The following is a 56,064-nucleotide window of genomic DNA, read 5'->3' as shown; positions in this document are numbered from 1 at the left end:
ATGGAGAATGTTTCGCTAAAATCCCTGGTTCTACCATGGATTTTTTTGTTTGGATTCATTCCAATATGACGTATACTAGTAAAAAGAGTTTTTTAGGACGAATTACACAATCGAATGCTTACGAAGTCAGTTTTCTGGCGAAAACTTTAGGAGGACCACAATGAAACGCAGAGTTGCACGAGAAATTGCTGTACAAAGCCTTTACCAAATCCAGATGAACGAGGCTACACCTCAGGAAGCTGTCCAAATTGCGATTCATGAAGCAGAGAACGATAATGAAACAGAGTTGAATTTTTCCGGCGATAAAATTGACCCTCTTTACATCATTGAACTCGTTGAGGGTACATACAGTAACAAAGTTAGAATTGATGAACTGCTTGAAGAGTACTTAAAAGGATGGGCGATGGACAGGCTCTCACGGATTGATCGTGAAGTGCTGCGTTTAGCAGTGTATGAAATGCTGTATAGGGACGATGTTCCACCTAAAGTTGTCGTCAATGAGGCGATTGATTTAGCCAAGCATTATGGCACGGAGGAGTCAGGTAAGTTCGTTAACGGTGTACTTGGTAAAATGATTAAAGAAGTTGAAGATTTAAAGGGCAAAGTTACACCGTCCTAATTAACATTGATTATTCAACCATTTATATATAGCCATTAAGTTTTTCACAAAACTCTTAGGGGGAAATAACATGTCTGCACAAGTTATTAATGGGAAAGAACTCGTGAGTTCCATCCGTGAGGAGATCAGGTCGGATGCGGCCGCGCTAACTGCGCAAGGCAACCAGCCTGGTCTTGTCGTTGTTATTGTTGGAGAAGATGCGGCTTCACAGGTATATGTAAGAAACAAAGCGAAGGCTTGCGATGATGTAGGGATTTATTCCGAAGTTCATCGTTTGCCAGAACATACAACGCAACAAGAGTTAATCGCACTTATTCATAAATTTAATAGTGATAACCGAATTAACGGCATTCTTGTTCAATCACCGCTGCCTAAGCATATCAATGAAGAAGCTGTTGTTGATGAAATTGATCCGCTTAAGGATGTAGATTGTTTCCACCCCATTAATGTCGGTAACTTGATGATTGGCAAAGACGGCATGAAGCCATGTACCCCGCATGGTGTTATCGAAATTCTAAAACGCACGGGAGTAGAAATAGCTGGTAAGCACGCTGTTGTAGTAGGAAGAAGCAACATCGTAGGCAAACCAATGGCTATGCTGCTTCTGCGCGAGCATGCGACAGTATCCGTTGTTCACTCTCGTACTCCGAATATGGAGGAAATTACGAAACAAGCGGATATTCTTGTTGTTGCTGTTGGAAAAGCGCATTTGATTAAAGCTCATCACGTGAAGCCTGGTGCCGTCGTTATCGATGTGGGGATGAATCGTCCTGCTGACGGTAAATTGACCGGGGATGTTGATTTCGAAGCGGTTAAAGAGATTGCAAGTGCAATCACACCCGTACCCGGTTGCGTAGGTCCAATGACGATTACCATGCTGCTTCGCAACACTGTAGATGCAGCAAGTCGCGCAGCTAAAGCGAATGTGAGTGTTTAATCAGGAGTATGGCGAGAAACGAGACGAAGATTTTATCTGTCAAGGATTTGAACCGGTATATTAAACTCATGCTAGAGGGCGATTCCCGTCTGCAGGATGTTTGGGTTCGTGGGGAAATCTCTAATTTTACTCACCATTCCAGTGGTCATATGTATTTTACGATCAAAGATGCGGATGGCAGGCTAAAAAGCATCATGTTTGCTTCGCATAACCAGAAGCTCGGTTTTATACCGAAAGAGGGAACGAAAGTGATCGCTCGCGGTAATATTTCCGTATACGAAAGAGACGGAGCGTATCAGTTCTATGTGACGGCGATGCAGCCTGATGGCATCGGCAGTTTGTATTTGGCCTTCGAGCAGCTCAAGAAGAAGCTCGAAGGGGAAGGGCTGTTCGCGGCGGAGCGCAAGAAACCGATTCCTCGGTTTCCACGCGCGATCGGCGTGATCACATCTCCGACGGGAGCCGCTATTCGTGATGTCATCATCACACTGCAGCGGCGTTTTCCGTCGATTCCGATCCTCCTGTACCCGGTATTGGTACAGGGAGCGCAAGCGGCGCCTTCGATCGTCAAAGCGATCGAAGCGATGAATCGGCTCGGTGAAGCCGACGTGCTCATCGTGGGCCGCGGCGGCGGCTCGCTCGAGGAGCTCTGGGCGTTCAACGAGGAAGCCGTTGCGCGGGCTATCGCAGCCTCCGCGATTCCCATCATCTCGGCCGTCGGCCACGAGACGGACTTCACGATCGCAGACTTCGTCGCCGATCTCAGAGCGCCGACGCCTACGGCGGCGGCCGAGCTCGCGGTGCCGCACCACCACGAGCTGAAGCAGCAGCTGTCGCAGCTCGCGCAGCGGCTGCACTACGGGCTGCTCCAGCAGCTGCGCCGCAAGCAGGAACGGCTGGAGCGCGCGAAGCGCTCCCCGTTCCTGACGAACCCCCGCAGGCAGCTGCTGATGCAGCCTGCGGAGCGGCTCGACCGGCTGGCGGAGCAGCTCGGTTACCGCATGCGCCAGCGCCTCACTCTGCTGGCGGAACGGCGATCGAAGCTGGAGCGCCGCTTATCTAGCTTCAATCCCAAAGAGCAGGCCGTGTCGGCAAGGCGTCGCTTGGATACGGCGGGGCGGCAGATGCTCACGGCGATGCAGACCCTCCTGCGTACGAAGAAGCAGGAGTGGCAGTCAGGCGTCCGTCATTTGGACGCCCTCAGCCCGCTGAAGGTCATGCAGCGGGGCTACAGCTTAGCGTACGATGAAGATGAGCAGCAGCTCATTCGTTCAGTCTCCCAAGTGAAGGTGGGGGATTTCGTTAAGATTCGTCTGAAGGACGGAAGATTGAATTGTCAGGTATCGGGGATGGAGGAGAACAAAGATGTCAACGAGTGAAACGGAAGTTAGTTTTGAATTGGCCATTGAACAGCTGGAGCGCATTGTTGCCCAATTGGAAAGCGGTGATGTGCCTTTGGAGAAAGCCATTGAGCTATATCAGGAAGGCGTTCGGCTCTCCCATCTATGCGGTGTGAAGCTAGAACAAGTAGAAAAGAAAATTGAGATGCTGGTTGAAGGTGAAACGGGCACTGTGAGCAGGAAGCCTTTCCAACCTGTCTTGGAAGATAAGGGGAATTAGGTTGAATAAGACGTCAACGATTCATGAATATATAGCTTCCCATGCAGACATGGTCGAAGCGGCTTTAATCCAAGCGCTGCCTGCAGCATGGGACGTTCCTGGTTCACTTCGTGAGTCCATGAACTACTCCTTAATGGCTGGAGGCAAGCGCTTGCGCCCCATTCTGGTACTCGCAGCAGCTGAAGTGCTTGGGGGTTCTCTAGAAGCAGCAATGCCTGTTGCGCTAGCCATTGAGATGGTTCATACATACTCCCTGGTTCATGACGATTTGCCAGCCATGGATAATGATGATTATCGCCGTGGCAAGCTGACGAACCATAAGGTGTATGGTGAGGCCATGGCCATTCTAGCTGGCGATGCACTGCTGACTCAAGCATTCTTCAGCATTACGCAAGCTCATAAAAGTCATGGAATTCCAGCAGAACGCGTGCTGGCCATTACAGAAGAACTTGCCGTATATGCAGGAGCAAGAGGGATGGTTGGCGGTCAAGCCGCTGATATGCTCGGGGAGCAAGGCATAACAAAGCTTGAAGAATTAGCTTTCATTCATACGCATAAGACAAGTGATCTCATTGTTTTCTCCTTACGTGCCGGCGGTCATATTGCGGGCGCAACGGAAGCGCAACTGAGTGCACTTAGTGAATTCGGCAATGCGATTGGTCTTGCTTTTCAGATTCAGGATGATATTTTGGATATTATCGGAGATGAGAAGAAGTTAGGTAAACCCGTGAAGAGCGATGAGAAGCAGCAAAAGGTAACCTATCCCTTTTTTATTGGAATGGAAACTTCGGAGCAGAAGGTCAAGGATTTAACGAATCACGCCAAAGAAACGTTACTTCGTGCACAGATTGCGCACCCGGAGAGGCTTCTCCAACTGGCGGATTACTTAATGCAGAGGGATCATTAATCTTTTATAAGGTGCACTATCCCTTGTGTTTGTTGCCGTTTTACACGTAATACCCAAAACTATGATATAATGGTGAAATCTTAGCATTTTCACATTGAAAGTGAGGAAACAAGCGTGCTGCTCGAACAAATCAATCGGCCTGAGGACTTGAAGCGTTTATCCTTGACGGAGCTTGAGACATTGGCTGGTGAAATCCGTCAATTTCTGATAGAGAAGCTGTCCGTTACAGGTGGACACTTGTCCTCCAATTTAGGTGTGGTTGAGCTCACCATTGCTTTACATACCTTGTTCCACAGCCCGTATGATAAATTTATTTTTGATGTGGGTCATCAAGCTTATGTCCACAAAATTTTAACCGGTCGCAAAGATAAATTCGATACTCTGCGTAAGTACAAGGGACTTTGTGGATTCGTAAAACGCTCTGAAAGTGAACATGACGTCTGGGAAGCCGGTCATAGCAGTACCTCGCTGTCAGCCGCTATGGGAATGGCGATGGCCCGCGATCTTAAAGGTGAACATAATAAAGTTGTTGCTGTTATCGGTGATGGGGCTATTACTGGCGGTATGGCATTAGAAGCAATGAACCACATTGGTCATGAGAAGAAAAATATTATGGTCATTCTGAATGACAATGAAATGTCGATTGCGCCCAATGTCGGGGCGATTCATAATTATTTGAGCAAAATTCGTTCGGATCGTCATTATTTAAAGGCCAAAGAAGAAGTTGAACATTTACTTAAGAAAATTCCTGCCATCGGCGGCACCTTGGCCAAAACCGCGGAAAAGCTGAAGGACAGTCTCAAATATTTTGTACTGAACGGTGTTTGGTTTGAGGAATTAGGTTTCACATACATTGGTCCTGTAGACGGACATAATTTGCCGGTATTGCTTGATACGCTTAAACAGGCCGAGAAAGTCAACGGTCCTGTGCTTGTTCATGTCGTTACGACCAAAGGAAAAGGGTATACGCCTGCTGAACAGGATTCGCACAGTTGGCATGGTCCGGGACCTTACAAGATCGAATCAGGTCAAGTGCTTAAATCCGTAGGTCCTCCTATGTATACAGAAATTTTTGGGAATACGTTAATCGAGCTTGCTGAGAAGGACTCCAGAATTGTTGCGGTTACGCCGGCAATGCCGGGAGGCTCTGGGTTGCTGAAGTTCGCGAAGCAGTTTCCCAATCGGATGATTGACGTCGGTATTGCGGAGCAGCATGCGGCTACACTTTGTGCAGGACTTGCGAGTGAAGGTCTGAAACCTGTATTTGCGGTATATTCTACTTTTCTACAGAGAGCTTACGATCAAGTTGTCCACGACATTTGCCGTCCGAAGCTGAACGTAACGTTTGCTATTGACCGTGCAGGGTTTGTAGGTCCAGATGGCGAGACCCATCATGGCGCTTACGATATTTCATTTTTACGGACGCTTCCGAACATGGTGCTTATGATGCCGAAGGACGAACGTGAGTTAAGAGATATGATGCAGACTGCTATTGAGTACAATGATGGACCTATTGCATACCGCTATCCTAGAAATAGTGGAACGGGAGCGAGCACTGTTGAAGCGCCCAAAGCAATTCCAATTGGTACGTGGGAGACTTTGCGCGACGGGGATTATGCTGCTGTACTTGCAGTTGGACCGATGGTGCAGATTGCGGAAGAAGCAGCCGAACAATTAGCAAAGGAAGGCATTAACCTTCGCATTGTGAATGCACGGTTTATCAAACCGCTTGATGAAGCCTGCTTACTTCAATTAGCAAGCGAGTCTATTCCACTTATCACGATGGAAGAAGGGGCAATCCAAGGCGGATTTGGCAGCAGCATACTGGAATTCTATGCAGCCAAAGGGGTTGTTGGATTGAACGTTCACATTATGGGTATCCCGGATTACTTCGTAGAGCATGGTAGCGTGAAGGAACAACGTGAAGAAGTTGGACTTACCACACAAAACTTAATCGCTGAAGTGAAGAAGCTAGTGCCGCGTAAACGACAACGAGCTTAAGGCTATGGATGATAAGAATAGGAGTAACACAAACACAATGTCATCGGATAAAGAACGATTAGATCTATTGCTTCTTGAGCAAGGCTATTTCGAAAGCAGAGAAAAAGCAAAGGCCGCCATTATGGCTGGCCTTGTTTTTGCTGATGAAGAACCTGTTGATAAAGCGGGAATGAAGATTAGCCGGAAGGCTGTTTTGAAAGTGAAAGGTGCCATTCATCCTTATGTAAGCAGAGGCGGCCTTAAGTTAGAGAAGGCATTGAAACAATTTGATATCGATTTAAATGGAGCTGTTATGCTTGATATCGGAGCCTCAACAGGCGGATTTACCGACTGTGCTCTGCAAAATGGTGCTGCTTCTGTGTACGCCGTCGATGTTGGCTATAATCAATTGGACTGGTCACTTCGTAATGATGAACGTGTTCATGTGATGGAGAGAACGAATTTTCGCTATACGAAAATGGAGGATTTGAACGGTCCGCGACCTACCTTTGCAAGCATAGATGTTTCTTTCATTTCGCTGCGAATTATTTTACCGCCACTGAAGGAGATCTTATTAAATCAGGGGCAGGTGGTTGCCCTTATTAAACCTCAGTTCGAGGCAGGAAGAGAGAAAGTCGGCAAATCCGGTGTTGTACGCGATCCAGATGTGCATGTGGATGTGCTGACCACTGTGTTAACTTTTGCAGAAGAGTTAGGCTTTCGCCTGAAAGGACTGACATACTCACCAATCACTGGAGGGGAAGGGAATATTGAATTCCTTGCCTATTGGTCAAGTAATACGGATGACAATACGTCTCTAGCTGATGCTTCTTCTCTGAAAGCTTTGATTGCTGAGACAGTCAAAGAAGCACAAAAATTGCATGGCAAATAAACTCATCTTTGAGAACGCCTTTTGCGGCCCAGAGATGGGTTTTTTCACTTCGTCCCTAAGGGACAACGGAGTCGTTTATCCTTGCTTCATAAAGAAGGATTTTCCATGTAAATCCGCGAATACTATGGCGAGGTGAGGACATGGAACAAGGCGATGTTAAAGTCATTTTGTTAATCCTGATCATAGTTGTAGGCATTATCTTTTGGCGATTCCAACGATGGCTGGACGGACCGAATAAGAAGCGAAGAAGGATTCCTAGACACTCAGACATCCCGCAGGACGAAGTCGTGGAGCTGCTTGAAGGAGCTGGCTTCGATGTACTTGCCGGTAAAACCAAAATTCCCATCAGGATGACGATCAATGAAAGAGAACAACTGGAAAGCCGGTTATTTATCGACTATTTTGCTCAGAAAGAAGAGCACATTTACCTCGTGAAAGTAGCAAAGGAACGAAAACCGCTTGAAATGACAGGTAGTGCCGTTCGCGACATGCTGCTAGCCTATAGTCTGATTTATCCAGAAGCTGATGGGTTGCTTTATGTGGATATGGCTCTAAACAAAATTAAAAAAATCACATTTCATATAGAGGTGTAAGGATGAAAGGTCAAAGGCATGTAAAAATCAGAGAGATCATTACGAATCACGAGATTGAGACTCAGGATGAATTGGTAGAAACTCTTCGAGCTGCCGGTTTTCATGTCACACAAGCGACAGTCTCACGCGATATCAAAGAGCTTCATCTGATAAAGGTTCCCTTGGACGATGGCAGATATAAGTACTCCATGCCTGCTGATCAGCGATTTAACCCGATGCAGAGACTACGTAGAGCTTTGAGTGACCATTTTGTTAGCATTGACCATACCGACAATCTTGTCGTTATGAAATGTTTGCCAGGCACCGCGAACACGATATGCGCACTTATTGATAATCTGGAGTGGAACGGTGTTATGGGAACGATTTGCGGAGATGATACCATTCTTGTGATTTGCCGCGGCAAAGAGAATAGCCTTACTTTTGTGGATGAAGTCATGTCATTACTATCTTAATTTCAGGAGGAGCATATGCTTACAGAACTTTCGATTCGTAATTTGGCTGTAATTGAACATGTACATATTCGTTTCAAAGCAGGTTTTCATGTCTTAACAGGAGAAACTGGTGCAGGTAAATCCATCATTATCGATGCCTTAACACTTATTGTTGGGGGGAGAGGATCTTCGGAGCTGGTACGCTATGGCGCGGACAAGGCAGAGATTGAAGCGATGTTCGAATTACCGCCTACGCATCCAGTTTGGCATACGCTTACAGAACTCGGCATAAGTGCAGATGCGAGTGAGCATTTGGTCATTCGTAGAGAAATCACCGCATCAGGCAAAAGCTCTAGCCGAATTAATGGTCAGCTTGTTAACTTGACGATGCTTCGCCAAACAGGGGAGTGGCTGGTTAATATTCATGGTCAGCACGAGCATCAATCCCTGTTGAATGTGGATGAACATATTGATTCTCTTGATTTATTCGGAGATTCCGAAGTTGCGGCTGCAAAGAAAAGCTATCAAGCTAGCTATGATCAATATATGAAGCTGCAAAAAGAGCTTCGAGAGCTTCAAGAAACAAGCAAACAGGCGCTTCAAATGCTAGATTTATATCGTTTTCAAATCGATGAAATTTCGGCTGCAAAGCTCAAAGTCGGAGAAGATGAGACGTTAATCGAAGAAAAGCGAAAGCTGGCTAACGCGGAGAAATTATTTCAAAGCTCTTCTGAGGCTTATGATTTTCTCTATGCAACGAACCGTGGTTTGGATGCTGCCGGCAAGGCGGTTTCCAGACTGCAAGATATCGTTCAACTGGATCCAACGAAGCTAAGTCCACTTCTCGAGCAGGCGCAATCCGCTTATTATCAAATGGAAGACGCTGCATATCAACTGCGTGATTACCGAGATGGTATCGAGTTTAACCCTTCGCGTTTGGATTTTATTGAACAAAGATTAGATATGATCACGTCTCTAAGGCGAAAATATGGAGAGAATATTAAAGAAATACTCGTTTATTTGGATAAAATTAAAAATGAAGTCGATACCATTGAAAATAAAGATGAGCATATTCGTAAATTAGAAGACAAGCTTGCGACTGAGGAAAAGCAGTTGGGTGTAGCGGCTTTGGATCTTTCCAATTTGCGCAAAGGGATTGCTGAACAGCTTGCAAATCAAATTGAGCATGAACTTCGCGATCTGCAGATGGAACGCACGCAGTTTCGTGTACAAGTGGAACAAATACTTGACGAACGCGGCATTCTAGTTGGAGGCAACAAAGTACGCTACTCACGGCAAGGGATCGACCAAATTGAGTTTCTCATGGCACCCAATCCTGGAGAGCCTTTACGCGGACTAAGTAAAATTGCTTCAGGCGGGGAGCTCTCTCGTATTATGCTCGCAATGAAAACCATATTTGCACGCATTGATCAAATTCCTGTACTTGTTTTCGACGAAGTAGATACAGGTGTAAGCGGCCGCGCGGCGCAAGCAATTGCAGAAAAAATGTCCGTATTGTCGACAAATTGCCAAGTTTTCTCGATTACGCATTTACCTCAAGTGGCTAGTTTTGCAGATGTTCATTTCTACATTCGTAAAGAAGTAGATCAAGAACGTACATTTACGCGAGTTCAAGATATGCCTGATTCTGGACGAATTGAGGAATTAGCGAGAATGCTCGGGGGTGTCGAAGTGACGGAAACCACCCTGCATCATGCAGGGGAAATGCTTGCCATGGCAAGAAATAAGAAAGCAAGGGCATGAAAGTATAGATAGTCAGCATTTTCAGTTATAAAACGAAGAGAGTGGGGTTAACTTATAGGTACGCATTTGACGACGACAATCGTCAGGGCTTAAGGAAGTGTGAAGGAGCGTGAAGATATTGCAATCCAGCAAAAGAAAAAGATTGTTCGGACTCCTGCTCGTCTTCTTCGTTTGTATGGTAAGTTTGTCTCCGCCTTTTCAAAGCTTTGCCTCCTTCCCCCAGGAACTTCGCTTATTCAGCGGGCAGGGGAAGCAGCTCCAACTAACAATGCCGGTCAACGCCCAAGTCACGGTAAAAGATACGGATATTGTAAAGGTTAACGGCAATGCCAAGCACTCATTTCAAGTTAATTTGAAAGAACCCATCTCTTTGCAATCAGATCACTCTGGGCAAACAGAAATGAAGCTCAAGCTGTTCGGCGCAATCCCCATCAAGACCGTTAAAGTCAATGTCGTACCGGATTTGAAAGTCATCCCAGGTGGTCAAACAATCGGTGTGAAAATTAAGTCTGCCGGTATTTTGGTCGTAGGTCATCATTTAGTAACTGTTGCCCAAGACCAAAAAGTTTCACCAGGTGAAGAAGCGAAAATTCAAGTTGGTGATTTAATTACTAAGATCAATGGCAAAGACTCCAAGGATGTTAGTAAAGTTGCTGATCTTGTAGCCAAATCCGGAGAAAGCAAAACACCGCTGGAGCTAAAAATCCTTCGTAACAATGAAGAGATTCTTGTTAAGCTGCAGCCTGTCTATGACGTCGTAGATAAGTCCTATCGCTTAGGTTTGTACATTCGAGATTCAGCGGCGGGTGTTGGTACTCTAACCTTCTACGCACCCGATCAAGGCGTCTACGGGGCACTTGGACATGTTATCACAGATATGGATACCCAAACGCCAATCATCGTTGGTGACGGCGATATTGTGTATTCGAATGTGACCTCTATTTCCAAGAGTCATAATGGAGATCCCGGCGAGAAACATGCTACCTTGTACAAAGATAGTAAAGTCATTGGTAATATTGAAAGAAATACGGCATTCGGTATTTTTGGAAAAATGTATGCTGCTCCTGACCACAGCCTGGATAAGGAAGCCATACCTGTTGCTTTTGCAGAAGAAGTGAAAGAAGGCCCTGCTCAAATTTATACGGTCGTGGAAGGACAGAAGGTTGAGAAATTTGACATTCAAGTCGTCCATGTGTCCAAACAAGACATTCCAGGAACAAAAGGGATGGTCATTAAAATCACGGATCCACGATTGTTAGATAAGACAGGCGGTATTGTGCAAGGAATGAGTGGCAGCCCCATTATCCAGAATGGCAAGTTAATCGGAGCCGTTACTCACGTATTTGTAAATGATCCTACAAGTGGTTACGGTTGTTTCATAGAGTGGATGCTTCAGGACTCAGGTATTATTCTTAGACCTTCATCAGGAGCCTCTTACAAAGAATCAAAGGCGAGTTAACAGCCTTTGATTCTTTATTTTATCTTAACCTCTTTCTACAAGGGAAAACACGATTTACAACGAATTTGTCGAAGAATGTTGGAAATAGAAGATAAATTTATAATTATATAAGAAAGTGAATTAAAAGAAAAGAAAAATAATATTCGACAGAAGGAATTTAAGTTGGGGTGTCGAATACCTTTACTTAAGAGAGAAAATACCAACTTGTTTGAGTAGCTAAAGGAGGATTTTAAGTTGCAAAAAATTCAAGTGTTACTAGCAGACGACAATCGTGAGTTTACCCATTTATTATCAGAGTTCATTGGTGAGCAAGAGGATATGGAAATTGTAGGAGTGGCGTACAATGGCAACGAAGTTCTTCGTTTTCTTGAACAACAACGTGAATTGCCGGATGTACTCATTTTAGATATTATTATGCCTCACTTGGATGGCCTGGGTGTACTTGAAAAAATGCGTGAGATGAATCTTCCCACACAACCGAAAATCATCATGCTAACCGCTTTTGGGCAAGAAAATATCACTCAAAAAGCTGTGCAACTTGGAGCCTCCTACTACATTCTCAAGCCTTTTGATATGGAAACGCTAACGAATCGTATTCGCCAGCTTGTTGGCAACAATCAAGCATCCGCAACGACTTCAACGACACGTGCAAATATTGTACATATGCCTAAAGGTAAGAATTTAGATGCTAATATCACTAGCATCATACATGAAATCGGCGTTCCTGCGCATATTAAAGGATATCAATATCTTCGCGAAGCGATCACGATGGTCTACAATAATATCGAAATCCTTGGTGCGATCACCAAAACTTTGTACCCAGCTATCGCTGAGAAGTACAAGACTACACCTAGCCGTGTTGAGCGTGCCATTCGTCATGCGATTGAAGTTGCTTGGACGCGCGGCAACATTGATTCCATCTCATTTATCTTCGGGTATACGATTAACATCTCGAAGTCCAAACCGACAAATTCGGAGTTCATCGCGATGGTTGCTGATAAGCTTCGCATCGAGCATAAGGTTTCTTGAGAGGGTTAGAATCTTTGTCATTTTTCGGAGGTCATCAGCATGAAATATGAGCTCGGTCGCTGCCTACTTAGTGAGCGATTGCTTGAATCCAACATGACGGTTGGAGAACTCGCTCGAACTTTGCTTTACAAGCCAGAGCGAATTACCGACTTTGTTGAAAACAAAAGAATCATGCCGCTTAAGTCTGCAATATCTATCGCTGACACCCTAGGGTGTGATGTGAATGATTTGTATGAATTGGTCACGATCGAGTCTAACGTAATGAATTGATGGCTCTAATCCTACATATCATAAAGAGGGGCGCTCTTATCCAGAGCGTTCTTTTTTTGTTAAATCTGGTCGCCATAATTCTTGGAACCATACCATACGGATTTACGTTATACTTCTAATCAATTATTTTTCAAAGATGGAACGGTCATACAAAATGGTCTTGGAGGCGGCATAGAAGTTGTTACTTATATGGACGAGTATTATAGTGGGAATTGTGTGCGTTATTGTTCTTTTTATGAATGTTTATCCTGTTTTTGGACGGAGACCCTCGAAGGAGAAGGCACAGGCTTTCTCTCGATCTTCTCAGTATGTGAATGGGAAATTCCAAAATCCTGTCCCTACCATGATGAATATGGGCTTCGGGAATACAGTGGGGATCTTGCTAGAATTTGCGAAAAGCAGTCCTAATCGACGTCCAATGACGCATTTAGCAATGGAAACACCGAATTTGACCAAGGATATGGAAACGAAAGTGACCTGGTTTGGTCATTCGTCTTCCTTACTAACGATCGATGGAAAAGCCTTATTATTAGATCCCATGTTCGGGAAAGCTCCTTCGCCGTTTCCATGGTTCGGGAAGGGCAGATATAGCGGTGGATTGCCTTTTGAAATTGGGCAGCTGCCAGTGATTGATGCGGTCGTTTTGTCACATGATCATTATGATCATTTGGATTATGGAACGATCATGAAAATAAAGCATAAAGTGAACAAATTTTTAGTCCCGTTAGGGGTTGGGGGTCATCTAATCAGATGGGGTGTGCAGCCTGAAAAGATCGAAGAGCATGATTGGTGGGAGGAGTTTAAGTACGATGGTTTGACATTGGCCTGTACGCCGGCTACACATTTTTCGGGGAGAAGCTTGACGGACCGTGGGGCTTCCCTATGGTGCTCGTGGGTGATCAAAGGAAAGCATTCCAATATCTTCTTCAGCGGTGATAGCGGATATTCCTCTCATTTCAAAGAAATTGGGCTGAAGTATGGTCCATTCGATCTTACGCTGATGGAGTGCGGTCAGTACGATGATCGCTGGTCTGATATTCATATGATGCCGGAAGAAACAGTCCAAGCTCATCTGGATGTGAAAGGAAAGCTGATGATTCCAATACATTGGGGGGCATTTACGCTAGCCTTACACGACTGGACAGATCCGGTAGAGCGTGCCGCAAAGGCCGCACATGCTAACAAAGTGTCAATTCTCACACCGAAAATAGGTCAAACTGTCCAAGTGAATGCCGCGGATTATCCGATAGAAACTTGGTGGAAGTAGAGGAGTCAATGCCAATAATACGACAGGAGTTACTTATTCAAGCACCAATTGAAGTGTGTTTTGATTTGGCTAGGAGTATAGATATCCATGCGGAATCAACCTCCCAAACGAGGGAAAGAGCGATAGCCGGCAGGACGCAAGGGTTGATTGAGTGTGGAGAAACAGTGACTTGGGAAGCTTATCATTTTGGTATTAAGCAGAAGTTGACTGCCCAGATTACGGGGATGGAGAAGCCGCATTACTTTGTTGATGAAATGGTAAGAGGAGCGTTCAAGCGATTTCATCATACACATGAATTTGTAACTGTAGAGCAAGGCACTTTGATGGTTGATACGTTCGATTATACCTCACCATTTGGAGGATTGGGGAAGCTTGTTGATCGCTTGTTTTTAGCTAACTATATGACTCAGTTTCTTGAAAAGCGCAATTTATACGTGAAGAAGATGGCCGAAGAGACAGCGGAGTCTGCAAGGTCATCTAGGTAAGAACTGGATACTGAGGCGGCCACATGGTATTATGGATAAGGTTGGTAGATCGAAGTGATCAGGAGAGAAGAATAATCTATGGTTGAACAAAAAAGTGAACGAAAATTTCATTTTCTGGGTGTACTGCTTGGAGTAGCGATTGATAACTTGGGGACAATGATATCGAGTGCGTTAATTGGCGGTATATATTTTGCTAATCGCCCGGTGAATGAGCAGGATGTAAGTGCAATATATTCGAATGTGGGTCTATTACTTTTGCTTATGGTCGTTGGTTTGTTCTGGTCGTTTCTTGGTGGATACATTGCTGCTAAAGTTGCGAAGCGTGCCGAATATTTCAATGCTGCCATCATTGGTGTCATCGGCGCTGCAATCGGGTTTGATTCCATTTTAACCAATAATAGCATTCCATTATGGTATGAGTTGATTGGTTTAGTCGTCATCGTACCGGTTTCACTATTAGGCGGATTCGTGGCTTTGAAGAGGAAAAAAGCCCCTTTAAAATGAATGTAAGATCGTAAAAAAGAGACTCGGTGATGTCGATCACCGGGTCTCTTGGCATTTTTAGCACATTTAACTAGTTGTAGTTGGCATGTGGGCGAGCATGGTTGCTTTTACTTTGTCGATCGTTTCTTGTAAATTCATATTCTCAAAAACATGCTCACAATCCTTGCGGTAGGAGACTTCCTCTATGTAGTGGTTCATGTAGTGGTCAATGACGTCCGTTGGCGTGTTTCGAGCAAGCATGCGTTCCATGATCGTTTGTTTGTTGACATAGATGAACAAGCGGATCGCTCTTTCTCCAAATGTATACTTGAAACGGTTAGCTGCATAACGATTCACAATGACATAGATAAGTCCATCTTTGCGAAGCGCTTCATCGATGTCCGCTTTCTTAATACCATAGAAATTCCCGTCAATTTCAACAGTTTGAAAAAATTCACCTGCAATGTCACTATCGATGAATACTTTGCGGGAGATGAAATTATAATCCTTCCCGTTGATTTCTTTGGGTCTAGGTGTTCGAGTTGTGTAGGAGACGACAGATGAGAAACCAAGCTCTTTGGCAATGTGATGGGCAATTGTTTTACGACCAGAACCGCTAGTACCCGTAAAGACAAACACCAATCCATTCGTTTCATGACTGCTCATATCAATTCCTCCTTCATAGAATGAAAGCGATATCTTGATAGATTCATTATAGTACGAAAATTCTGAAAATTAAAGAAATACTTTCTCGTTTTGATAGGAATCAAAGGGTGAAAATACGTTATAATAGATAGCATCACTTCGTTTAATGGAAAGGAACCTAACTATGCCTAAATATGCGAATTTAAGTGCGGAAGCAACGGAATTTTTACGTCAAAAAACGGGAAGCAGTCACTTAGAGTGCTATACCTATATTGACCCGGAGCGTGGGGAGGATAGTTTTTTTATCGTTAAAACGATCAACAAGGTCATTCAAGTTTCTTTTGCGGAAATTACCTATAATCCAAGCAGTTACCAGAGTCTGATGGAAGGACTCTACCAGGCCATCTATGAATAAATACGTGACAACCCTATCGATAGATGGTAGGATGATCGTAATTGCATATCAATGGAATTAGGTGCCATATATCCATTCGGATGTATGGTTAAAAGGGAAGACCGGTGAAATACCGGCACGGACCCGCCACTGTGAATATCGCCGTTTATTACGGTAACTCCTTGCAACATGCCACTGGGTAACAACCTGGGAAGGTGCAAGGGGATGATGAAGTCAGGAGACCTGCCTAATTCAACAACACATGAACCCTACGTGGAATTAGGGAGTGTTAGAGAGCGGTTACTTCTGGTTTTATTAACTGTCGTAATTTACCAAGCATTTCTAACATGACTTATGTTAGGGATGCTTTTTTTGTTTGTGTAATAACGGGGGAAGGGTGTTACAAAATGTCAGGAAAACTGCTTATTATCGGCTTTGGGCGGGGAGTTTTGAACATATCACGAAGCGTGCACGGGAAGCGATTGGGGAAAGTGAAGTCATCATCGGATATAACACCTACGTGGATCTTATCGCAGGTCTGTTAACCGAACAGCAAGTAGTTCGAACCGGCATGACGGAAGAAGTGAGTCGTGCGCAAGAGGCTGTGCGGCAAGCGAAGCAGGGTAAGAAAGTAGCCGTAATTTCCAGTGGAGACGCTGGAGTGTATGGGATGGCCGGTCTTGTCTATGAGGTATTGATGGAACAAGGCTGGACACGTGAGAATGGCGTTCAAGTGGAAGTGATTCCGGGCATTTCTGCTGTTCATTCGGCTGGATCTCTGCTAGGGGCACCAATTATGCATGATTCTTGCACCATCAGCTTAAGTGATCATCTGACGCCATGGGAGCTGATTGCGAAGCGGGTTGAGGCAGCAGGAATGGCAGATTTCGTCATTGCCCTCTATAACCCGCGAAGCGGTAGACGGACCAGACAAATCGTGGAGACGCAGCGCATTCTCCTTAAGCATCGATCTCCTTCAACACCTGTTGGGATTGTTAAAAGCGCGTATCGAGACCGCGAGCATGTGGTTGTGACGACGCTTGCTGATATGCTGAATCATGATATTGGCATGTTAACGACCATTATTATTGGCAATTCCGCTACTAAGCTGTATGACGGTCTCATGATTACACCACGCGGTTACCAGCGGAAATACACCTTAGGGGCTGAAACACAGCCGCTTAAACCACATCAAAGGTTGAAATCTGAAGCTGAGCCTTGGGCTTTGGAACAACTGGATGGGCAGGACTTAGATGAATCTTTGGAGGAGTTTGATGAAGAAGATGAACTTATGGATGCTGAGGTGACTGAGAGTAAAGAACCGTCCCAGCTAAAGTCATCGCCCAATTTGTCACCTAGCAACTCCTTACAACTTGCAATGGAAGCCCTGCAGCTAGTATCCAAAGGGACTAAAGAGGTGTCTTTTGAATTTGACAATAAGCTGACTGCGACCCAATCGATCTTTGAGTTTGCCGTAAGCCCGGGTATCGCGAATAAAAAGTTAACAGCTGCCCAGTTGTGTGCGTTAGGCGAGATTGTCGGAGATCGTGGAGACATCGAATACTCCCCGCATCATCAACTGATTGTTCGTGTGCAAACCAATAACCCTAAGCAGATTACATCCGAACTAAGTGCACTTGGTTTATTGTTATCACCGATTGGTGATGTTGCTCAAATCAAAGCATGTGACTTTTGTAATTTGGAAAAAGGCGAGTCTATTCCTTATGCGGAAGCCATCCATCATCGAATTGGCAATCTAGAAGTACCAAAAGAGTTGAAAATTGGCTTTAACGGGTGTGGCATGGCTTGTTATGGAGCTGTTCAGCAAGATATCGGCATCGTCTATCGCAAAGAGAAATTCGATCTATTTCTTGGCGGAAAAACAGTAGGTCGAAATGCACATGCGGCTCAACCCGTTGCAGAAGGAATTGCTCCTGAGGAGCTTGTCGACTTAGTGGGCAGGATCGTGGAACGTTACCAAAAAGAAGGACATCCGAACGAACGGTTTCATAAATTTTTCAAGCGTGTCAAAGAAATTGAAGGCTACCGCCATCAAGAAATGGTAGGTTTCGTCATCGAAAATGCCATTTGCGGCGATTAGGATTAGGGGGAAATAAGGATGAATGCTGTTTTATTTGTGGGTCATGGGAGTCGGGAAGAAGGCGGGAATGAGGAAGTTCGCCTCTTTGTATCAGAAATTGCGAGTAAGATGAAAGAGCAAATTGTCGAGACCTGTTTCCTGGAATTTGTTCAACCAACGATCATGCAAGGAATTGACCGCTGTGTTGAATTAGGGGCCACTCATATTGTTGTCATTCCGATTATCTTATTTGCGGCTGGGCATGCGAAAATTCATATCCCGTCTGCTATTGATGATGCGAAATTAAAATATCCATTGGTGAAATTTACATACGGCAGACCGATTGGGGTACATGAACAAATTCTGGATATTTTATCTTCAAGGGTTGAGGATCTCGGAGTTCAAGTGAAGGAAGATCTGGGTGAAACAGCGCTGCTCATCGTTGGGCGTGGAAGCAGTGATGCAGATGCGAATAGCGATTTGTTTAAAATCTCTCGTTTATTCTGGGAGAAGCTTCAGGTGAAATGGGTGGAAACAGCCTTTATTGGCGTTACAGCGCCTCTGATGGATGCTGGGATTGAGCGCTGTTTGCTGCTCGGTGCAAAGAAGGTCATCATTTTGCCGTATTTCCTGTTTACTGGTGTTTTGATTCAACGAATGGAACAAATGGTTCAAGGATATCGGGAGACATATCCGGATAAACAATTCCAAATGGCTCCATATTTTGGATTCCATCCGCTGCTACAAGAGATTTTGATTGGACGCGCACAGGAAGCGCTTCAGGATGAAGTGAAGATGAACTGCGACATGTGCCAATATCGGCTTGAGGCGATGAAGCATATCGATCATCATCACCATCATGATCATGACGATCATCACCATCACGACCATGAACATAAACATGACCACCATCACGACCACGACCATAAACATGATCACGACCACGATCATAAGCATGAACATGAACATCATGACCATGCCCATTCGAGAGGTGACAAACGATGATTCTCGTTCTTGCAGGAACAAGTGACGCTAGGGAGCTGGCGTTGGGGATTCGCGCAGCAGGTTATTCTGTGCTCACAACAGTTGTGACCGAAAGTGCAGCAAAGAGCATGGAGGCGGAAGGGCTTCCGGTACTCACAGGCCGCCTGACCGCAGATGATATGAATCAGCTAATTCAAGTTAAAGGCTTACGCGTGGTTGTTGATGCGACCCACCCTTTTGCGGAGGAAGCGTCGAAGAATGCGATGGCGGCTGCAAAGCTGGCAGCTGTACCTTATGTTCGATTCGAACGTCAGAGCCTGTCCATCGAACAGGGGGCACTCATTACAACGGTTGATGATTATAAACAAGCTGCAGAGTTAGCAGCTGAGAAGCGTGGCAGCATTATGCTGACAACCGGCAGCAAAACGTTGAAGATTTTTGCTGATCGTCTGATTGGGCTTCCCGATACAAGGCTCATCGCGCGGATGCTTCCACGCCAAGATAATATGGAGAAATGCGAAGAACTGGGGATTGAGCAGAAAAATATTGTGGCTATGCAGGGCCCTTTTTCCAAAGAGTTAAATAAAGCGCTCTATGACCATTACAAAGTTACCTTGATGATAACGAAAGAAAGCGGGAAAGTCGGAGCGGTGGATGAGAAGCTCGAAGCAGCGCTGGAAATGGGTATTCCGAGTATTGTGATAGGAAGACCGGAACTAGAATATGGGACGCTCTATTCAGACTTTCAAGGCGTTATACAATTTGTAAACGATAGCATTCATAAGGAGGGCTAAATACGATGGATTTTCACACGGATTTTAAACCGTTAACCGTACAACCGCAAGAAATTGAAGAGAAAAGCTTTGAGATGATTACTGAAGAATTAGGCGAGCATACGTTTACACCGGAGCAATATCCGGTTGTACAGCGTGTGATTCATGCTTCAGCGGATTTTGAATTAGGACGCAGTCTTGTCTTTCACCCCAGAGCAATCGAGGCAGGTATTGCTGCCATTCGAGCTGGTAAACTCGTTGTTGCCGACGTTCAGATGGTGCAAGTCGGCATCAGCAAACCGCGTATCGAGCAATTCGGCGGCGATGTTAGAGTATATATCTCGGACAAGGATGTCATGGAAGAAGCAAAGCGTCTGAACACGACTCGGGCAATAATTTCAATTCGCAAAGCGATTAAGGAAGCGGATGGCGCTATTTATGCCATCGGAAATGCACCGACAGCCCTGCTGGAGCTGATTCGCCTCGTCAAAGAAGGAATCGCGAAGCCTGGGCTCATCGTCGGAGTGCCTGTGGGCTTCGTTTCCGCAGCGGAATCGAAAGATGAACTGGCCAAGCTGGACATTCCGTTCATCACGAACATCGGCCGCAAGGGCGGCAGTCCCGTTGCCGTTGCAGCCGTCAACGCGCTGTCGATTATGGCGGCGCGTAAGGAGTAGCGCCTATGGAGGAAATACCGGGCAAGCCGCTGCGCCACGGCTACACCACCGGCTCCTGCGCAACCGCAGGAGCCAAAGCAGCTCTACTGGCGCTCATCGAGCAATCGCCACAAACGCACGTGCACATCCGTATCCCCATCGGGGAAACGGTTGAGTTTGCCCTGCACAGCTGCGCGTTCACGCAGCTGTGGGGCGAAGCCGCCGTCATCAAGGACGGCGGCGATGATCCCGATGCGACGCACGGTGCGGAGATCATCGTGCGCGTAAGCTATCGTGCCGAGCCTGGCGTCGGCATTGATGGCGGTATTGGCGTCGGGCGCGTGACGAAGCCCGGCCTGCCGGTAGAGATCGGTCAAGCAGCGATCAACCCGGTTCCGCGGAAAATGATCCGCGAAACCGTGCAGGAAGTGCTTGACCTATACGAGATCGCGCACGGAGTAGACGTGCTCGTCTCTGTGCCCGCCGGCGAAGAAATCGCCAAGAAGACGCTGAATGGGCGTCTTGGCATCCTCGGCGGCATCTCGATTCTCGGCACCCGTGGCACGGTGGTGCCGTTCTCGAGTGCGGCCTACAAGGCCAGTGTCGCTCAAGCGATTCGCGTAGCCGTGAAATGCGGCTGCAAGCATCTCGTGCTCTCGACGGGCGGCCGGACGGAAATATTCGGGATTAGCATGTATCCCGAGCTTCCGGAGGAAGCTTTTATCGAGATGGGCGATTTCGTCGGGTTTGCTTTAATACAAGCCCAAAGACAAGGCATCCGTAAGGTTACGTTGGTCGGCATGATGGGCAAGTTCTCTAAGGTGGCTCAAGGTGTGATGATGGTGCATTCGAAGAGTGCTCCAGTTGATTTTGGGTTTCTAGCACAGGTCGCGATCGAATCGGAAGCGTCCGATGCGCTTGTTGAAGAAATTAGAGGTGCCAACACAGCCTCGCAGGTTGGAGATTTAATGGCTTCTACGGGAAATTTGCGTTATTTTGAGCGATTATGCGAGCGCTGCAACTTAGCCGGACTAGAAGAAGTTGCGAGAGACGGGTTTGATTTCATAGAAACAGCGATCATTTCAATGAAAGCCGAACTCTTAGGGAAATCGGCGATGGTGAAGCGGAGCGAGAATGGAGAGATGGCATACGAATGAGTAGAAATGTGAAAGTGATTGGTGTTGGCGATAACGGACAAGGGAGCCTGCTCCCTTTATATATCAAATGGATTCATGAAAGTGAAGTGCTAGTTGGCGGTGAGCGGAATCTTGCCTTTTTTCCTGAATATAAGGGTGAGAAAATCGTCATAAAAGGCAGCTTGCCAGAGCTCATGAGTAAACTCCAAAAAGAAGAACGTTCCATTGTCATCTTGGCTTCGGGCGACCCGCTCTTTTATGGGATTGGCGGATATGTAGAGAAGAAGCTGGAAGGTGTACAAATTTACCCGGCTGTTAGCTCGATTCAACTGGCTTTTGCCCGGATGGGGGAAAGCTGGCACGATGCTTATATCACAAGCGTTCATGGACGGAGCATCAAAGGCTTGGCGCAGCGAATAGACGGGAAAGACAAAGTGGCCCTGCTCACGGATGAAACGAATTCACCGAGTGCGATTGCGGCTTATTTGCTTTCTTTTGGCATGACCGAATATCGTGCCTTTGTGGCAGAGAATTTGGAAGGAGCCGAAGAACGCTGTGGTTGGTACGATTTGGACCAGCTGGTCACGGAAACATTTTCACCACTTAATGTAGTTATTTTGAAAAAACAAGTCCCAGGTCCTGTATGGCCGCTTGGCATTGAAGATGATCAGTTTGCCCAACGCAAACCGGATAAAGGGCTAATTACGAAAAAAGAAATTCGCGTATTAAGCATCAGTCAATTAGCTCTACAAGTAGATAGTGTCGTATGGGATATTGGAACTTGTACAGGATCAATAGCCATTGAGGCGGCACGCATAGCTCGTGAAGGTGCCGTATTTGCTATCGAGAAAAACGAAGACGATCTCCAAAATTGCCTGGAAAACAGCGCCAAGTTTCGTGTGGATCTTACAGCCGTGCATGGTAGAGCGCCAAAGGGTCTCGATACTTTCGCAGATCCGGATGCCATCTTTATTGGCGGAAGCGGTGGAGAGATGCAAGAGCTGCTAGAAGTATGTGCAGCGAGACTGAAGCCGAATGGCAGGATAGTGTTGAATGCAGCGACGATAGAAACGTTATATGAGGCTGATAAGACGTTTGAGAAGGTCGGGTTCACAACGCAGATATCGCTTGTACAAGTATCTCGCAGCAAGCCTATCCTTCATATGAAACGATTCGACGCACTGAATCCGATCTACATCATCACAGCGCAGAGCAAGCAGACAGATATAGAGGGAGGAACAGGCAATGAGTAATCTCGGCACACTGTATGGTTTGGGTGTTGGCCCAGGAGATCCGGAATTAATTACGGTCAAAGCTTTTCGATTGTTAAAAGAATGTCCGGTCATCGCTTACCCAAGAAAGAAGCGTGGAGCCAAGAGCTACGCATTAGCGATTACGGAGCTGTACGTGAATACGGAGCAAAAAGAGATGATGGGGCTCACTTTTCCAATGACAAGGGATAAAGAAGCGCTAGAAATGCAGTGGACGAAGACAGTTGAAAGTGTTTGGGCACATTTGGTCCAAGGGAAAAATGTTGCTTTCGTGACGGAGGGCGACCCGATGATTTACAGCACCTACATTCACTTGATGCGTCTTATGAACGAACGTCATCCTGAAGTAAAGGCTGTCTCCATTCCAGGGATTTCTTCGATTAACGCATCTGCTTCCCGTTTGGGCATCCCCTTAGCGGATGGTGATGAGCAAATTGCCATCGTTCCGGCTGTAGACGACTACGACAAGATGCGCAAGGCCATCGAAGAACATGATTGTGTCGTGTTCATTAAGGTCGCGAAGGTCATAGATTTGATGCTATCCGTACTTCGCGATCTCGGACTCGTGAATAAAGCATCAGTATTAACCAAAGTCACTTCTTCGGAGGAAGAGATTTGGCGGAATGTGGAAGATCTGCAAGGACGAGAATTAGAATATTTAACCTTGATGGTGGTGAGAAAATAGATGAAACTCTATATTATTGGCGCGGGACCGGGAGATCCGGATTTGATCACAGTGAAAGGGTTAAAGCTGCTTCAACAAGCTGATGTAGTGATGTATACGGACTCGCTTGTGAATGAGGAGTTGATCGCTAAGGCGAAGCCTGAAGCAGAAGTACTGAAAAGCTCCGGCATGGAGTTGGTGGAAATGGTTGGTATCATTGTCGACCGCCTTAAACAAGGGAAGATGGTTGTGCGCGTGCATACCGGAGATCCGGCCATGTTCGGTGCAACAATGGAACAAATCGCTCTACTTCGTAAAGAAAACATTGGCTATGAAATTATTCCAGGCGTAAGCTCTGTTTTCGCTTCAGCCGCGGCTGTTGGTGCAGAACTCACGATTCCAGATCTTACCCAAACGGTTATTCTAACGCGAGCAGAAGGCCGTACGCCAGTGCCGGAGCTTGAGAAATTGCGCGATCTTGCTGCACATCATTGTACAATCGCCTTGTTCTTGAGCGCGACTTTAATCAAGAAAGTGGTCAGCGAGTTTGTTGAGGCGGGCTGGAGCGAAGAGACACCTGTTGCTGTAGTCCAGCGTGCTACTTGGCCTGATCAGCTCATTGTTCGTACAACGGTAGGAAAGCTGGAAGAGGATATGCGGAGCCATGGGATCCGTTCGCATGCGATGATTCTAGCAGGCTGGGCGCTGGATCCAGAGATTCATGGCAAAGAGGAGTATCGCTCCAAGTTGTATGATAAATCGTTTACACACCGCTTCCGCAGAGGTGTTAAGCCATGACGATTAGCCTTCAAGAGGGAGTCATTCCTGTTATACGACAGCAAAATGACTATGCGTTAGTAGCTATTACGAAGCATGGTGTCGAGATCGCACGCAAGCTGAATGAGAAAATGAGCGGCACGGATGTCTATTACATGAGCAAATTCGTCAAAGGTGATGAAGAGCAGCGCTCGATTCAACTTTTTACAGGAAGTGTTCGGTTATTATTTCCAGCCTTATTTCCTGCATACAAAGGACTTATTATCATTATTTCACTAGGCGCCGTCGTACGAATGATCTCTCCCTTACTTCAGGATAAGAAGAAAGATCCTGGCGTTGTTGTTATTGATGATAACGGGGAACACGTCATCAGCGTGCTTTCTGGGCATTTGGGCGGCGCCAATGAGCTAACCCAAGAGGTTGCAGCTGCTATTCATGCAAGGGCAGTGATTACTACGGCATCGGATGTTCAGAAAACGATTCCTGTCGACCTCTTCGGCCGCCGTTTCGGCTGGGTTTGGGACTCGGCGGATAAACTGACCCCGGTCAGCGCTGCTGTCGTTAATGAAGAGCGAATTGCTGTTATTCAGGAATCGGGTGAACCGAATTGGTGGACGCATGAGCGACCCATACCCGCCAATATTAGGCGATTCACATCGATTTCAGAGGGTCAAGCAAGTGAGCCAAATGCCGTGCTGCTCATCACACATCGTCTTCTGGGGCCAGAGGAGGAAAGCATTCTGACTAACGGTGTTTTGTACAGACCGAAAGTTATTATTCTCGGAATAGGTTGTAACCGCGGAACTTCAGCAGAAGAAATTGAACAAGTCATACAAGTAACACTTGAAGAGCTATCATTTTCCATACGAAGCGTGAAAGCTGTCTGTACGATCGATTTGAAGAAGGACGAAGTAGGCTTGCTCGAAGTTACACGTAATCACGGCTGGGAGTTCATCACTTATTCACCTGAAGAGTTGAACACCGTGACCGTTGAGGCACCGTCTGAGACTGTGTATCAGTTTACAGGAGCATATGCGGTAAGTGAGCCGGCTGTTAAGCTATTTACGGGCCAAGACAAGCTAGCCTTAGTTAAGAAAAAAACAGGAAATGTCACGATTTCAGTAGGATTACTCGACTTTACAGCATCAGTTCAATCACAGCGAGGTGGCTTGTGATGGATCGGCGAATTGTCATTGCAGGCACAGGCAGTGGTGTAGGGAAGACCACCTTGACCATCGGCATCATGGCTGCTTTACAGAAACGAGGAATTACGGTTCAGGGATTTAAGTGTGGTCCGGATTACATTGATCCAACCTATCATTCAGCGGTAACCGGAAGACCTTCACGCAACTTGGATTCATGGATGACGGGGCGTGAAGCGGTGAAAGAAATATTTGAACGCGGAAGTCAAGCTTCAGATATATCGATTATCGAAGGTGTTATGGGGATGTTTGATGGCAAAAACCCATTGACGGATGAAGGCAGTACCGCGGATATAGGACGTATTCTAGGCGCTCCGATCGTGTTAATTGTCAACATTGCCAGTATGGCAAGAAGCGCCGCTGCGATTGTAAAGGGCTTTCAGCAGTTTGGTCAAGGCGATAACGTTGTAGGTGTCATTGCCAATCGAGCAGGCAGCGAAGGGCATTATAAGATGGTTAAGCAAGCAATTGAGCAGGAATGCGGTATTCCTGTCCTTGGATATCTGCCTCGCGACGCGAATTTAGAGCTTCCCGAAAGGCATTTAGGTTTGGTTCCATCGATTGAGCGAGGCGAGCTCCGAGCTTTTTTTGAGCTTTTGGCTGAAAAAGTGACGGCACATATAGATCTGGACCTTCTGTTGGATTTGGCCGCAGCTGAGCCAATAGATTGTAAGTCGGTTTTATTCACAAGCAAAGATCAACTTGAGGCACCTAAACGAGTTAAAATAGCAGTCGCCAAAGATGCCGCATTTCACTTCTATTATCCGGAAAATTTAGAACTGTTAGAAGCGGGAGGTGCGGATTGTGTATTCTTTTCGCCGCTTGCAGGTGAAGAGGTTCCTTCTGATGCGGATGGGCTTTACATTGGCGGAGGGTTTCCTGAGGAATTCGCAGAGCGATTAGCTGCCGAAGAAGGGGTAAAGGCCTCTGTCCGCAGCCGAATTGAGGGAGGTATTCCGACACTCGCTGAATGCGGTGGATTTATGTTCCTCACGGAACAAATTGTAGATACCACAGGATATGAATTTCCAATGGTTGGCATAATCCCCGGTAAAGTAACCATGCAGACGAAACTAGCAGCTTTAGGATATCGTGAGGCTTCTGGTGTGGAGGGAAACTTCCTTCTGCCCTCAGGTGAAGAAGCTCGCGGCCATGAATTTCATTATTCAACTTTTCAAGCTAATGAAGGCGTTGATTTGAAAGCTGCCTTTCAATCGAAGGGCAGGCTTGGAACCAAAGCAGATGGATATCTCACCGGGAATCTTATTGCCGGCTATACACATTTGCATTTCGCATCTAATCCGAACATGGTGAAGGAATGGATTCATGCGTGTACGAAGTATCAACAAAATCGTAAATAACAATGAAACCCCTTAGCTGATTTAGCTAGGGGGTTTCGTCATGCCATTATTTTATGAAGGTTAGCGCTTGATCCGCAATGGAATATTTGTAACGGTCAAGACAGTTGCAAAGGTAATCTTTGCGACAGATCGGGCAAGGTTCTTTCATCAATCTATTCAAATCAGTCACTTTGCCGATACCGGTTTCGGAATCTCTTTCGAAGAAAAGACGGCATTTATTGCGGTCTTTCAGTGAGACAACGACTTCGAAAAGACCATTTTTTTTATTATCACTAACTATTGTTGCATCTACTACCTGCGGATCGTATGCCATTGTAATTCCTCCTAAGAGTTTTGCTTTAGCAAAACTTTCTACGTAAGCTTAAGCATAAACTAGCATTTTCGTATTAGGGATCTTTGATCAGAGATCAAAGTATCACCTCGTTGTTTAGCTTGTGCGCATTAGTATATTATATAAATAAAAAAGATTTAATTCAATAGGAGGTCCTACACGCGTGATTATGGACTATTGTGAGCAGGAAATTACGGAAGGAAGGGTGCAGCTCCACGTCGGCCTGCAGTTTGAAGATGAACCTGATTCCTTATATGTAGCGGAGTTAGAGCTAGAAGAGAACGGAGTTGTAAAGGAGTGGAAGCTGTTCTTTAACGGGTTTGACTGTAATTATACCTTTCGTCCTGAGGAAAGAGAAACGTTAGTCCGTTATGCAGCCGAGCAAGGAATCACGATCCAAGAACGTGAGGAAGCATGAAAAAAGGAATCGTCCCCATACGAATGGTTCAAATTCCTTGATTTGTGTTTATGATTTTGTTTCGTTAATAATTGTTTCAAAGTAGGCGTCGTTTTGGATACGGGGTTGACCCCATGCCAATGCAGTCGATTGAGTGCAGGATCGAGCTTGCCTTCGCGTAAATTTCTTTGTCGATTTTTTTGTGCTTGGGTTCGGGACATTAGGATTCCTCTTTTCCTCTTACAAATTTGATTGTTACTCTTGTTAATTGTAAGTAATCCGCTGCTTAGCTGCAATGGAAAGATTTCTTATCAATGATATATTCGCTTTATTAAGAAAAGGGTGAGGGCTTGCGTATTCAAATTCAATTAGCCGTGTCTGGCGAAATGGTTAAACAGGATGTACTTGAAATTGCGGAATATAAGCTTGGTGAAATGACTGATGAAGAAATTGAAAGTGCGATTGAAATTAAAATCCGCACATGGGTAGATCGCATGGTGCAAGTTGAGTGGGAAGTGATTGAATAACGCAGCAAGGCACTTGATTGGAAAGAGCTCCGAAGGAGGTTAAATCCCCTTCGGAGCTCTTTGTATGCAACCTTATGTATGTTTAGTGAACGTTGTTGCCCACTCCTGTCTTTTGCAAGGCGTGTTCCCAGCTAGGGTAGTAATACAGGGCGTTTTTCATTAGATCAGGATGCAGCTTCTTCACATTTTTTTTGGCAAGCGATTCCCCGGTGTTGTGAAGCTGTACAATTTGGCCTAACACTTCGTCTGCGCTCATGTTTAGCTCCATGGATGTTTCATCTCCTTTCAATAAGAATATAACCCAATACTTGCCAACGGATGGGTAAAATATACATAGAATATAGTGGCAAAGGGCAAATTAAGCGGGCCAAAGACGAAAGGAAAGTCGGTGTCTATCATGAATTGGCCCTCGTTGTCATTGTTTTCTTCGAAGCCGCTGCCGCTCTGCAAAGGGAAGATTAGCGTAGGGGCGATTACGAAAGTATTGCTGCGTGATTTGCCGCCAGGCCGAATCGTTGTTCTGCAGCACCGTGACCTTGATGAAGTCATTGCACAGGAACTCATCGATCGTAAAGTTAAAGCAATCATTAATTGTCACCAAACGATGAGCGGCACGTATCCGACCCAAGGACCCCTGTTGCTGCTGCAGCAGCATATACCGATTTGGGAAGTGGAGTCGTCTGCGTTCGAAGTGTTTGAATCGAATAGGGAAGTTGCGATTTATGAGGATAAGATCATCGTCGAAGATCAACATATCTCCTGTACCGCATTTACACGTGAGAATTGGATAAGCATGCAGCAGCTTGCAAATGACCAATCGTCAAGACTATTGGAGCAATTTATTGATAATACATTAACCTATGCCATTCGGGAGAAGCAAGCTGTTATGGAGCCGCTGCTTTCATTACCCCTCAGGGTAAATTGCGAAGGAAAGCACGTGTTGGTTGTTTCCAGAAGAAAGGGGTATAAGAAGGATTTACTTGCCGCAAAAGCTTTTATTTCGAAGGTCAAACCGATTCTGATTGGGGTTGATGGCGGAGCCGATGCGCTGCTGGAGTGCGGTTATCAGCCGGATCTTATTGTTGGAGATATGGATAGCGTGACGGATCAAGCACTTTTGTGCGGAGCCGAGCTAATTGTCCATGCTTACCCTAATGGAACGGCACCTGGGATGGCTCGTATGAACGCAATGGGGTTATTTGCGCATGTACTGCCTTGCTTCGGAACGAGTGAGGATGCCGCGCTGTTACTTGCCTTTGAGCAGCGGGGGGAGTGGCTGGTTACGGTTGGTGCGCATACCCACATGATTGACTTTCTGGAAAAAGGGAGGGAAGGCATGGGAAGCACGCTTCTTGTGCGAATGAAGATAGGGTCGCGATTGGTTGATATCAAAAGTATTGGCGCCGTGTACAAGCAGCCGTATCTATGGACGAAAGAGGCAGCCACCACTGTTTTACTTTCGCTTTTCTTTATTGCTTTAGGGCTTTTTCAGCTTCACTGGATTTTGAAACGAGTTGCTCACGTTGTTTGGTATCTTGGAGGTGAAAGATGAAGCCATATCTATCCATCATTATTCCAGCTTGGAATGAAGCAAGCACGATTCCAAATACACTTCAACATCTGTTGAATCAGGCCGATTTGATTTGGGGGACTGAGATGAGATTCGAAATTATTGTGGTCGACGATGGCAGCGTCGATAATACGTATGATGTCGCATGGCCTTGGGCGGACAAGCTGGTCAAGCATGATCGCCGCCGCGGCAAAGGAGCGGCGATGCAATCAGGTGTCGCCAAGGCACGCGGCGACCTGCTGCTCTTCCTTGACGCCGACCTGCAGGCTACGGCCGGGGAGGCGCTCGTCCTCATCGAGCCGCTGCTGCGGCGCGAAGCAGACATGGCGATAGCGAAGCTGCCGCCGTCCGGCGCCAAAGCAGGCTTCGGCTTGGTCAAGGGCTTAGCCCGCCGCGGTATTCACCGGCTCAGCGGCTATAAGACCGAAGCTCCCTTGTCCGGACAGCGCGCGGTGCGTGCTGATCGGCTGCGGGAGCTAGGGGGGTTCGCGCGCGGCTTCGGCGTGGAAGTCGCGCTAACGATCGATGCGGTGAGGCATGGCCTGCGCATCGTGGAGCTTGACGTGCCTATCACGCACCGGGAGACGGGGCGGGATTGGCACGGGTATATGCACCGCGGCAGGCAGTTCGCCGCGGTCGGTTTGACGCTGCTGACTCGCTGGAAGGAGAGGAAGCAGGTATGGTTCTCATCGGATCGATCCTCGATCTGATTGTGCTTGGAGCGGCAGGGCGGTGGATGCTGCCGCACGTTAGTCGCTTTCTGGAGGCCCATGGGCAGGTAGGCCCGAACTATCTTGGCCATAACATTCCTCGCGGGATGGGGGTTGTTCTTTGGCTGCTCTTATGGCTCCAGGAGCTGGTTCTTCAAGGTGCGATAAGGATAGAATCATCAGGCTTGACGGGTGAATTCTTATCGCTGAAAGAGCTAAGTTCCCTTGAAGTGAATAATCGGGTATTTATCTTTGCCGCTACATTAATTTTCTTACTAGGTTGGACAGACGATTTAATAGGCAGTAAGGCCGTAAAAGGCCTAAAAGGACACTTCCGGTATTGGATGGACTCAAAGACTCTATCAATGGGAGCCGTTAAGGCTTTAGGCACATTATCGATTGCTGCATGGCTTGTTTTTACGATCCGAAACGATCAAACCCCCATCTGGCAGATGGGGGTTGAGCTTATCCTGCTGATACTTATGACGAATACCTTGAATTTGCTTGACGTTCGGCCAGGTCGTTCATTAAAAGCATTTCTGGGTAGTTCTTGCGCGTTGCTGCTCTTGGGCTTGTATTTATTAGACTTGGAAACGAGTGTATTTTTTCCGATGATCCCGGTATTCATGGGTGGATTGCTACTATATAGCCTTGATATTCGTGGCTTTGGGATGCTGGGTGATGCCGGGGCGAATCTGCTTGGTTTTACATTAGGTTATGAAATCATCCTGATCTTGCCTTGGGAAGCACAAGGTGTGATTGTTGCTGTGATCGGCTTCCTTCATAGACAAGCGGAGGTGAGTTCCATAACGCAAATGATTGAAAAGAACCGGTTCCTTCATTGGATAGACCGTTTAGGCCGAACTTGAAAGTTCGGTCTATTTGCGGCGGTTAGGTTTAAATCTTGGCGCCACATAATTCCGTTTACGATCACGGAAAAACGTCCATCCTCCAATAAAAGCAACACCTAGGAGAAACAAAATAAGCCCAAGGATAAATTTGCCCCACAGGATATGACCGTCCGTATCAAATTGAGCGAAAAAGGCATCCTTCATGGCAAGGAACCCATAGGTGGCTGTCAAACCGGGGATAACGAGAAGAAGAATAGCAATAAATCGATAAAATGGCGCTCTCATAGCTGCTCCTTACTTTGCATGATTCCTATTTTATATCATCATACTCTGAATCTGTTAGTGTGTCTAATTCACAAATAAGACTATGATTTGGTGACCAAAAAAGGGTAATATAATAGAGTGAAGTGTATACATATGAGGTTGTGAACGCTTAATAGGGAGGAAATACATAATGAGTGAACATAGATATGATGTCGTCGTTCTTGGTGGTGGTATTGGAGGTTATACCGCGGCAATACGGGCTGCACAATTAGGGAAAACTGTGGCTATCGTGGAAAGGGACAAGCTTGGTGGCACTTGTTTACATCAAGGCTGTATTCCAAGTAAATCGCTCCTTCGGAGTGCTGAAGTATACGCAACAATGAAGAAAAGCGAGGAATATGGCATTTCTGCAAATTCCATTGAAGTGAAGTTTGACAGTGTGCTTAATCGTAAACAACGTATTGTTGATCAACTGCTTCAAGGGCTGCAATTCCTGATGAAAAAAAATAAAATCACGGTCCATTACGGCAATGGCCGTATTATTGGGCCTTCTATTTTTTCGCCGCGCAGCGGTGCCGTATCTGTCGAGAAGGAAGATGGGGATATCGAAACGCTTCTATCGAGCAATTTGATTATTGCTACAGGCTCGAGACCACGCAGTTTACCAGGTTTAGAGATCGATGGTACCCATATTTTAACAAGTGAAGATGCTCTGCGGATGGAGAGCCTTCCGAAATCAATCATTATTATCGGCGGCGGAGTGATAGGGGTAGAATGGGCTTCGATGCTGAGCGATTTCGGCGTAGCGGTTACCATCGTTGAGCTGGATAAACGATTAGTGAGTTTAGAAGATGCGGATATCTCCAAAGAGCTGGAGCGCTTGTTCAAGAAACGCGGCATTAACCTTGTTACAGGAGCAAAAGTGCTTCCAGATTCCGTGAAGGTAACGGAAGGCAGTGTTACTTTACAAGCTGACAAGCAGGGAGAGATCGTTGAGTTAACGGCAGATAAAGTGCTTGTTTCGGTTGGCCGTATGGCCAATATTGAGGGAATCGGACTTGAAAATACAGATATTAAAATCGATAAAGGTGTCATTCGTGTGAATCGGTTCATGCAAACGACGGAATCGCATATCTATGCGGTTGGCGACGTTATTGGAGGACTCATGCTGGCGCATATGGCCGGTCATGAAGGCATTTTGGCTGCTGAGCACCTGGCTGGTCAGACTCCGCATGAGCTGCATGCGCATCTCGTTTCAAGATGTACATACACAAGACCGGAAATAGCTAGTGTGGGTTGGACCGAACAACAAGCTGCCGACCAAGGACATAAAGTAAAAATTGGCAAATTCAGCTTCAAGGGGATTGGGAAAGCACTTGTTTATGGAGATACAGATGGTTTCGTCAAGGTTATAGCAGATAGCGAAACGAATGACATTCTAGGTGTACACATGATTGGACCGCATGTGACCAACAGCATATCGGAAGCAGCACTTGCACAGCTATTGAATGCAACGCCTTGGGAAGTGGGCCAAACCATACATCCGCATCCAACTTTGTCGGAAGCATTAGGCGAAGCTATGCTGGCCGTCGATGGGATTGCAATTAGTGGATAAAAATTGTAATCATAAACATTTGCGTTTATAATAAGCATATAGAGTCAAGTACTAGGACCAGGTAATAAATTTACTTGGTACCTAAAATTTCTAAAGGAGGCAACCTCCATGTCTATTGGTCAACTATATAAACATAGAAGTTTAGGTTTATCTGACGACGAAGTCGTTCGTATGTATACAGTCATGAGCCTTGCTGCTAAATATGATGAGCGAGCTTTCATGCTGCAACGCGCAGGTAAAATACCTTTTCACGTGTCTGGAATGGGACAATATGCCGGTCAGGTAGGGATGGCTTTTGCGATGAAAGCGCAAAAAGATTATTTCCTGCCTTATTACCGTGACTATGCGTTTGTACTATCTGTCGGCATGACAGTGAAGGATCTAATGCTTGCGGTTTTTTGCAAAGCTGAAGATGTGAACAGCGGTGGAAGACAAATGGCTGGACACTTTGGCGATAAGAAAAATCATATCGTCACAGGGTCGTCTCCTGTTACAACGCAAGTGCCGCATGCAGCTGGTATCGCGCTTGCTGCCAAAATGAAAAAGCAAGACTTCGTCACCTTTGTTTCCTTCGGAGAAGGCTCCAGCAATCAGGGGGATTTTCACGAGGGCTGCAATTTCGCGGGTGTACATAAGCTGCCTGTTATTTTCGTTTGTGAAAATAATCAATATGCAATTTCTGTTCCTCTGCATAAACAAGTGGCGGGCAAAATCGCGGATCGTGCGCTGGGGTACGGGTTCCCAGGTATTCAAGTAGATGGCAGCGATGTCTTGGAAATGTACCGGGTAACGAAGGAAGCAAGAGAAAGAGCTGCTCGTGGCGAAGGACCAACGCTCATCGAAATGATTTCTTATCGTCTCATGCCTCATTCAACATCGGATGATGATATGCTGTACCGGACGAAAGAAGAAGTTGAACAGAATCGTCAAAAAGACGGCATCCTTAAATTCAAAGAATATTTAATGGAATGCGGTCTATGGAGTGAAGATCAGGATCGTGACCTTCAGGAACGGCAAAAGCAAGAGATTAATGAAGCTACTAAGTATGCGGATCTCGCGCCTTATCCGAAACCGGAAGATACGCTCCTTCATGTTTACGCGGAAGGAGTTGACCAATAAATTATGGCTGTCATTACATATTTGGAAGCAATCCGCTCTGCCATGCAGGAGGAAATGCAGCAGGATGATAACGTCTTCGTACTCGGTGAAGATGTTGGTAAAGGCGGTGTGTTGAACACGACCAAAGGACTGCGTGATTTGTTTGGTGAAGAACGAGTTCTAGACACGCCGTTAGCGGAGTCTGCCATTGTTGGAGTTGCTATTGGTGCGGCGATGTATGGAATGAAACCGATCGCCGAAATTCAGTTCGCTGATTTCATCTTCCCGGCAACGAATCAAATTCTTAGTGAAGCAGCGAAAATTCGTTATCGCTCTAATAATGACTGGACATGCCCGATCGTCATTCGTGCTCCATATGGTGCGACCGGTGCAGGTGCTTTGTACCATTCCCAATGTCCGGAATCTGTTTTCTTCGGTACACCGGGAGTTAAGATTGTTGCGCCTTCGAATCCATATGATGCTAAGGGGCTGCTGAAAGCAGCAATCCGAGATGCAGATCCTGTCTTATTCTTTGAGCACAAGAAGTGCTATCTTGCGCTCTCTGCTGACGTGCCAGATGACGATTATATCGTGCCGATCGGCAAGGCCGACATCAAACGCGAGGGCACAGACATTACAGTCATCGCCTACGGTATGGTTGTAAATTATGCATTACAAGCAGCAGAAGAGCTTGCGAAGGATGGCATTTCTGCACATGTACTCGACCTGCGCTCTCTACAGCCGCTTGACAAAGAGGCTATTTTGGAGGCCGCTAGGAAGACGGGCAAAGTGCTCATCGCTCATGAAGATAACAAAACAGGCGGTGTTGGAGCTGAAGTGTCAGCGATTATTGCCGAAGAAATGCTGTTTGAGCTTGATGCGCCTATCGCAAGACTTTGCGGCCCCGATGTTCCGGCAGTGGGAAGCAATCCACCGATGGAGAAATTCTTCTTGCTCAATGCAGATAAGCTGAAGGAAGCCATGTACCAGCTTGCGATGTTCTAATTTTCACATCTAATATCCTTTCATTGATCATTTCCTGAACAATAAGCTTATGCTTACGATGCAGTTTTCTTACGAAAACTTTTAGGAGGTACACCCATGAACCAAACCAACAGCCGACTAACCGAGGTAACGGTCCCGCATTTAGCGGAGAGCCTCGTTTCGGCTACAATAGGCAAATGGCTCAAGAAGCCTGGCGATTATATCGAACAATACGATGTGCTTTGTGAGCTTTTCACAGAGAAAGTGAATACGGAAATGCCTTCACCAATTGAAGGAACACTTGTTAAAATCATTGTCGGCGACGGCGAAACAGCTGCTGTTGGCGAAGCGATTTGTTTGATTGAAGAGCCGAATGCAGCTTTAGCGAACGGAGCATCAACTGCAGGAGCTTCAGCTGCTAGTCATGCTGGAGCCGCGCTGGCGGAAGACTCAGACCAAAGCATGCGTGGTCGTTATTCGCCAGCTGTCCACCGGCTTGCCCAAGACAATCGCGTAGATTTGTCTCGTGTTGCAGGAACGGGGCTTGGCGGAAGGATTACGCGCAAGGACGTTGAGCAGTTCATCGCCTCCGGTGGAGCCAATGCAGCTCCTACCGCAGTGCAAACGAATCAACCGGCAGCTGCAGTTGTTCCTCAAACCGCTCCACCAGTTGATTCGCAGCAGGCTCACCAGCCTGTTCGCAGCTCTGGCATTCATTTATCCGCCAATCCGCAAACGCCGCTGATTGAAGCGGAAGGACACTCATTAGACTCTCGCAATGAGCATTTCATTGACGTTACGCCAATGCGCAATGCCATTGCTTCAAAAATGCGCCAGAGTGTAACCGAAATTCCGCATGCTTGGACAATGATTGAGGTCGATGTAACGAATCTTGTTGTTCTGCGGAATAAAGTGAAAGACGAGTTTATGCGCCGAGAAGGCATTAACTTAACGTACTTGGCATTCATGCTGAAAGCGGTCGTCAATGCCATTAAGGATTACCCGATTATCAACTCCGTCTGGGCCGTCGATAAAATTATCGTGAAACGCGATATTAACATTTCGTTGTCCGTAGGAACAGAAGATTCGGTCTTGACGCCGGTCATCAAAAAAGCGGATCAAAAAAATATCGCCGGACTGGCCAGAGAAATCGATGAATTGACGAAGAAAACACGTGCGGGGAAATTATCGCTGAATGATATGGTTGGCGGGACATTTACTGTAAATAATACAGGCTCCTTCGGTTCGATTCTGTCTTATCCGATCATCAACTACCCGCAAGCAGCTATTGTGACCTTCGAATCGATTGTGAAGAAGCCTGTCGTTATTCAAGATATGATTGCGGTTCGTTCGATGGTTAACCTTTGTCTGTCACTGGATCACCGTATTCTTGACGGTGTCATCTGTGGTAGGTTCCTACAGAGAGTGAAAGAAAATTTAGAAAGCTATAACGCGGATACAAAGATTTATTAAACTAAGCTTTAAAAAATAATCCCGCAGTAAACAATATGCTTGAAAGCAGCATCGTGAGCAGCATAACGTAAATCACGATTTTAAACCAACGCTTATTTTGTAACAATGAAGATTCACTCCTTTTCGTGAAAAAGCTTGTACCGTTTTATTGTAACTCATTGTGTGTATCGGAGGAAAGTACATGATTCAGCAAAATCGTTTGGTGGAAGAGTTCATCTCCCTTGTTCAAGTTGACAGCGAGACTCGATTTGAGCAAGAAATTTGTGTCGTTCTTAAAGAAAAGTTCAGTCGTTTAGGGCTGCATGTCGTAGAAGATAATTCGATGGAAAAAAGTGGTCACGGATCAGGGAATTTGATCTGTACTCTTGAAGCAACCGATAGCAACGCAGCTATTCCGACTATTTTCTTCACTTCTCATATGGATACGGTAGCTCCTGGGAAAAGTATCAAGCCGCAAATTGGCGATGATGGCTATATCCGCAGCGACGGGACGACGATTCTAGGCAGTGATGACAAAGCAGGTATCGCGGCGATGATCGAAGGCATACAAGTGTTGAAAGAGCAGAACATCCCGCATGGCCGCATTCAATTCGTTATTACGGCAGGGGAAGAGAGCGGTCTTAAAGGTGCACGTGCTATGGATCGCAGTGTCATGGAAGCTGAGTTCGGCTTCGCACTTGATTCGAATGGCAGCATCGGCGATATCGCAACGGCTGCGCCTGGACGTGCAGAAATTGAAATTATATTCCACGGTAAGTCAGCGCATGCCGGCGTTAATCCGGAAGATGGTATCAGTGCCATCCAAGTAGCGAGCAAAGCGGTTTCGCGTATGTCCCTCGGTCGAATTGATAGCGAGACTACTGCGAATATTGGCAGTTTCTCAGGCGTAGGCCCGTTGAACGTGGTATGCGATAAAGTGAAGATGGAAGCGGAAGCTCGCAGTATCGTTCAACACAAGCTGGAAGCGCAAATCGCCGCGATGAAAGAGGCTTGTGAATCAGCTGCAGCTGATGCGGGCACCACTTGCGAGTTTAATGCGGATATTGTGTATGCTTCCTATATGCATGATGATTCTGCTCCGATTGTACAATTGACTTCTAGAGCACTCTCAACTCTTGGACTGACAGCTCGAACTTTCCACTCTGGTGGCGGCAGTGATGCTAATATCTTTAACGGAATGGGCATACCAACGGTTAATCTCGCAGTTGGTTACCATGAAATTCATACAACAAAAGAACATATTGCCATCAGTGATTTAGTCAAAACGGCTGAATTACTCGTTGCTCTCGTGAAGGAAGCAGCGAAAGTTTAATTCACCTCTTTCTAGAGAACCGATTAGTCTGCCATTGTCATGGCATGCTGGTCGGTTTTTTTATTCCTTTACCTGACAAAATGGGGTAAAACCGACCTTTTCCTCATATGCTTCGAGTAAGACACGTCCAGAAAGGGGAAACTGGCTTGATGATGCGGGATGAGGGCACGGTTGCGGATATTATTTCGGTCAGAGAGGGACTACAGATTGTCACAGTTTGGATGCGAAATGGTGAGCTCGAGCGTGCTGTACACTACACCGATTCATTGCCCTTGTTAACACCAGGGGACGTGGTTGATTTAAATGTAACAGCCATGAAGCTGAGGCTAGGTTCGGGGGGATTTCATATCGTAATAGCCATTCGTGACCGAGAATTGGATAACCATACAGCTACATCACCAAATGGACACATCATGAAGCTCAAATATACCCCATTGCAGCGAAATGTGTTTGCAATTGAAGAACCTGCCAGCCCGTTTCATTCTGCATTTCAAGGGGAAATGAATCTAGAGGGGATGCCGGTTTTACTGGGCGAATTGCACAGTATGCTGCCTGTAGTGATGTGCTGGCTCAGATATCGTTATCAACAAAGAAAATCATCTGATCGTGCTTTGGAGGTCGCTTATATCATGACAGATGGGGGGGCTCTTCCACTTGCTTGGAGTGAGCATGTGGCTATACTTGAGGGGATGGAATGGCTTAAATCCACTATTACTTATGGTCAAGCTTATGGAGGTAACGTAGAGGCGGTTAATAAATTTAGTGCTTTAGTTGCGGCGAAGCATGTAGTCAAAGCAGATATCTGTCTTGTAACTATGGGTCCAGGCATCGTAGGTACGAATACCCGATACGGTTTTTCAGGTCTTGAAGTTGGTGAACTCGTAAATGCTGTATACTCTCTTGGCGGGCTTCCAGTGGTCATTCCGAGAATTTCGTTTGCTGATCCTAGGAGTCGTCACCAGGGCATTAGCCATCACACGCTTACGGCTCTTCAGTTGGCAGCGCGATGTCCAGCTATCGTACCACTCCCGGTTTTGGAGCCGAAAGAAAATGCTATTGTGCAGAAACAAACGCAGAATCTGCAGCAACACCGCATTGTAGCCATGCCGAGCCCATCGATTGCGGAAATCGCTGAAGCTTTTTCCCAGTATCCACAGCCCGTTACCTCGATGGGAAGGGGATTATCGCAGGACCCGGCTTATTTCCAAGCGATTTGTGCGGCTGCGGATTGTGCAACCCAGTTACATAATCGACTAATGTAATTGTACGTCCACCTTGCTGCAGCATAAGCTGTAATTGACGTTTGATTTCCCAGGCCTTCCCTACAAGTCGAATTTGACGGTCAGTTACATAGCTCTTCATATCCATTTTCCTCTTTTCAGGTAAAATTTTGATATAATGAACGATATGCGTGAATGGGACAAGTTAGACCAATTTTAAAAAGGATGAGGTGTTTGTATGTCATTACACAAAAAATTCGAAGAAATAACCGTCAAGACGGAACCTATTTTCAAAGGAAAAATCATTTCGCTGCAAGTGGATCATGTCCTGCTCCCTAATGGGGAATCTGCAACTCGTGAAATCGTGAAACACCCTGGCGCTGTAGCTGTAATTCCGCTGCTTGGGGATAAAATGATCGTTGTGGAACAGTATCGAAAACCGCTTGAGAAAAGTCAAGTCGAGATCCCAGCTGGCAAACTGGATGCAGGCGAAGAGCCGCTAAAGGCAGCTTTACGCGAATTAGAGGAAGAAACGGGCTTTCGGACGGAAAATATCAAGCTGGTCAGTTCCTTCTATACCTCGCCAGGTTTCGCGGATGAAATCATTCATCTCTATCTCGCAGAAGATTTGGTGAAGGGTGAAGCGAATCCCGATGAGGATGAATTCCTGGAGTGCGAAGCGATTACTTTGGAACAAGCTCAGCAGTACATTCGTGAAGGGCGAATTAGCGATGCGAAGACGATTATGGCTGTTTACGCCTGGCAGCTGTACCTTTTAACAGGTCAAATCTAAATGAAATCTTATTATGTTGATCTTCATATTCACATAGGTCGAACAGAGAAGGGACAAGCGGTGAAGATCAGCGCTGCGAATGACCTGACTTTCTTCAATATTGCTAAGGAAGCCACTGTCAGAAAAGGGATGGAGATCATCGGTATTATTGATTGTCACTCGCCTTCCGTACAGGATGACATCATGACGTACTTGGATCGGGGTGAGATGGTGGAGCTGGAGGGCGGCGGCATCCGTTATCAAGACACGACGATTATGTTGGGCTGTGAAATAGAGGTGCGCGATCCAGGTATGGGGCCAGCACATCTGCTTGCTTATTTGCCAAATCTGAAAGTGATGCAAGGGTTCACGCAATGGATGAAGGGTCACATGAAAAATGTAGAGCTTAGCTCTCAACGCATCTATGTACCTGCCCGCGTACTTCAAGATGAAGTGCTCGGCAGGGGCGGTATCCTTATTCCCGCGCATATTTTCACTCCGCACAAAAGTGTCTACGGAAGCGCGACTTCTAAAATGGAGTACCTTCTTGATCTTAATGGCATCTCATCTGTTGAGCTTGGTCTAAGTGCTGATTCGGAGATGGCTGGTTTGATTTCGGAGCTTGATGCGTTCACATTCGTTACCAACTCAGATGCACACTCTCTTGGTAAAATTGGACGAGAGTACAACGAAATGAAGCTGGCTGCCCCTACGTATGAGGAACTCGTTAAAGCACTGCATCGTCAAGAGGGACGCGGTATAAAAGCTAATTACGGCCTTAATCCACGACTTGGTAAATACCACCGAACCTATTGTAGCTTATGCGAATCCGTGCTGGATGAAAATGACACAACCGTAGAACGCTGTGCTGACTGCGGCAGCAATAAAATCGTCAGAGGAGTCATGGATCGGATCCAGCACTTAGCGGACCGTGAATTGCCTTACCAACCGCCTTATCGACCTCCGTATCATTTTCAAGTTCCACTAGAATTTATCCCAGGCCTAGGGCCTAAAAAGCTTGATCAGCTGCTTCGCCGCTTCGGAACGGAAATGAATGTACTGCATCGCACGACGCCAGATGAGCTTGCAAGTGAAGTTGGTGAAGAAATTGCTGCTTATATTGTAAAAGCGCGAGAAGGATCCTTGCAGCTTGAAGTTGGCGGCGGGGGCAGGTACGGTAAAGTTAAAAATCGTTCATAGTTTCCAGTATTCGCTCATAAGCTTGTCTTTGTAGAGGTTGACACAAGGAAGGAGCTGCGAGATGAATAGGAACCTAACGATGAAACAATATATGAAGGATAATTTGCCGCTATTTATATTCGTCTCCGTACTTTTCACCATAGGAGTCGTGTTCGGCGCTGTGATGGTGAATGCACTTTCTTTGGAACAAAAGCAAGAAATGACTCGTCATTTAGGTAGTTTTTTTCATGAAATTAATGAAGGCGCCGAGTTTGACAGCAGGCAATCGTTCGTTCAAGCTTTCGGTATGCATATGAAGTGGATTTTGTTGATATGGCTTTTTGGTTTGTCTATTGTCGGGCTGCCATTGATACTCGTTTTGGACTTTCTCAAAGGTGTGCTAATTGGGTTTACTGTGGGATATCTTGTCGGCCAAATGTCATGGAAAGGCATGCTATTTGCGCTTGTTTCCGTTGCGCCGCAGAATCTGATCGTTATCCCGGCGATCCTTTTCTGCAGTGTTGCTTCTATGGCCTTTTCCATCTATATGATCAAAAATCGCTTTATGAGCCGTAATGGCAACATATACCAGCCCTTTATGCGATATACAACGTTAACACTCCTGATGGGGGTATTCCTACTTGGAGCAGCGCTTTGGGAAGGATATATATCGCAATTGATGATGAAATGGGTAACGCCTATGCTTGTTGGCCTTTATGGATAACAGGTCCACTTATGTTTCTGTTTGACTTTGTCAGTCAGCTCCCCCTATAATAAAAAGAGTGGCTAAAACTGGGCTTGGATGCCCACCTTTCTGAGGGGGAGGCATATGGAAGCAAGGATCGAGAAGATTAAGCAGCAATTGCAATCCCAAGGGTACAAACTAACCCCTCAACGGGAAGCGACAGTACGCGTACTTTTAGAGAATGAACAAGATCATTTAAGTGCTGAAGATGTGTTTATGCTTGTGAAGGACAAGGCCCCAGAGATCGGACTGGCGACAGTTTATCGGACTTTAGAGCTGCTGAGTGAGCTGCATGTCTTGGAGAAAATGAATTTTGGCGACGGTGTCGCTCGTTACGATTTACGTGACGACAGTACACGTCATCATCACCATCACTTAATCTGCGTGCAATGCGGATCCGTGGATGAAATTATGGAAGATTGGCTCGGACCTTTGGAAGAACGGTTAGAGCAAGATTTTCATTTTCAAGTGCTAGATCATCGACTTGATTTTCAAGGTATTTGCTATCGTTGTAACGATCGAGGAAAACCGGACTCATTGGACAAATCTAAAATAACAGTTTCGGAATAGAAGCTGTTTATACAATGAAAATGCCTGTAAGCACACCTTGTGCATACAGGCATTTTTGTGTTCTTTTCATATATTAGGTAATAAGAAAGTCGGAAATGTACTCACATAATTCGCATAGAAGCATGGCACATTATGTTTAGTGATAATAAGGAAGAAGGTAGCAACTATGACAATGCAATCGATTGTAGTTGGAGTTCCAAAGGAAATCAAAAACAATGAAAACAGAGTGGCTTTAACGCCTGGCGGAGCGGGTATGCTTTTGATGGCAGGGCATCAAGTGCTAGTTGAAACTGGAGCTGGTGTGGGCAGCGACTTCGGGGATGAGGACTATGCTCGTGAAGGCGCCGTTATAGTCGCGGATGCTGCTGGGGTATGGGCCTCCAGCGATATGATTATGAAAGTCAAGGAACCATTACCCGCCGAGTATGGTTATTTCCGAGAAGGGCAGATGCTGTTCACTTATTTGCATTTGGCTGCTGCAGGAGACTTGGCTGAACATTTGCTTAGCAAGAAAGTGACGGGGATTGCCTACGAAACGATTCAACTTCCGAACGGCTCACTGCCGCTTTTGACACCGATGAGTGAAGTTGCTGGCCGGATGTCGGTACAAATCGGTGCCCACTTTTTGGAAAAGTTCTATGGGGGACGCGGAATTTTATTGGGTGGTGTGCCTGGTGTTCCGCCAGCTGATGTCATCATCTTGGGCGGAGGTATCGTTGGAACGAATGCGGCCAAAATGGCGCTCGGACTCGGAGCTAATGTTGTCATTATTGAACGGAGTGCCGATCGAATGAGGGCTCTGGACGATATTTTCGGGGGAAATCTGCGAACTTTGATGTCGAATCCACATAATATTGCGAGTGCTGTACAGAAGGCGGATTTATTAATTGGCGCTGTTCTTATTCCTGGAGCAAGAGCTCCAAGATTAGTAACGGAAGCTATGGTTCAAAGCATGAAGCCAGGCGCTGTAATTGTGGACGTTGCCGTTGACCAAGGAGGATCGATTGAAACGATCGACCGTGTGACAACCCACAGCAATCCCACTTACGAGAAGCATGGTGTGCTGCATTATGCTGTTGCCAATATGCCTGGTGCGGTTCCGAGAACTTCAACGCTTGGGTTAACCAATGTGACGATACCTTATGCAATAGAGCTTGCCAATAAAGGTTTTAGAGAGGCCGTAGCTGCTAATTACGCACTCCAATTAGGCGTGAATACGTACAAGGGGAGCGTAACCCATCCCGCAGTGGCTGAAGCTCTAGGAGTTCCGTATGTGAAGTTGTCCGATCTGTCATAATCATAGACCAAGCCTCATATCCTGATCTTAAAAAGGGGATAGAAATGAGGACTGGCTATGATATTATCATATCGAAAACTCGTTGTTCGCTTACGCTTTATTTTACTTTTTATGATTTTGACGGTGATTCTATATCAAGTTATGCTTGTTCTAAGCGGTTGGATTCAACCTGTGAACAAGTACAGAACACCAACGGGAAAGTCCGTTAAGGTGTTTGGTCAACACGAGCATTCTCCGGTTTCGGATACAGGAACAATGAGTGACCGTTTGCGTTTATTTTATTGGTATGGGGAATAAAAAAAGCGTAAAAAAGAGGAGTTCGCACGGGAATCGTTGAATGCTATTCGGTATGAAGATATGGCATGATAACGAAGGAGTATTATCTGCATGATGACGAACGACTTGCAATCCTTCATCCGATTTTTGTCCGTTGAACGGGGACTATCGCGGAATACGCTGGAATCCTATGAGCGAGACTTACAGCAATTTGTTGAATATCTACAACAGCAAGGCATCACAGCTTGGAGAGATTCAGGAAAAACTCACATTGCAGGATACTTATCGCAGTTGAAGATGCTAGGACGAGCATCCGCAACCTTGTCTCGCAATATGGTTTCCATTCGAGCACTTTATCAATATCTTGTGAAAGAACGTGTAACGGATTCAGATCCAAGTATTTATGTAGATGCACCCAAGCTGGAAAAAAAGCTTCCTAAAGTGCTGTCGATTGAAGAGGTAGAGAAGCTTCTCGAAGCACCGCAACCTGAGCTTGTAAGCGGTGCGCGTGATAAGGCCATGCTGGAACTGCTCTATGCGACTGGGATTCGAGTATCGGAGCTCATTTCTCTGAATGTAACGGATATCAATTTGCAAATGGGCTTTATCCGCTGCACGGGGAAGGCAGATAAAGAACGTAATATTCCTCTTAGCTCAATCGCCATTCGGTGTTTAACGACTTATATACATAATCATCGGATGAAGTTGTTAAAAAAAACGGCTGATGAAGAAGCCTTATTTATCGGTCATTTGGGGACAAGGATGACTAGGCAAGGGTTTTGGAAGATTTTGAAAAAATATGCTAATGAGATGAATATCGCGAATGAGATAACACCTCATGCCTTAAGGCACTCCTTCGCTGCCCATTTAATTGAAAATGGCGCAGATCTGAGATCCGTTCAAGAAATGCTAGGACATTCCGATATTTCTTCGACACAAATGTATGTTCAAGTTACCAAACTTAAAATGAAAGACGTTTACAACTTGGCACACCCAAGAGCGAAGTTATAACCTGCACAGCGGCATTTCCCCTAAGGGGAAGCTGCTGTTTTGCATTCATAGGGTGGAAGTGAGATAATCGAGGGTGGATAACATTAGGAATTGATTTGGAGGGACAATTGTGCGCTTCGAACGTATATGTGTAATTGTATTGGATAGCGTAGGCATCGGCGAATTACCGGATGCCAAGCAATTTGGCGATAGTGGCGCTCACACACTAGGACATATTGCAGAGAAAGTAAGCGGATTTGCACTCCCTAATTTACAGCGAATGGGACTAGGGAGCATAGCTGAGATTAAAGGGATTCCAGCAACGGATTCACCGGAAAGCTACTATGGAAAAATGGCTGAGGTTTCGGTTGGTAAAGACACAATGACTGGACACTGGGAATTGATGGGGCTTCGCATGACTACACCCTTTAATGTGTACCCGGATGGATTTCCAGCTGAATTGATTTCTCAATTTGAGCAGGAGACAGGGCGCAAGGTCATTGGTAATAAGCCGGCATCAGGTACTGAAATTTTAGATGAGCTCGGTGAAGAGCAGATGCAAACAGGTGCTTGGATCGTTTATACATCAGCCGATAGTGTATTTCAATTAGCTGCGCACGAAGACATTATTCCGCTGGAAGAGCTGTATCGGGCATGTAAAATTGCCAGAAGGTTGACCATGCAGGATGAATTTTCGGTGGGCAGAGTCATTGCTAGACCGTACCTTGGGGAGCCTGGTGCTTTCAAACGCACTCCGAATCGACATGATTATGCCGTGAAGCCGCCAGCGCCAACTGTTATGAATCATTTGAAGGATGCTGGATTTGATGTGATTGCGATCGGGAAAATTAATGATATTTTTGATGGTGAAGGTGTTACAAAAACCACATCAACAAAAAGTAATCTAGATGGTATTCAGAAGACAATAGAGGTACTTGGCACGTCTTTCAAAGGACTGGCTTTTACGAATCTAGTAGATTTTGACTCGTTGTTTGGTCATCGTCGTGATCCTGAGGGCTATGGAAGATCACTGGAGGAATTCGATGCTTATGTACCTAAGCTCAAAGCAGGTCTAGGACCGAAGGATCTATTAATCCTTACAGCGGACCATGGCAATGATCCTGTGCACCCGGGAACCGACCATACGCGCGAATACGTGCCTATTTTGTTGTACAGCCCAAGCTTCAACTCACCTGCTTCGCTTGGTATCCGCGGAACCTTCGCTGATTTGGGAGCGACCATCGCTGATAATTTTGGCGTGAGAGCAACCGATCAAGGGGAGAGCTTCTTACCTCTTTTAAAATAAATGATTACGAATTCTCAGTTTATGTGAACTGAAATCGCTTAGGAGGAATCTATCCATGTCCGATACATCCATGATTCAAAAGATTCAAGAAGCAGCTGCATTTATTAGCAAGGAAACGAATATTAAACCCCAAATTGGATTAATTCTAGGGTCAGGTCTCGGCGTTCTTGCTGATCTTATTGAGCAGCCTATCGTTGTAGACTACTCGAATATTCCCCATTTCCCAGTGTCTACCGTGGAAGGTCATGCGGGGGAATTGGTTGTGGGTACGATTCAAGGCAAGCAAGTGTTAGTGATGAAGGGCCGCTTTCATGCTTACGAGGGCTATGGCGCGGAAACAGTTTCGTTTCCAGTAAGAGTTATGAAAGAACTAGGTGTAGAAACGTTGATCGTAACGAATGCAGCTGGTGGAATTAACGAATCCTATCAGGTAGGCGATCTAATGGTTATAAGTGATCATCTGAATTTGACATACCGCAATCCGCTTATCGGCCCGAATGATTCAGCGTTAGGTGTTCGCTTTCCGGATATGTCGGAAGCTTACAGCAAACGTCTGCGTAAACTGGCGCACGATGTCGCGGCTTCACAAAACTTTCATTTACAAGAAGGCGTCTATGTTGGACTCCTCGGTCCTAACTATGAAACTCCTGCAGAGATTCGCATGCTCCGCACATTAGGCGGTGATTCCGTTGGGATGTCAACGGTACCAGAAGTGATTGTAGCACGTCATGCTGGAATCGAAGTGCTAGGTTTCTCCTGCATTTCGAATATGGCATCAGGTATTTTGGACCAGCCGCTCTCCCATGCAGAAGTCATGGAAACGACGGAGAAAGTAAAGCCTAAGTTTTTGAAATTGGTATTAGGCATTATCGAAGCACTTTAACAAGAAGAGGAGAACAAAATGGAACTGACTTACATAGAGAAAATCAAAGAAGCAGCGAGCTTTATTGAGCAGCGTTTAGGCAGTGTTAAGCCTGTTATTGGATTAGTACTGGGTTCAGGCTTGGGAGATATGGCGAATCAGGTTGAGCAGCCCATAGCAATTGACTATAGCGAAGTGCCGCACTTTCCCGTTTCAACCGTTGAAGGTCATGAAGGACGTTTTGTTGCAGGCACACTAGAAGGTAAGCAAGTCATCGTGATGCAGGGACGTTTTCATTATTATGAAGGCTATGATATGAAAAAGGTTGTATTTCCTGTGTACGTTATGAAGGCGATCGGCGTTCAGACCGTTGTGATGACGAATGCAGCAGGCGGCATGAATCGTGAGTTCAAAGCAGGAGATCTAATGGTTATTAGCGACCATTTAAACATGACAGGAGACAACCCGCTTATCGGTCCTAACCATTCAGATCTCGGTGTTCGTTTCCCAGACATGTCGGAAGCTTATAACCGCGAATACCGCAAGCTGGCTCATGAGTTGGCGCAAACGGTCGTAGGAGAAGATGGCGTGCCGCTGAAGCTGCAGGAAGGGGTCTATGCGGGGATTACAGGACCAACCTACTGTACGCCGGCTGAACTTACCATGTTAGCTCGTATCGGTGGCGACGCAATTGGCATGTCCACAGTTGGAGAAGTTATTGCAGCACGTCATGCAGGACTCAAGGTATTAGGAATTTCGTGTATTACCGATATGGCGATAGGCGAAGAGTTGGAACCATTGACGCATGAGCAGGTTGTGGCTGTTGCAAATCGGACTAAACCGAAGTTCATTGCTCTCGTTAAGGCCTTTGTTCGTGAGGTCCGTCTGGGATAATTTGGCTATATTTTTTTATGAACTTTTAATGAAAATGAGCTTCTGAAGACCTATGAATTCGGAGAGAGTCATGCTAATATATAGTTAATTAGAACTATATTAATGGGTCGTGTAGATACAGATACCCATTCCATAACAAGGATGTGATGGAGCATGTCAGTCCAACAATTAATGGTCGCCAACTGTCCTAGATGCGGGAAAGTGTTCCAGAAAAATTTGCGCAACCAATGTTCAGATTGCAGCCGCAGCATGGATTCCATGCTCACAAGCAGTCTTGAATTTTTACGTAAAAATCATCGCTCAACGAATATACAATTCAGCGAAGCTACAGGTGTTTCGCAGGAGCAGATGCATACATGGGTCAAAGAGGGAAAGCTGCTGCTTTCGGATTACCCGAATTTGAACTACCCATGCGCTTCCTGCTCGAAACCAATTCGCGGACAAAAGCTGTGTCCGGATTGCACATACCGAATTAATCGGGATATTAGAGAATTGAAAGAGAAAGATCGATCTTTTCAGCCTCTTCTTAGAGAAAAACAAACAGCATCCGCAGGTGGTTTCCAAATTCGTGAAAGACTTAGCGGTGTGTAATTTGTCTCAAAATGGGCAATAGTAATGATGATATCCCCCGATAAGGGGGATGTTTTTTGGAAAGCTGCATTTCACAATTTTGTCACAAAATATTCAAGGAATTGCCACTGACCATGTATGGGATTGTATGGAGATGTTAGGTAGAATAGATGAAGTGAACACATTATGAGGGGGATATGCATGCAAAAGTGGATTTTCTTTGTGTTATTTATACTTGCGGGCGCATTGGGGCTGGGAGTCCTCTTTCAAGATATTTCTAACCGCCAAGTGGCTAAGGAAGCAGAGGCTGCCGCTGGCAAAGGTCAACAGCTTAAAATTGCAGCTTCTAACTGGCAGTTCGATTCTGCAGATTATACGGTTAAAAGCGGTGAGCCTACGAAAGTTTCCTTGTCTTTAAAAGAAGGGGTACACGCGATTGAAATCGTAGGATTGGATATTAAGCTGGACAAAGAAAATCCTTCCAAGCAAATAACGTTTGATAAACCAGGTACATATGAAATTCAGTGTGTACTTCCTTGTGGTGAAGGCCATGCTAAAATGAAAAGCAAATTAGTTGTTTCTTAATCAATAATGGTAGTATCAAAGGGGGCTCTAGCAGCTCCCTTTTTTCGATTTTGAAGAGCATGCTTACGATGCATATTTTCGAACGAAAACGCTTAAGTAAACTTAAGGAGGAATGCACATGAGAATGGTTGATTTAATCCATAAGAAACGTTCTGGTGAAGTGCTTAGCGAGCAAGAAATTACGTATATCGTTAGCGGGTATACACGTGGCGATATTCCGGATTATCAAATGTCAGCTCTACTGATGGCTATTTTCTTCAATGGGATGACAAGTGAAGAGATCTCTGCACTCACGCTAGCCATGGCAGGATCAGGAGAAATGATCGATTTATCGGAAATTGCTGGCATTAAAGTAGATAAACACTCAACAGGCGGGGTTGGCGACAAAATTAGCCTGATCGTTGGACCTATTGTTGCTTCGCTTGGAATCCCTGTTGCCAAAATGTCAGGCAGAGGTTTAGGACATACGGGCGGTACAGTAGATAAGCTGGAGTCGATTCCTGGCTTTCAGATTGAATTGTCCAAAGAAGATTTTATACATGCTGTGAATACGAATAAAATTGCCATCGTTGGCCAGAGTGGTAATTTAGCTCCAGCCGACAAGAAGATGTATGCGCTTCGGGATGTGACAGCCACGGTTGATTCAATTCCATTAATCGCTAGCTCAATTATGAGTAAGAAGATTGCTTCCGGAGCAGATGCTATTGTGCTGGACGTGAAAATCGGTTCAGGCGCTTTCATGAAAACAGTGGACGATGCGAGGGTTCTCGCTCGTACGATGGTTGATATCGGAACGCAATTAAAGCGGAACACGATCGCTATGATTACGGACATGGAGCAGCCGCTCGGTCGTGAAATCGGAAACGCAAATGAAATTCGCGAATCCATTGAGGTGCTCCGCGGCACAGGTGATAAGGAGCTGACTGAGGTAGCGATCTCGGTTGCAGCCTACATGTCGCTGCTAGGGAAAGTGTTTGAGAGCTTCGAGGAGGCTCAGGCGGCCGTCCGCGATATTGTCTTGAATGGTAAGGCGTTAGAAACGTTCAAACGCTTCGTAGCAAGCCAGGGCGGCGATCCGAATGTGGTAGACCAGCCCGAGCTCCTTCCGACGGCAGCTTATCATTTCGAAGTGCTTGCTGAAAGAGACGGCTATATCAATCAGATCAATGCGGAACAAATTGGTATTGCTGCGATGCTGCTTGGTGCCGGGCGTGCGAAGAAGGAAGATCTGATTGACTATGCAGTGGGTCTTACACTGAATAAGAAAATCGGTGACCAAGTGCAGATGGGGGAATCCATATGTACGATTCATGCAAATCAACAGGATGTGAAGACTGTCGAGAGCATGATTCAAGGAGCTTATCGCATCGAGAATAGCAAACCAGCACCTGTTCAATTAATATATGATGTCATTGTTTGATGCCAAATGATTGCCCAAGCACTTTCCACTCGGAAAGTGCCTTTTTTATTTTCTTCCTTTTGGAATATTTTGTGCGGAAATCGTCAAGACTGATTAGCAGTCATTCAAGCTGCAAGTGTCAGGCTTTCACTTCATACATCACAGGAGGGGTACAATTGCTATGCGAAAAAAAGGGCTAATCAGTTTTATCTGTTTACAGCTATGTTTGATGCTGCTCATACCGGCTGCGTTTGCGGAAGAGAAGAAGGCGCCATCGGTCGATTTGACACCGAATGCACTATCCGCTGTGTTAATGGATGCAGACACGGGCACGGTCATTGCCGAAAAGAATAAGGATGCAAAGCTTCCTCCAGCCAGTATAACGAAAATAATGACGATGCTGCTCATTATGGAAGCTGTCGACAAAGGCAACATTAAAATGGATGAGAAGGTCAAGGTCAGTGAATATGCTGCTTCCATGGGTGGATCGCAAATTTTCCTTGAGCCTGGCGAAGAGATGACGGTTGAGGAAATGCTGAAGGGGATTGCCATGGCTTCCGGGAACGATGCTTCTGTGGCAATGGCTGAGAAAATAGCAGGCTCGGAAGAGAATTTTGTGCAAATGATGAACGATCGTGCGCAGCAGTTAGGCATGAAAAATACTCATTTCTCAAACTGCAACGGACTCCCTGTGGCCAATCATTATACATCAGCGAATGATATCGCCGTCATGTCAAGAGAATTGCTCAAGCATGAGGGGATTACTAAATTTACTGGTGCTTATCAAGACTATCTGCGAAAGGAAACAGCAAATCCTTTCTGGCTAGTGAATACGAATAAGCTGGTGCGTTTCTACAGCGGTGCGGATGGTTTGAAAACGGGATACACAAGCGAAGCGAAATTCTGCTTATCAGCAACAGCCAAACGAGAAAATCTACGCGTCGTTGCCGTAGTGCTCGGTGAACCGAATACAAAAACACGGAATGCTGAAGTAACAAAGCTGTTTGATTACGCTTTTGCGCAATTTACGAACTATCCTTTATTTAAGTCAGGCGACAGTCTAGGGAATTTTACGGTGAATAAAGGTCAGGTTTCGACAGTACCGTTAGTGGCGAAGCAAAACTATAGCATTTTAATGAAAAAGGGCACCGTGACGGGGGAGATTCGACATGAACTGAAACTCGATCCCAACTTAAGAGCTCCGATCGTTATGGGTCAACCAATTGGTAAAATTATTGTATACAACGGAGATAATTTGCTTGCTGAATACCCGCTCGAGTCTCCGGTTGCTGTAGATAAAGCGTCCTGGTGGAAGCTATTTAAGCGAACCACTTCACACCTGTTTCATACCGATTAATGGTGAGAATACGCGAATAAGCGCAGTTTTCTACTAGTTTTAGCAGTTTTCTTCTAGTTTTGTCGGGGGGCAGGAGATTCCATCTCAGCTGTAGAAAGTTAAGTTTCATGACGGGATCTTTGAGTGAGCTCAAAGTCTCTCAGCTGAGAGGAGTGAACATGTTGAGCCTGCAAATTGAATTCGAGCAAGGCAGAAGAGCGCTTATTGTTAGATTGAAAGGCGAGCTGGATCATCACACAGCCGAGGTTGTGAAGGCGAGGATGGAGGAAGCGATTGCCAAAGAGCATACGCGCCATTTAATCCTTAGTTTGAAGGATCTATCCTTCATGGACAGTTCGGGTCTAGGCGTCATACTCGGTCGTTATAAGCAGATTACGAGTAAAGGCGGCAAAATGGTCGTTTGTGATGTTGCTCCTGCCGTTTACCGCTTATTCGAGCTTTCTGGAATGTTCAAGATTGTATCTATACAGGACAACGAACGCAATGCAATGTCCAGTTTGGAGGTTGCATTATGAGTGAACATAACTTTATGACACTAGAGTTTGCTAGTCGCTCGGAGAATGAAGCTTTTGCTCGCGTAGCCGTTGCTGCTTTCGTTTCTCAATTGGATCCTACGCTGAATGAATTAACCGATATCAAAACGGTTGTTTCTGAAGCGGTAACGAATTCGATTATTCATGGTTATAACAATAGAACAGATGGTGTTATCATCATTTCGACGCAAATTGATGATGACGTGGTTCGGATTACGATCGAAGACAAGGGTTCAGGCATTGCTGATTTAGAACAGGCGAAACAGCCACTATATACATCCAAACCAGAGTTGGAACGCTCTGGCATGGGTTTCACGATTATGGAAAATTTCATGGACGAAGTAGAAGTTGTGACGGCCGTCGGAATCGGAACCAAAATAAACATGTTGAAGCGAATTGAATCTAAAAAAGCTTTATACAATTAGGGGTTTGATCTATGGATGTCGATCTGAAACATGCTTCTCATAGTTATTTAGACGATTCGGAAGTCAAACGGTTAATCGCCCTCAGCCAATCCGGGGATGGACTCGCCAGAGAAACACTTGTAAGCTGCAATATCCGCTTGGTTTGGTCTGTGGTTCAACGCTTTTTGAACCGGGGATACGAAGCCGAAGACTTGTTCCAGATCGGTTGTATCGGACTGCTTAAGTCCGTTGACAAATTCGATCTATCTTATGATGTGAAGTTTTCAACCTATGCGGTACCGATGATTATCGGTGAAATTCAACGTTTTCTTCGCGATGACGGAACGCTCAAAGTAAGCCGTTCGCTGAAAGAATTGGCGAATAAGATTCGCAAGACGAAGGACGAGCTTTCGAAACGCCTTGGCAGACTGCCTACGATTAAAGAAGTAGCCGAGGAGCTTATGATAACAGCGGAGGAAGTTGTTTTCGCACAAGAGGCGAATAAACCTCTCTCTTCCATCCATGAGACCGTCTTTGAGAATGATGGAGATCCTATCACACTAATGGATCAAATCTCGGATGAGTCCGGGGAGAAGTGGTTCGAGAAGCTTGCGTTGAATGAAGCCATTGGGACTCTGTCGGAGCGAGAACGGCTGATTGTTTATCTCCGTTATTTCAGGGATCAAACGCAGTCCGAGGTCGCAAGTAGGCTAGGTATTTCCCAAGTGCAGGTATCGCGATTGGAAAAGAAAATTTTACAATCGATTAAAGATCAGATTGCTCAATAACAGGTTTTTGATAATAAGGCTGACTCAAAAGGTTAATAACCTAGTGAGCAGCCTCTATTTTGTTTCGATACGGAGCGATAGTTCCCACCGCATAATAAAGAGCCGCTGATTACCCCGATTCTTAAATGGGTAGTTTGCGGCTTTTTGTGATCACGAACATATTTATCGGGCAGAGTGCCTGTCATCTGAATAAAATCTCACGCAGTAAATTCCGCATAAGCCAACAACCGTATAAATGATACGGCTTAGACCGGAAGATGCACGATGAGAATCTCCTCCCAATAAAGCTGAAACTAAATCCCATTGGAAAAGCCCAACCAAGAGCCAATTCAGCGCACCAATAATAACTAGTGTTAACGCGAATTTTGCCATGTCATCACCTTCTTTATATGGAATAAGTTATCGTTATTCGATCTTACTATGCCATATTGCCGGTGACATTATTCCTGGAGAATTTACCATCTTGTCAGGCGTTTATGGGAAGGAAAGATTTTGCATACTACTCCTATACATGGAGGATTCACCACTATGCGCTGAGGGGAGTGAAACCATGATTCGGGATGAAAAACCATATCTATACATCCGGCTTCGTCGAAAAGCCAGCGTTCGCAAAGGGAATGTTGTGTACTTACGTCATATCGCTCAGATTTTCGTGGAACCTGAATATGAGCAAGCACTGAACAATTTGATCATTCATCATCCTCAACATGAGGATGGCAATCGCGTGCTCATTGACATGATGCTGATCGTCCGGAAAGTGAAAGATCTTTATCCACAGCTGCAAATAGAGCATTTCGGAGAACCACATGTGCTTCTCGAGATAATTTCCGATCCCAGAAAGCCAAGTCCTATACTTATCGGTTTGGTTTGGCTGCTCTTATTCATCGGTTCAGGTCTGGCCATTATGAATTTTCATGCGGATGTGTCCATGCTGCAAGTTCACCAACGTATTTATGAATTGATGACAGGGAAAAAGGTGGAGCATCCGCTCATACTGCAAATCCCTTATTCCTTAGGAATAGGTGTTGGAATGGTCATTTTTTTCAACCATCTGTTTAAGAAAAAATTCAATGAAGAACCAAGCCCGCTAGAAGTAGAGATGTTTATGTATCAGGAAAATATAAACCGTTATGTGATAACAGAAGAATATGTCAAAATTCATGAGGAAGGAGACCGTTCGTGATTACCCAATTTGGGGAGGCCTTCATGGCGGCTTTTATCGGGTTAGCTGGTGGAATCGCAGTTGGCAGTGGCATGGTCGCATTCCTTGTGGTACTGGATATTATTCCAAGACTTGCTCAGATCACACGTTCGTTTTCGAAAATTCATACTTATGAAGCAGCGGTAGTGTTAGGCTCACTCTTATTTACTTGGGTTGATTTCAGTGATGCTAAGGTGCACCTTTTTCCGATGGGAGCAGCAGTGGTAGGTATTTTTGCCGGTTGTTTCGTTGGCATGCTAGCGGCCGCTTTGACAGAAATCATTAACGTGCTGCCTATCCTCGCCAAGCGTGTTGGCATGGGATCTTATATGATTTTGCTGCTCATGGCGATGATTTTCGGTAAAGTCGTTGGATCCTTGTTTGAATGGTTATTTTATTAACGTGTGTCGAAGGAGGCGCTCAAATGAAGTTTATTGTGAAAAAGGGAAATGGGAGCGATCAGAATGACTCCAACGAATCAAACGAATCGACCGAATCAAAGGAACAGTCTGAGAAATTGGCTATAGATGAGGAAGGCAATTTATCTGTTTACAATCCAATAACAGACATGACGCCTGAGGAGAAGGCACTCAAAATTCAGGAAGATATCCCTAGAACTCTTCGAGAAGTCCGAAGGGTGCTGGAGGAACGAGTAGGACTCGATCGAAGCTTCGATCTTATCCTCAGAGAAATGGTGTTCGGTTCCAAACGCGTAGGCATCTTCTATTGCAATGGATTTGCCAAAGATACGGTGTTAACCGATATCATTACACGTCTTACTTATGCGGACGAAGAATCAGTTTCACATCATACGCTAGAAGCATTCATTGAGAAATTAATTCCGCACATTCAAGTGAAGACCTACAAGAAAATATCTGAAATCGTAGGACAAGTATTGATGGGCGGAACGGCATTTTTCATTGAAGGAGAGTCTGCGGGGATTACGATCGATGCCAAAAGTTTTCCTATTCGTTCGATCGCTGAACCAGACTTGGAGAGGGTCGTCCGAGGATCACGAGATGGCTTTGTAGAAACTCTTTTATTAAATGTGACATTAGTCAGACGAAGAATTCGCGATGAGAGATTTAAGTTGGAAATCATGCAAGTCGGCAAACGAACCAAGACGGATATCTGTGTGGGCTATATAAACGATATTGCTGACGCGGACTTAGTCCAAGCTGTGAAAGATAAAATAAAAAATGTTGAAATCGACGGCCTTCCTCTCGCAGAAAAACAGCTGGAAGAAGCGATTGTTAATAAAGGGTGGAACCCGTATCCAATGGTTCGGTATTCCGAACGGCCGGA

Annotated in this window: 66 protein-coding genes and 1 riboswitch (2 of these 67 only partly in view); of the genes, 59 read left to right on the top strand and 7 right to left on the bottom strand. The window is 45.7% G+C overall.

Annotation, left to right across the window (positions count from 1 at the left end; translation table 11 throughout):
- The 17 genes from ACBP55_RS24180 to ACBP55_RS24100 all read left to right on the top strand — a co-directional run.
- Window positions 1-19, top strand: the 3' portion of a protein-coding gene (locus ACBP55_RS24180) for a DUF2273 domain-containing protein (protein WP_029197149.1). The gene continues 209 nt to the left of window position 1, outside the view; 19 of the gene's 228 nt are visible here — the last part of the coding sequence; its start codon lies beyond the left edge, outside the window; it ends in the stop codon at window positions 17-19.
- 141 nt (window positions 20-160) lie between these two features.
- The gene (gene nusB, locus ACBP55_RS24175; RefSeq protein WP_029197148.1) at window positions 161-619 is read left to right on the top strand and encodes a transcription antitermination factor NusB; all 459 of its coding nucleotides are present in this window, start codon (window positions 161-163) and stop codon (window positions 617-619) included.
- A 70-nt stretch (window positions 620-689) separates the two neighbouring features.
- Window positions 690-1,556, top strand: a complete 867-nt coding sequence (gene folD, locus ACBP55_RS24170; protein WP_173184393.1) for a bifunctional methylenetetrahydrofolate dehydrogenase/methenyltetrahydrofolate cyclohydrolase FolD — start codon at window positions 690-692, stop codon at window positions 1,554-1,556.
- A gap of 8 nt (window positions 1,557-1,564) precedes the next feature.
- Window positions 1,565-2,935 (top strand): exodeoxyribonuclease VII large subunit, encoded by a 1,371-nt coding sequence (xseA, locus tag ACBP55_RS24165; RefSeq protein WP_464645469.1) that lies wholly within the window; start codon window positions 1,565-1,567, stop codon window positions 2,933-2,935.
- The gene (gene xseB / locus ACBP55_RS24160) at window positions 2,922-3,176 is read left to right on the top strand and encodes an exodeoxyribonuclease VII small subunit (protein WP_029197145.1); all 255 of its coding nucleotides are present in this window, start codon (window positions 2,922-2,924) and stop codon (window positions 3,174-3,176) included. Before xseA ends, xseB begins: the two co-directional genes overlap by 14 nt.
- 49 nt (window positions 3,177-3,225) lie before the next feature.
- On the top strand, window positions 3,226-4,083 hold the full coding sequence (locus tag ACBP55_RS24155) for a polyprenyl synthetase family protein (RefSeq protein ID WP_464653398.1): 858 nt from the start codon (window positions 3,226-3,228) through the stop codon (window positions 4,081-4,083).
- A 114-nt stretch (window positions 4,084-4,197) separates the two neighbouring features.
- Window positions 4,198-6,084, top strand: coding sequence for a 1-deoxy-D-xylulose-5-phosphate synthase (gene dxs / locus ACBP55_RS24150; RefSeq protein ID WP_464645468.1), 1,887 nt, complete (start codon window positions 4,198-4,200; stop codon window positions 6,082-6,084).
- Between the two features lie 37 nt (window positions 6,085-6,121).
- Window positions 6,122-6,955 carry a TlyA family RNA methyltransferase gene (locus ACBP55_RS24145; RefSeq protein WP_464645467.1) on the top strand — a complete coding sequence of 278 codons (834 nt, stop codon included), beginning with the start codon at window positions 6,122-6,124 and terminating at the stop codon, window positions 6,953-6,955.
- A gap of 140 nt (window positions 6,956-7,095) precedes the next feature.
- The gene (locus tag ACBP55_RS24140) at window positions 7,096-7,548 is read left to right on the top strand and encodes a hypothetical protein (protein ID WP_029197141.1); all 453 of its coding nucleotides are present in this window, start codon (window positions 7,096-7,098) and stop codon (window positions 7,546-7,548) included.
- A 2-nt stretch (window positions 7,549-7,550) separates the two neighbouring features.
- A complete protein-coding gene (gene ahrC / locus ACBP55_RS24135; RefSeq protein ID WP_029197140.1) occupies window positions 7,551-8,000 on the top strand; it encodes a transcriptional regulator AhrC/ArgR in 450 nt (149 codons plus the stop codon).
- A gap of 15 nt (window positions 8,001-8,015) precedes the next feature.
- On the top strand, window positions 8,016-9,743 hold the full coding sequence (recN, locus tag ACBP55_RS24130) for a DNA repair protein RecN (protein WP_464645466.1): 1,728 nt from the start codon (window positions 8,016-8,018) through the stop codon (window positions 9,741-9,743).
- A gap of 118 nt (window positions 9,744-9,861) precedes the next feature.
- On the top strand, window positions 9,862-11,202 hold the full coding sequence (spoIVB, locus tag ACBP55_RS24125; protein ID WP_029197138.1) for a SpoIVB peptidase: 1,341 nt from the start codon (window positions 9,862-9,864) through the stop codon (window positions 11,200-11,202).
- A gap of 234 nt (window positions 11,203-11,436) precedes the next feature.
- Entirely contained in the window at window positions 11,437-12,231 is a 795-nt protein-coding gene (spo0A, locus tag ACBP55_RS24120; RefSeq protein ID WP_029197137.1) for a sporulation transcription factor Spo0A, read from the top strand.
- Between the two features lie 39 nt (window positions 12,232-12,270).
- Window positions 12,271-12,501 (top strand): helix-turn-helix domain-containing protein, encoded by a 231-nt coding sequence (locus ACBP55_RS24115; protein WP_464645465.1) that lies wholly within the window; start codon window positions 12,271-12,273, stop codon window positions 12,499-12,501.
- A 178-nt stretch (window positions 12,502-12,679) separates the two neighbouring features.
- Window positions 12,680-13,768: an MBL fold metallo-hydrolase gene (locus ACBP55_RS24110; protein ID WP_464645464.1), complete on the top strand. Its 1,089-nt coding sequence runs from the start codon at window positions 12,680-12,682 to the stop codon at window positions 13,766-13,768.
- 8 nt (window positions 13,769-13,776) lie between these two features.
- Entirely contained in the window at window positions 13,777-14,253 is a 477-nt protein-coding gene (locus ACBP55_RS24105) for an SRPBCC family protein (RefSeq protein WP_464645463.1), read from the top strand.
- Window positions 14,254-14,331: 78 nt separating this feature from the next.
- The gene (locus ACBP55_RS24100) at window positions 14,332-14,757 is read left to right on the top strand and encodes a hypothetical protein (protein WP_464645462.1); all 426 of its coding nucleotides are present in this window, start codon (window positions 14,332-14,334) and stop codon (window positions 14,755-14,757) included.
- 66 nt (window positions 14,758-14,823) lie between these two features.
- Here ACBP55_RS24100 and ACBP55_RS24095 read toward each other — a convergent pair whose 3' ends face one another.
- On the bottom strand, window positions 14,824-15,402 hold the full coding sequence (locus ACBP55_RS24095) for a guanylate kinase (RefSeq protein WP_029192913.1): 579 nt from the start codon (window positions 15,400-15,402) through the stop codon (window positions 14,824-14,826).
- Between the two features lie 163 nt (window positions 15,403-15,565).
- Between ACBP55_RS24095 and ACBP55_RS24090 the strand changes: the two genes are divergently transcribed.
- From ACBP55_RS24090 to ACBP55_RS24040, 11 genes are all read left to right on the top strand, one after another.
- Window positions 15,566-15,796, top strand: a complete 231-nt coding sequence (locus ACBP55_RS24090; protein ID WP_464645461.1) for a hypothetical protein — start codon at window positions 15,566-15,568, stop codon at window positions 15,794-15,796.
- Window positions 15,797-15,838: 42 nt separating this feature from the next.
- Window positions 15,839-16,040: riboswitch (cobalamin riboswitch) on the top strand.
- 132 nt (window positions 16,041-16,172) lie between these two features.
- Window positions 16,173-17,876, top strand: coding sequence for a precorrin-3B C(17)-methyltransferase (gene cobJ, locus ACBP55_RS24085; RefSeq protein ID WP_464645460.1), 1,704 nt, complete (start codon window positions 16,173-16,175; stop codon window positions 17,874-17,876).
- An 18-nt stretch (window positions 17,877-17,894) separates the two neighbouring features.
- Window positions 17,895-18,860 (top strand): sirohydrochlorin chelatase, encoded by a 966-nt coding sequence (locus ACBP55_RS24080; protein ID WP_464645459.1) that lies wholly within the window; start codon window positions 17,895-17,897, stop codon window positions 18,858-18,860.
- Window positions 18,857-19,633, top strand: a complete 777-nt coding sequence (gene cobK / locus ACBP55_RS24075) for a precorrin-6A reductase (RefSeq protein ID WP_464645458.1) — start codon at window positions 18,857-18,859, stop codon at window positions 19,631-19,633. The genes ACBP55_RS24080 and cobK overlap by 4 nt, the downstream gene beginning before the upstream one ends.
- Window positions 19,634-19,638: 5 nt before the next feature.
- Window positions 19,639-20,289 carry a precorrin-8X methylmutase gene (locus ACBP55_RS24070; RefSeq protein ID WP_029192918.1) on the top strand — a complete coding sequence of 217 codons (651 nt, stop codon included), beginning with the start codon at window positions 19,639-19,641 and terminating at the stop codon, window positions 20,287-20,289.
- 5 nt (window positions 20,290-20,294) lie between these two features.
- Window positions 20,295-21,425: a cobalt-precorrin-5B (C(1))-methyltransferase gene (locus tag ACBP55_RS24065; protein ID WP_464645457.1), complete on the top strand. Its 1,131-nt coding sequence runs from the start codon at window positions 20,295-20,297 to the stop codon at window positions 21,423-21,425.
- Window positions 21,422-22,657, top strand: coding sequence for a precorrin-6y C5,15-methyltransferase (decarboxylating) subunit CbiE (cbiE, locus tag ACBP55_RS24060; RefSeq protein WP_464645456.1), 1,236 nt, complete (start codon window positions 21,422-21,424; stop codon window positions 22,655-22,657). The genes ACBP55_RS24065 and cbiE overlap by 4 nt, the downstream gene beginning before the upstream one ends.
- Window positions 22,650-23,360, top strand: a complete 711-nt coding sequence (gene cobI / locus ACBP55_RS24055; protein ID WP_464645455.1) for a precorrin-2 C(20)-methyltransferase — start codon at window positions 22,650-22,652, stop codon at window positions 23,358-23,360. Before cbiE ends, cobI begins: the two co-directional genes overlap by 8 nt.
- Window positions 23,361-24,137, top strand: coding sequence for a precorrin-4 C(11)-methyltransferase (gene cobM, locus ACBP55_RS24050; RefSeq protein WP_464645454.1), 777 nt, complete (start codon window positions 23,361-23,363; stop codon window positions 24,135-24,137). It begins immediately after the preceding gene.
- Complete coding sequence (locus tag ACBP55_RS24045) at window positions 24,134-25,291, top strand: cobalt-precorrin 5A hydrolase (protein WP_464645453.1); 1,158 nt, start codon at window positions 24,134-24,136, stop codon at window positions 25,289-25,291. Before cobM ends, ACBP55_RS24045 begins: the two co-directional genes overlap by 4 nt.
- Window positions 25,291-26,679 carry a cobyrinate a,c-diamide synthase gene (locus tag ACBP55_RS24040; RefSeq protein ID WP_464645452.1) on the top strand — a complete coding sequence of 463 codons (1,389 nt, stop codon included), beginning with the start codon at window positions 25,291-25,293 and terminating at the stop codon, window positions 26,677-26,679. Before ACBP55_RS24045 ends, ACBP55_RS24040 begins: the two co-directional genes overlap by 1 nt.
- Before the next feature lie 46 nt (window positions 26,680-26,725).
- On the opposite strand, the gene ACBP55_RS24035 is transcribed toward ACBP55_RS24040, so the two are convergent.
- On the bottom strand, window positions 26,726-26,992 hold the full coding sequence (locus ACBP55_RS24035) for a hypothetical protein (protein ID WP_029192924.1): 267 nt from the start codon (window positions 26,990-26,992) through the stop codon (window positions 26,726-26,728).
- A 181-nt stretch (window positions 26,993-27,173) separates the two neighbouring features.
- Between ACBP55_RS24035 and ACBP55_RS24030 the strand changes: the two genes are divergently transcribed.
- Entirely contained in the window at window positions 27,174-27,428 is a 255-nt protein-coding gene (locus ACBP55_RS24030) for a hypothetical protein (protein WP_464645451.1), read from the top strand.
- Window positions 27,429-27,757: 329 nt separating this feature from the next.
- Window positions 27,758-27,934, top strand: a complete 177-nt coding sequence (locus ACBP55_RS24025) for a hypothetical protein (protein WP_164826760.1) — start codon at window positions 27,758-27,760, stop codon at window positions 27,932-27,934.
- 82 nt (window positions 27,935-28,016) lie between these two features.
- Here ACBP55_RS24025 and ACBP55_RS24020 read toward each other — a convergent pair whose 3' ends face one another.
- Window positions 28,017-28,202 carry a hypothetical protein gene (locus ACBP55_RS24020; RefSeq protein WP_029192925.1) on the bottom strand — a complete coding sequence of 62 codons (186 nt, stop codon included), beginning with the start codon at window positions 28,200-28,202 and terminating at the stop codon, window positions 28,017-28,019.
- Window positions 28,203-28,331: 129 nt separating this feature from the next.
- On the opposite strand from ACBP55_RS24020, the gene steA reads away from it, so the two are divergent.
- The 3 genes from steA to ACBP55_RS24005 are packed head-to-tail and all read left to right on the top strand — an operon-like array spanning window position 28,332 to window position 31,083.
- Window positions 28,332-29,486 carry a putative cytokinetic ring protein SteA gene (gene steA / locus ACBP55_RS24015; protein ID WP_464645450.1) on the top strand — a complete coding sequence of 385 codons (1,155 nt, stop codon included), beginning with the start codon at window positions 28,332-28,334 and terminating at the stop codon, window positions 29,484-29,486.
- Window positions 29,483-30,214, top strand: a complete 732-nt coding sequence (locus tag ACBP55_RS24010; RefSeq protein ID WP_464645449.1) for a glycosyltransferase family 2 protein — start codon at window positions 29,483-29,485, stop codon at window positions 30,212-30,214. The genes steA and ACBP55_RS24010 overlap by 4 nt, the downstream gene beginning before the upstream one ends.
- Window positions 30,100-31,083, top strand: a complete 984-nt coding sequence (locus tag ACBP55_RS24005) for a hypothetical protein (protein WP_464645448.1) — start codon at window positions 30,100-30,102, stop codon at window positions 31,081-31,083. Before ACBP55_RS24010 ends, ACBP55_RS24005 begins: the two co-directional genes overlap by 115 nt.
- A 9-nt stretch (window positions 31,084-31,092) precedes the next feature.
- On the opposite strand, the gene ACBP55_RS24000 is transcribed toward ACBP55_RS24005, so the two are convergent.
- Window positions 31,093-31,350 (bottom strand): DUF2627 domain-containing protein, encoded by a 258-nt coding sequence (locus tag ACBP55_RS24000; RefSeq protein ID WP_029192929.1) that lies wholly within the window; start codon window positions 31,348-31,350, stop codon window positions 31,093-31,095.
- A gap of 169 nt (window positions 31,351-31,519) precedes the next feature.
- On the opposite strand from ACBP55_RS24000, the gene lpdA reads away from it, so the two are divergent.
- From lpdA to ACBP55_RS23980, 4 genes are all read left to right on the top strand, one after another.
- Window positions 31,520-32,944 carry a dihydrolipoyl dehydrogenase gene (gene lpdA / locus ACBP55_RS23995; protein WP_029192930.1) on the top strand — a complete coding sequence of 475 codons (1,425 nt, stop codon included), beginning with the start codon at window positions 31,520-31,522 and terminating at the stop codon, window positions 32,942-32,944.
- A 108-nt stretch (window positions 32,945-33,052) separates the two neighbouring features.
- On the top strand, window positions 33,053-34,063 hold the full coding sequence (locus ACBP55_RS23990) for a thiamine pyrophosphate-dependent dehydrogenase E1 component subunit alpha (protein WP_029192931.1): 1,011 nt from the start codon (window positions 33,053-33,055) through the stop codon (window positions 34,061-34,063).
- A 3-nt stretch (window positions 34,064-34,066) separates the two neighbouring features.
- The gene (locus tag ACBP55_RS23985; protein ID WP_029192932.1) at window positions 34,067-35,047 is read left to right on the top strand and encodes an alpha-ketoacid dehydrogenase subunit beta; all 981 of its coding nucleotides are present in this window, start codon (window positions 34,067-34,069) and stop codon (window positions 35,045-35,047) included.
- 96 nt (window positions 35,048-35,143) lie between these two features.
- A complete protein-coding gene (locus ACBP55_RS23980; protein ID WP_464645447.1) occupies window positions 35,144-36,499 on the top strand; it encodes a dihydrolipoamide acetyltransferase family protein in 1,356 nt (451 codons plus the stop codon).
- A 1-nt stretch (window position 36,500) separates the two neighbouring features.
- Here the strand turns inward: ACBP55_RS23980 and prli42 are convergent, their stop codons facing one another.
- Window positions 36,501-36,605: a stressosome-associated protein Prli42 gene (prli42, locus tag ACBP55_RS23975; RefSeq protein ID WP_244279968.1), complete on the bottom strand. Its 105-nt coding sequence runs from the start codon at window positions 36,603-36,605 to the stop codon at window positions 36,501-36,503.
- Window positions 36,606-36,680: 75 nt separating this feature from the next.
- On the opposite strand from prli42, the gene ACBP55_RS23970 reads away from it, so the two are divergent.
- Window positions 36,681-37,811: a M20/M25/M40 family metallo-hydrolase gene (locus ACBP55_RS23970; RefSeq protein WP_464645446.1), complete on the top strand. Its 1,131-nt coding sequence runs from the start codon at window positions 36,681-36,683 to the stop codon at window positions 37,809-37,811.
- A gap of 149 nt (window positions 37,812-37,960) precedes the next feature.
- Window positions 37,961-39,073: a DUF3866 family protein gene (locus ACBP55_RS23965; RefSeq protein ID WP_464645445.1), complete on the top strand. Its 1,113-nt coding sequence runs from the start codon at window positions 37,961-37,963 to the stop codon at window positions 39,071-39,073.
- Here ACBP55_RS23965 and mciZ read toward each other — a convergent pair.
- The gene (gene mciZ, locus ACBP55_RS23960; protein ID WP_464645444.1) at window positions 38,973-39,179 is read right to left on the bottom strand and encodes a Z-ring formation inhibitor MciZ; all 207 of its coding nucleotides are present in this window, start codon (window positions 39,177-39,179) and stop codon (window positions 38,973-38,975) included. The two genes, ACBP55_RS23965 and mciZ, sit on opposite strands and share 101 nt — an antisense overlap.
- Window positions 39,180-39,269: 90 nt before the next feature.
- Between mciZ and ACBP55_RS23955 the strand changes: the two genes are divergently transcribed.
- The 17 genes from ACBP55_RS23955 (at window position 39,270) to sigF (ending at window position 53,558) form a co-directional block, all read left to right on the top strand.
- Window positions 39,270-39,824, top strand: a complete 555-nt coding sequence (locus ACBP55_RS23955) for an NUDIX hydrolase (protein ID WP_173184453.1) — start codon at window positions 39,270-39,272, stop codon at window positions 39,822-39,824.
- Window positions 39,825-41,003 (top strand): endonuclease Q family protein, encoded by a 1,179-nt coding sequence (locus ACBP55_RS23950; protein ID WP_464645443.1) that lies wholly within the window; start codon window positions 39,825-39,827, stop codon window positions 41,001-41,003.
- Window positions 41,004-41,064: 61 nt separating this feature from the next.
- Window positions 41,065-41,706 (top strand): stage II sporulation protein M, encoded by a 642-nt coding sequence (spoIIM, locus tag ACBP55_RS23945; protein ID WP_464645442.1) that lies wholly within the window; start codon window positions 41,065-41,067, stop codon window positions 41,704-41,706.
- Between the two features lie 105 nt (window positions 41,707-41,811).
- On the top strand, window positions 41,812-42,297 hold the full coding sequence (fur, locus tag ACBP55_RS23940) for a ferric iron uptake transcriptional regulator (protein ID WP_029192940.1): 486 nt from the start codon (window positions 41,812-41,814) through the stop codon (window positions 42,295-42,297).
- 181 nt (window positions 42,298-42,478) lie between these two features.
- On the top strand, window positions 42,479-43,594 hold the full coding sequence (gene ald / locus ACBP55_RS23935; RefSeq protein ID WP_464653397.1) for an alanine dehydrogenase: 1,116 nt from the start codon (window positions 42,479-42,481) through the stop codon (window positions 43,592-43,594).
- 57 nt (window positions 43,595-43,651) lie between these two features.
- Complete coding sequence (locus ACBP55_RS23930) at window positions 43,652-43,891, top strand: DUF4227 family protein (protein ID WP_464645441.1); 240 nt, start codon at window positions 43,652-43,654, stop codon at window positions 43,889-43,891.
- A gap of 93 nt (window positions 43,892-43,984) precedes the next feature.
- Window positions 43,985-44,881: a site-specific tyrosine recombinase XerD gene (xerD, locus tag ACBP55_RS23925; RefSeq protein ID WP_268615833.1), complete on the top strand. Its 897-nt coding sequence runs from the start codon at window positions 43,985-43,987 to the stop codon at window positions 44,879-44,881.
- A gap of 109 nt (window positions 44,882-44,990) precedes the next feature.
- Window positions 44,991-46,166 carry a phosphopentomutase gene (gene deoB / locus ACBP55_RS23920; RefSeq protein WP_464645440.1) on the top strand — a complete coding sequence of 392 codons (1,176 nt, stop codon included), beginning with the start codon at window positions 44,991-44,993 and terminating at the stop codon, window positions 46,164-46,166.
- A 55-nt stretch (window positions 46,167-46,221) separates the two neighbouring features.
- Window positions 46,222-47,049 (top strand): purine-nucleoside phosphorylase, encoded by an 828-nt coding sequence (locus tag ACBP55_RS23915; protein WP_464645439.1) that lies wholly within the window; start codon window positions 46,222-46,224, stop codon window positions 47,047-47,049.
- An 18-nt stretch (window positions 47,050-47,067) separates the two neighbouring features.
- On the top strand, window positions 47,068-47,922 hold the full coding sequence (locus ACBP55_RS23910; RefSeq protein ID WP_464645438.1) for a purine-nucleoside phosphorylase: 855 nt from the start codon (window positions 47,068-47,070) through the stop codon (window positions 47,920-47,922).
- 153 nt (window positions 47,923-48,075) lie between these two features.
- The gene (locus ACBP55_RS23905) at window positions 48,076-48,513 is read left to right on the top strand and encodes a flagellar protein (RefSeq protein ID WP_464645437.1); all 438 of its coding nucleotides are present in this window, start codon (window positions 48,076-48,078) and stop codon (window positions 48,511-48,513) included.
- A gap of 180 nt (window positions 48,514-48,693) precedes the next feature.
- Window positions 48,694-49,077, top strand: a complete 384-nt coding sequence (locus ACBP55_RS23900; RefSeq protein WP_029192947.1) for a cytochrome c oxidase subunit II — start codon at window positions 48,694-48,696, stop codon at window positions 49,075-49,077.
- Between the two features lie 118 nt (window positions 49,078-49,195).
- The gene (locus tag ACBP55_RS23895) at window positions 49,196-50,497 is read left to right on the top strand and encodes a pyrimidine-nucleoside phosphorylase (protein WP_464645436.1); all 1,302 of its coding nucleotides are present in this window, start codon (window positions 49,196-49,198) and stop codon (window positions 50,495-50,497) included.
- Between the two features lie 160 nt (window positions 50,498-50,657).
- Window positions 50,658-51,833, top strand: coding sequence for a D-alanyl-D-alanine carboxypeptidase family protein (locus ACBP55_RS23890; RefSeq protein ID WP_173184469.1), 1,176 nt, complete (start codon window positions 50,658-50,660; stop codon window positions 51,831-51,833).
- A gap of 161 nt (window positions 51,834-51,994) precedes the next feature.
- Complete coding sequence (gene spoIIAA, locus ACBP55_RS23885) at window positions 51,995-52,348, top strand: anti-sigma F factor antagonist (protein WP_029192950.1); 354 nt, start codon at window positions 51,995-51,997, stop codon at window positions 52,346-52,348.
- On the top strand, window positions 52,345-52,791 hold the full coding sequence (spoIIAB, locus tag ACBP55_RS23880) for an anti-sigma F factor (protein ID WP_029192951.1): 447 nt from the start codon (window positions 52,345-52,347) through the stop codon (window positions 52,789-52,791). The genes spoIIAA and spoIIAB overlap by 4 nt, the downstream gene beginning before the upstream one ends.
- A gap of 11 nt (window positions 52,792-52,802) precedes the next feature.
- Complete coding sequence (sigF, locus tag ACBP55_RS23875; protein WP_029192952.1) at window positions 52,803-53,558, top strand: RNA polymerase sporulation sigma factor SigF; 756 nt, start codon at window positions 52,803-52,805, stop codon at window positions 53,556-53,558.
- A 162-nt stretch (window positions 53,559-53,720) separates the two neighbouring features.
- On the opposite strand, the gene ACBP55_RS23870 is transcribed toward sigF, so the two are convergent.
- Window positions 53,721-53,930, bottom strand: coding sequence for a DUF378 domain-containing protein (locus ACBP55_RS23870; protein ID WP_029192954.1), 210 nt, complete (start codon window positions 53,928-53,930; stop codon window positions 53,721-53,723).
- A gap of 178 nt (window positions 53,931-54,108) precedes the next feature.
- Here ACBP55_RS23870 and ACBP55_RS23865 point away from each other — a divergent pair, with 178 nt between their 5' ends.
- The 3 genes in view from ACBP55_RS23865 to ACBP55_RS23855 are tightly spaced (at most 23 nt apart) and all read left to right on the top strand, a layout consistent with a single transcriptional unit that may run on beyond the window.
- Window positions 54,109-54,741, top strand: coding sequence for a stage V sporulation protein AA (locus tag ACBP55_RS23865; RefSeq protein ID WP_464645434.1), 633 nt, complete (start codon window positions 54,109-54,111; stop codon window positions 54,739-54,741).
- A 23-nt stretch (window positions 54,742-54,764) separates the two neighbouring features.
- Window positions 54,765-55,160, top strand: coding sequence for a stage V sporulation protein AB (locus ACBP55_RS23860; protein WP_464653396.1), 396 nt, complete (start codon window positions 54,765-54,767; stop codon window positions 55,158-55,160).
- A 23-nt stretch (window positions 55,161-55,183) separates the two neighbouring features.
- Window positions 55,184-56,064 carry the 5' portion of a spore germination protein gene (locus ACBP55_RS23855; protein WP_464645432.1) on the top strand. 754 nt of this gene lie beyond the right edge of the window, so the window shows 881 of its 1,635 coding nt (coding positions 1-881); the start codon lies at window positions 55,184-55,186; its stop codon lies beyond the right edge, outside the window.

The organism is Paenibacillus sp. WG02 (assembly GCF_055396115.1).
Note: the sequence above shows the minus strand (reverse complement) of the source record. Positions and strands in the feature narration are given on the sequence as shown.

Coding starts and splice junctions, on each gene's coding strand:
- ACBP55_RS24115 (WP_464645465.1), top strand. CDS start 12,271: ATGAAATATGAGCTCGGTCGCTGCCTACTTAGTGAGCGATTGCTTGAA.
- ACBP55_RS23965 (WP_464645445.1), top strand. CDS start 37,961: ATGATGCGGGATGAGGGCACGGTTGCGGATATTATTTCGGTCAGAGAG.
- ACBP55_RS24020 (WP_029192925.1), bottom strand. CDS start 28,202: ATGGAGCTAAACATGAGCGCAGACGAAGTGTTAGGCCAAATTGTACAG.
- ACBP55_RS24010 (WP_464645449.1), top strand. CDS start 29,483: ATGAAGCCATATCTATCCATCATTATTCCAGCTTGGAATGAAGCAAGC.
- ACBP55_RS24095 (WP_029192913.1), bottom strand. CDS start 15,402: ATGAGCAGTCATGAAACGAATGGATTGGTGTTTGTCTTTACGGGTACT.
- ACBP55_RS24100 (WP_464645462.1), top strand. CDS start 14,332: ATGGTTGAACAAAAAAGTGAACGAAAATTTCATTTTCTGGGTGTACTG.
- nusB (WP_029197148.1), top strand. CDS start 161: ATGAAACGCAGAGTTGCACGAGAAATTGCTGTACAAAGCCTTTACCAA.
- cobM (WP_464645454.1), top strand. CDS start 23,361: ATGAAACTCTATATTATTGGCGCGGGACCGGGAGATCCGGATTTGATC.
- ACBP55_RS23915 (WP_464645439.1), top strand. CDS start 46,222: ATGTCCGATACATCCATGATTCAAAAGATTCAAGAAGCAGCTGCATTT.
- ACBP55_RS24040 (WP_464645452.1), top strand. CDS start 25,291: ATGGATCGGCGAATTGTCATTGCAGGCACAGGCAGTGGTGTAGGGAAG.
- ACBP55_RS23930 (WP_464645441.1), top strand. CDS start 43,652: ATGATATTATCATATCGAAAACTCGTTGTTCGCTTACGCTTTATTTTA.
- xseB (WP_029197145.1), top strand. CDS start 2,922: ATGTCAACGAGTGAAACGGAAGTTAGTTTTGAATTGGCCATTGAACAG.
- xerD (WP_268615833.1), top strand. CDS start 43,985: ATGACGAACGACTTGCAATCCTTCATCCGATTTTTGTCCGTTGAACGG.
- ACBP55_RS23900 (WP_029192947.1), top strand. CDS start 48,694: ATGCAAAAGTGGATTTTCTTTGTGTTATTTATACTTGCGGGCGCATTG.
- ACBP55_RS24045 (WP_464645453.1), top strand. CDS start 24,134: ATGACGATTAGCCTTCAAGAGGGAGTCATTCCTGTTATACGACAGCAA.
- ACBP55_RS24070 (WP_029192918.1), top strand. CDS start 19,639: ATGGATTTTCACACGGATTTTAAACCGTTAACCGTACAACCGCAAGAA.
- ahrC (WP_029197140.1), top strand. CDS start 7,551: ATGAAAGGTCAAAGGCATGTAAAAATCAGAGAGATCATTACGAATCAC.
- cobI (WP_464645455.1), top strand. CDS start 22,650: ATGAGTAATCTCGGCACACTGTATGGTTTGGGTGTTGGCCCAGGAGAT.
- cbiE (WP_464645456.1), top strand. CDS start 21,422: ATGAGTAGAAATGTGAAAGTGATTGGTGTTGGCGATAACGGACAAGGG.
- xseA (WP_464645469.1), top strand. CDS start 1,565: ATGGCGAGAAACGAGACGAAGATTTTATCTGTCAAGGATTTGAACCGG.
- ACBP55_RS24090 (WP_464645461.1), top strand. CDS start 15,566: ATGCCTAAATATGCGAATTTAAGTGCGGAAGCAACGGAATTTTTACGT.
- ACBP55_RS24080 (WP_464645459.1), top strand. CDS start 17,895: ATGAATGCTGTTTTATTTGTGGGTCATGGGAGTCGGGAAGAAGGCGGG.
- ACBP55_RS23890 (WP_173184469.1), top strand. CDS start 50,658: ATGCGAAAAAAAGGGCTAATCAGTTTTATCTGTTTACAGCTATGTTTG.
- ACBP55_RS23950 (WP_464645443.1), top strand. CDS start 39,825: ATGAAATCTTATTATGTTGATCTTCATATTCACATAGGTCGAACAGAG.
- ACBP55_RS23985 (WP_029192932.1), top strand. CDS start 34,067: ATGGCTGTCATTACATATTTGGAAGCAATCCGCTCTGCCATGCAGGAG.
- steA (WP_464645450.1), top strand. CDS start 28,332: ATGAATTGGCCCTCGTTGTCATTGTTTTCTTCGAAGCCGCTGCCGCTC.
- ACBP55_RS23865 (WP_464645434.1), top strand. CDS start 54,109: ATGATTCGGGATGAAAAACCATATCTATACATCCGGCTTCGTCGAAAA.
- mciZ (WP_464645444.1), bottom strand. CDS start 39,179: ATGGATATGAAGAGCTATGTAACTGACCGTCAAATTCGACTTGTAGGG.
- lpdA (WP_029192930.1), top strand. CDS start 31,520: ATGAGTGAACATAGATATGATGTCGTCGTTCTTGGTGGTGGTATTGGA.
- cobK (WP_464645458.1), top strand. CDS start 18,857: ATGATTCTCGTTCTTGCAGGAACAAGTGACGCTAGGGAGCTGGCGTTG.
- spoIIAB (WP_029192951.1), top strand. CDS start 52,345: ATGAGTGAACATAACTTTATGACACTAGAGTTTGCTAGTCGCTCGGAG.
- ACBP55_RS23870 (WP_029192954.1), bottom strand. CDS start 53,930: ATGGCAAAATTCGCGTTAACACTAGTTATTATTGGTGCGCTGAATTGG.
- recN (WP_464645466.1), top strand. CDS start 8,016: ATGCTTACAGAACTTTCGATTCGTAATTTGGCTGTAATTGAACATGTA.
- spoIIM (WP_464645442.1), top strand. CDS start 41,065: ATGAATAGGAACCTAACGATGAAACAATATATGAAGGATAATTTGCCG.
- ACBP55_RS24155 (WP_464653398.1), top strand. CDS start 3,226: ATGGTCGAAGCGGCTTTAATCCAAGCGCTGCCTGCAGCATGGGACGTT.
- ACBP55_RS24145 (WP_464645467.1), top strand. CDS start 6,122: ATGTCATCGGATAAAGAACGATTAGATCTATTGCTTCTTGAGCAAGGC.
- ACBP55_RS24105 (WP_464645463.1), top strand. CDS start 13,777: ATGCCAATAATACGACAGGAGTTACTTATTCAAGCACCAATTGAAGTG.
- ACBP55_RS24140 (WP_029197141.1), top strand. CDS start 7,096: ATGGAACAAGGCGATGTTAAAGTCATTTTGTTAATCCTGATCATAGTT.
- ACBP55_RS23990 (WP_029192931.1), top strand. CDS start 33,053: ATGTCTATTGGTCAACTATATAAACATAGAAGTTTAGGTTTATCTGAC.
- ACBP55_RS23970 (WP_464645446.1), top strand. CDS start 36,681: ATGATTCAGCAAAATCGTTTGGTGGAAGAGTTCATCTCCCTTGTTCAA.
- folD (WP_173184393.1), top strand. CDS start 690: ATGTCTGCACAAGTTATTAATGGGAAAGAACTCGTGAGTTCCATCCGT.
- ACBP55_RS23895 (WP_464645436.1), top strand. CDS start 49,196: ATGAGAATGGTTGATTTAATCCATAAGAAACGTTCTGGTGAAGTGCTT.
- ACBP55_RS24000 (WP_029192929.1), bottom strand. CDS start 31,350: ATGAGAGCGCCATTTTATCGATTTATTGCTATTCTTCTTCTCGTTATC.
- ACBP55_RS23980 (WP_464645447.1), top strand. CDS start 35,144: ATGAACCAAACCAACAGCCGACTAACCGAGGTAACGGTCCCGCATTTA.
- sigF (WP_029192952.1), top strand. CDS start 52,803: ATGGATGTCGATCTGAAACATGCTTCTCATAGTTATTTAGACGATTCG.
- ACBP55_RS23860 (WP_464653396.1), top strand. CDS start 54,765: ATGGCGGCTTTTATCGGGTTAGCTGGTGGAATCGCAGTTGGCAGTGGC.
- ACBP55_RS24035 (WP_029192924.1), bottom strand. CDS start 26,992: ATGGCATACGATCCGCAGGTAGTAGATGCAACAATAGTTAGTGATAAT.
- ACBP55_RS23955 (WP_173184453.1), top strand. CDS start 39,270: ATGTCATTACACAAAAAATTCGAAGAAATAACCGTCAAGACGGAACCT.
- ACBP55_RS23905 (WP_464645437.1), top strand. CDS start 48,076: ATGTCAGTCCAACAATTAATGGTCGCCAACTGTCCTAGATGCGGGAAA.
- ACBP55_RS23910 (WP_464645438.1), top strand. CDS start 47,068: ATGGAACTGACTTACATAGAGAAAATCAAAGAAGCAGCGAGCTTTATT.
- ACBP55_RS24065 (WP_464645457.1), top strand. CDS start 20,295: ATGGAGGAAATACCGGGCAAGCCGCTGCGCCACGGCTACACCACCGGC.
- fur (WP_029192940.1), top strand. CDS start 41,812: ATGGAAGCAAGGATCGAGAAGATTAAGCAGCAATTGCAATCCCAAGGG.